The organism is Rhodoferax sp., assembly GCF_028715765.1.
Classification (GTDB): Bacteria; Pseudomonadota; Gammaproteobacteria; order Burkholderiales; family Burkholderiaceae_C; genus Rhodoferax.
The window spans coordinates 1-52,983 of record NZ_JAQURE010000023.1; the positions used below are offsets into that span (position 1 = coordinate 1).

Annotated in this window: 54 protein-coding genes and 1 pseudogene; 45 read left to right on the plus strand and 10 right to left on the minus strand. The window is 58.0% G+C overall.

Translation table 11 applies throughout. The features are described 5' to 3' along the window. From PHT20_RS09505 to PHT20_RS09530, 6 genes are all read left to right on the plus strand, one after another. A partial coding sequence (locus PHT20_RS09505; protein WP_301020335.1) for a DUF5723 family protein occupies window positions 1-1,222 on the plus strand: 1,222 nt, incomplete at its 5' end. A 247-nt stretch (window positions 1,223-1,469) separates the two neighbouring features. Next, window positions 1,470-2,390 (plus strand): glycine--tRNA ligase subunit alpha, encoded by a 921-nt coding sequence (gene glyQ, locus PHT20_RS09510; RefSeq protein WP_301020336.1) that lies wholly within the window; start codon window positions 1,470-1,472, stop codon window positions 2,388-2,390. 2 nt (window positions 2,391-2,392) lie between these two features. Next, window positions 2,393-4,537, plus strand: a complete 2,145-nt coding sequence (gene glyS, locus PHT20_RS09515; protein WP_301020337.1) for a glycine--tRNA ligase subunit beta — start codon at window positions 2,393-2,395, stop codon at window positions 4,535-4,537. Window positions 4,538-4,558: 21 nt separating this feature from the next. Further along, window positions 4,559-5,128, plus strand: coding sequence for a D-glycero-beta-D-manno-heptose 1,7-bisphosphate 7-phosphatase (gmhB, locus tag PHT20_RS09520; protein WP_301020338.1), 570 nt, complete (start codon window positions 4,559-4,561; stop codon window positions 5,126-5,128). Window positions 5,129-5,208: 80 nt separating this feature from the next. After that, entirely contained in the window at window positions 5,209-5,943 is a 735-nt protein-coding gene (locus PHT20_RS09525; protein WP_301020339.1) for a lysophospholipid acyltransferase family protein, read from the plus strand. A 15-nt stretch (window positions 5,944-5,958) separates the two neighbouring features. Continuing rightward, window positions 5,959-6,900: a SprT family zinc-dependent metalloprotease gene (locus PHT20_RS09530; RefSeq protein ID WP_301020340.1), complete on the plus strand. Its 942-nt coding sequence runs from the start codon at window positions 5,959-5,961 to the stop codon at window positions 6,898-6,900. 28 nt (window positions 6,901-6,928) lie between these two features. Here the strand turns inward: PHT20_RS09530 and PHT20_RS09535 are convergent, their stop codons facing one another. Continuing rightward, complete coding sequence (locus tag PHT20_RS09535; RefSeq protein ID WP_301020341.1) at window positions 6,929-7,519, minus strand: lysophospholipid acyltransferase family protein; 591 nt, start codon at window positions 7,517-7,519, stop codon at window positions 6,929-6,931. A gap of 146 nt (window positions 7,520-7,665) precedes the next feature. Here PHT20_RS09535 and PHT20_RS09540 point away from each other — a divergent pair, with 146 nt between their 5' ends. Further along, on the plus strand, window positions 7,666-8,841 hold the full coding sequence (locus PHT20_RS09540; protein ID WP_301020342.1) for a sialidase family protein: 1,176 nt from the start codon (window positions 7,666-7,668) through the stop codon (window positions 8,839-8,841). A gap of 12 nt (window positions 8,842-8,853) precedes the next feature. Then, entirely contained in the window at window positions 8,854-9,516 is a 663-nt protein-coding gene (locus PHT20_RS09545; RefSeq protein ID WP_301020343.1) for a hypothetical protein, read from the plus strand. A 69-nt stretch (window positions 9,517-9,585) separates the two neighbouring features. On the opposite strand, the gene PHT20_RS09550 is transcribed toward PHT20_RS09545, so the two are convergent. The 5 genes from PHT20_RS09550 to metK form a co-directional block, all read right to left on the minus strand. Then, a complete protein-coding gene (locus tag PHT20_RS09550) occupies window positions 9,586-11,475 on the minus strand; it encodes a hypothetical protein (protein WP_301020344.1) in 1,890 nt (629 codons plus the stop codon). Beyond that, complete coding sequence (locus tag PHT20_RS09555) at window positions 11,450-11,656, minus strand: hypothetical protein (RefSeq protein ID WP_301020345.1); 207 nt, start codon at window positions 11,654-11,656, stop codon at window positions 11,450-11,452. The genes PHT20_RS09550 and PHT20_RS09555 overlap by 26 nt, the downstream gene beginning before the upstream one ends. A gap of 62 nt (window positions 11,657-11,718) precedes the next feature. Beyond that, a complete protein-coding gene (locus PHT20_RS09560; protein ID WP_301020346.1) occupies window positions 11,719-12,252 on the minus strand; it encodes a GtrA family protein in 534 nt (177 codons plus the stop codon). Continuing rightward, entirely contained in the window at window positions 12,249-13,523 is a 1,275-nt protein-coding gene (locus PHT20_RS09565) for a glycosyltransferase family 9 protein (protein WP_301020347.1), read from the minus strand. Before PHT20_RS09565 ends, PHT20_RS09560 begins: the two co-directional genes overlap by 4 nt. A 23-nt stretch (window positions 13,524-13,546) precedes the next feature. Next, complete coding sequence (gene metK / locus PHT20_RS09570; RefSeq protein WP_300086029.1) at window positions 13,547-14,728, minus strand: methionine adenosyltransferase; 1,182 nt, start codon at window positions 14,726-14,728, stop codon at window positions 13,547-13,549. Window positions 14,729-14,920: 192 nt separating this feature from the next. Between metK and PHT20_RS09575 the strand changes: the two genes are divergently transcribed. Beyond that, window positions 14,921-15,751 (plus strand): lysophospholipid acyltransferase family protein, encoded by an 831-nt coding sequence (locus PHT20_RS09575; RefSeq protein ID WP_301020348.1) that lies wholly within the window; start codon window positions 14,921-14,923, stop codon window positions 15,749-15,751. A gap of 18 nt (window positions 15,752-15,769) precedes the next feature. Then, complete coding sequence (locus PHT20_RS09580; protein ID WP_300086023.1) at window positions 15,770-16,639, plus strand: lipid A biosynthesis acyltransferase; 870 nt, start codon at window positions 15,770-15,772, stop codon at window positions 16,637-16,639. Between the two features lie 53 nt (window positions 16,640-16,692). Here the strand turns inward: PHT20_RS09580 and yihA are convergent, their stop codons facing one another. Beyond that, entirely contained in the window at window positions 16,693-17,358 is a 666-nt protein-coding gene (gene yihA / locus PHT20_RS09585) for a ribosome biogenesis GTP-binding protein YihA/YsxC (RefSeq protein ID WP_300086065.1), read from the minus strand. Between the two features lie 155 nt (window positions 17,359-17,513). Here yihA and PHT20_RS09590 point away from each other — a divergent pair, with 155 nt between their 5' ends. The 3 genes from PHT20_RS09590 (at window position 17,514) to PHT20_RS09600 (ending at window position 19,977) form a co-directional block, all read left to right on the plus strand. Continuing rightward, the gene (locus PHT20_RS09590; protein ID WP_300086021.1) at window positions 17,514-18,146 is read left to right on the plus strand and encodes a c-type cytochrome; all 633 of its coding nucleotides are present in this window, start codon (window positions 17,514-17,516) and stop codon (window positions 18,144-18,146) included. A 186-nt stretch (window positions 18,147-18,332) separates the two neighbouring features. Beyond that, window positions 18,333-19,331 carry a protein-methionine-sulfoxide reductase catalytic subunit MsrP gene (gene msrP / locus PHT20_RS09595; RefSeq protein WP_301020349.1) on the plus strand — a complete coding sequence of 333 codons (999 nt, stop codon included), beginning with the start codon at window positions 18,333-18,335 and terminating at the stop codon, window positions 19,329-19,331. A gap of 10 nt (window positions 19,332-19,341) precedes the next feature. After that, window positions 19,342-19,977, plus strand: a complete 636-nt coding sequence (locus PHT20_RS09600; RefSeq protein ID WP_301020350.1) for a protein-methionine-sulfoxide reductase heme-binding subunit MsrQ — start codon at window positions 19,342-19,344, stop codon at window positions 19,975-19,977. Window positions 19,978-19,994: 17 nt separating this feature from the next. On the opposite strand, the gene lysA is transcribed toward PHT20_RS09600, so the two are convergent. Next, entirely contained in the window at window positions 19,995-21,278 is a 1,284-nt protein-coding gene (gene lysA, locus PHT20_RS09605; RefSeq protein ID WP_301020351.1) for a diaminopimelate decarboxylase, read from the minus strand. Beyond that, window positions 21,275-21,475 carry a lipoprotein gene (locus PHT20_RS16735; protein ID WP_366520916.1) on the minus strand — a complete coding sequence of 67 codons (201 nt, stop codon included), beginning with the start codon at window positions 21,473-21,475 and terminating at the stop codon, window positions 21,275-21,277. Before PHT20_RS16735 ends, lysA begins: the two co-directional genes overlap by 4 nt. Before the next feature lie 12 nt (window positions 21,476-21,487). On the opposite strand from PHT20_RS16735, the gene cyaY reads away from it, so the two are divergent. Next, window positions 21,488-21,817 carry an iron donor protein CyaY gene (cyaY, locus tag PHT20_RS09610; RefSeq protein WP_301020352.1) on the plus strand — a complete coding sequence of 110 codons (330 nt, stop codon included), beginning with the start codon at window positions 21,488-21,490 and terminating at the stop codon, window positions 21,815-21,817. Between the two features lie 10 nt (window positions 21,818-21,827). Here the strand turns inward: cyaY and PHT20_RS09615 are convergent, their stop codons facing one another. Then, window positions 21,828-24,119, minus strand: coding sequence for a penicillin-binding protein 1A (locus PHT20_RS09615; RefSeq protein WP_301020353.1), 2,292 nt, complete (start codon window positions 24,117-24,119; stop codon window positions 21,828-21,830). Between the two features lie 368 nt (window positions 24,120-24,487). Between PHT20_RS09615 and PHT20_RS09620 the strand changes: the two genes are divergently transcribed. From PHT20_RS09620 to hisG, 31 genes and pseudogenes are all read left to right on the plus strand, one after another. Continuing rightward, entirely contained in the window at window positions 24,488-25,567 is a 1,080-nt protein-coding gene (locus PHT20_RS09620; protein WP_301020354.1) for a pilus assembly protein PilM, read from the plus strand. Beyond that, window positions 25,564-26,166, plus strand: a complete 603-nt coding sequence (locus tag PHT20_RS09625) for a PilN domain-containing protein (RefSeq protein WP_301020355.1) — start codon at window positions 25,564-25,566, stop codon at window positions 26,164-26,166. Before PHT20_RS09620 ends, PHT20_RS09625 begins: the two co-directional genes overlap by 4 nt. Before the next feature lie 10 nt (window positions 26,167-26,176). Next, the gene (locus PHT20_RS09630; RefSeq protein WP_301020356.1) at window positions 26,177-26,845 is read left to right on the plus strand and encodes a type 4a pilus biogenesis protein PilO; all 669 of its coding nucleotides are present in this window, start codon (window positions 26,177-26,179) and stop codon (window positions 26,843-26,845) included. Further along, on the plus strand, window positions 26,842-27,387 hold the full coding sequence (locus PHT20_RS09635) for a pilus assembly protein PilP (RefSeq protein ID WP_301020357.1): 546 nt from the start codon (window positions 26,842-26,844) through the stop codon (window positions 27,385-27,387). The genes PHT20_RS09630 and PHT20_RS09635 overlap by 4 nt, the downstream gene beginning before the upstream one ends. Continuing rightward, complete coding sequence (locus tag PHT20_RS09640; RefSeq protein WP_301020358.1) at window positions 27,384-29,516, plus strand: type IV pilus secretin PilQ; 2,133 nt, start codon at window positions 27,384-27,386, stop codon at window positions 29,514-29,516. Before PHT20_RS09635 ends, PHT20_RS09640 begins: the two co-directional genes overlap by 4 nt. A gap of 34 nt (window positions 29,517-29,550) precedes the next feature. Continuing rightward, window positions 29,551-31,482: a hypothetical protein gene (locus PHT20_RS09645; RefSeq protein ID WP_301020359.1), complete on the plus strand. Its 1,932-nt coding sequence runs from the start codon at window positions 29,551-29,553 to the stop codon at window positions 31,480-31,482. Window positions 31,483-31,511: 29 nt separating this feature from the next. Then, window positions 31,512-31,709, plus strand: a pseudogene (locus PHT20_RS09650) (shikimate kinase); the annotation flags it as partial. Between the two features lie 89 nt (window positions 31,710-31,798). After that, window positions 31,799-32,020, plus strand: coding sequence for a CopG family transcriptional regulator (locus PHT20_RS09655; protein WP_301020360.1), 222 nt, complete (start codon window positions 31,799-31,801; stop codon window positions 32,018-32,020). After that, on the plus strand, window positions 32,017-32,379 hold the full coding sequence (locus tag PHT20_RS09660) for a type II toxin-antitoxin system VapC family toxin (RefSeq protein ID WP_366520918.1): 363 nt from the start codon (window positions 32,017-32,019) through the stop codon (window positions 32,377-32,379). Before PHT20_RS09655 ends, PHT20_RS09660 begins: the two co-directional genes overlap by 4 nt. Before the next feature lies 1 nt (window position 32,380). After that, window positions 32,381-32,899 carry a shikimate kinase gene (locus tag PHT20_RS09665; protein WP_301020361.1) on the plus strand — a complete coding sequence of 173 codons (519 nt, stop codon included), beginning with the start codon at window positions 32,381-32,383 and terminating at the stop codon, window positions 32,897-32,899. 98 nt (window positions 32,900-32,997) lie between these two features. Then, window positions 32,998-33,237 (plus strand): hypothetical protein, encoded by a 240-nt coding sequence (locus PHT20_RS09670; RefSeq protein WP_301020362.1) that lies wholly within the window; start codon window positions 32,998-33,000, stop codon window positions 33,235-33,237. Continuing rightward, window positions 33,227-33,664, plus strand: a complete 438-nt coding sequence (locus PHT20_RS09675) for a PIN domain-containing protein (protein ID WP_301020363.1) — start codon at window positions 33,227-33,229, stop codon at window positions 33,662-33,664. Before PHT20_RS09670 ends, PHT20_RS09675 begins: the two co-directional genes overlap by 11 nt. 10 nt (window positions 33,665-33,674) lie before the next feature. Further along, window positions 33,675-34,799 carry a 3-dehydroquinate synthase gene (gene aroB, locus PHT20_RS09680; RefSeq protein ID WP_301020364.1) on the plus strand — a complete coding sequence of 375 codons (1,125 nt, stop codon included), beginning with the start codon at window positions 33,675-33,677 and terminating at the stop codon, window positions 34,797-34,799. Window positions 34,800-34,848: 49 nt separating this feature from the next. Continuing rightward, on the plus strand, window positions 34,849-36,033 hold the full coding sequence (locus tag PHT20_RS09685) for a deoxyguanosinetriphosphate triphosphohydrolase (protein ID WP_301020365.1): 1,185 nt from the start codon (window positions 34,849-34,851) through the stop codon (window positions 36,031-36,033). Beyond that, entirely contained in the window at window positions 36,030-36,617 is a 588-nt protein-coding gene (locus PHT20_RS09690; RefSeq protein ID WP_301020366.1) for a DUF1415 domain-containing protein, read from the plus strand. The genes PHT20_RS09685 and PHT20_RS09690 overlap by 4 nt, the downstream gene beginning before the upstream one ends. Beyond that, a complete protein-coding gene (locus tag PHT20_RS09695; RefSeq protein ID WP_301020367.1) occupies window positions 36,614-37,546 on the plus strand; it encodes an SAM-dependent methyltransferase in 933 nt (310 codons plus the stop codon). The genes PHT20_RS09690 and PHT20_RS09695 overlap by 4 nt, the downstream gene beginning before the upstream one ends. Window positions 37,547-37,655: 109 nt before the next feature. After that, window positions 37,656-38,120 carry a hypothetical protein gene (locus PHT20_RS09700; protein ID WP_301020368.1) on the plus strand — a complete coding sequence of 155 codons (465 nt, stop codon included), beginning with the start codon at window positions 37,656-37,658 and terminating at the stop codon, window positions 38,118-38,120. A gap of 24 nt (window positions 38,121-38,144) precedes the next feature. After that, the gene (locus PHT20_RS09705) at window positions 38,145-38,849 is read left to right on the plus strand and encodes a transposase (RefSeq protein ID WP_301020369.1); all 705 of its coding nucleotides are present in this window, start codon (window positions 38,145-38,147) and stop codon (window positions 38,847-38,849) included. Between the two features lie 172 nt (window positions 38,850-39,021). After that, a complete protein-coding gene (locus PHT20_RS09710; protein WP_301020370.1) occupies window positions 39,022-43,755 on the plus strand; it encodes a glutamate synthase-related protein in 4,734 nt (1,577 codons plus the stop codon). Window positions 43,756-43,814: 59 nt separating this feature from the next. Beyond that, entirely contained in the window at window positions 43,815-45,281 is a 1,467-nt protein-coding gene (locus PHT20_RS09715) for a glutamate synthase subunit beta (protein WP_301020371.1), read from the plus strand. A gap of 71 nt (window positions 45,282-45,352) precedes the next feature. Then, window positions 45,353-46,171 (plus strand): ABC transporter ATP-binding protein, encoded by an 819-nt coding sequence (locus PHT20_RS09720; RefSeq protein ID WP_301020372.1) that lies wholly within the window; start codon window positions 45,353-45,355, stop codon window positions 46,169-46,171. Further along, the gene (gene mlaE / locus PHT20_RS09725; RefSeq protein ID WP_300087051.1) at window positions 46,168-46,950 is read left to right on the plus strand and encodes a lipid asymmetry maintenance ABC transporter permease subunit MlaE; all 783 of its coding nucleotides are present in this window, start codon (window positions 46,168-46,170) and stop codon (window positions 46,948-46,950) included. The genes PHT20_RS09720 and mlaE overlap by 4 nt, the downstream gene beginning before the upstream one ends. A gap of 70 nt (window positions 46,951-47,020) precedes the next feature. Further along, entirely contained in the window at window positions 47,021-47,515 is a 495-nt protein-coding gene (gene mlaD / locus PHT20_RS09730; protein WP_300087054.1) for an outer membrane lipid asymmetry maintenance protein MlaD, read from the plus strand. A 71-nt stretch (window positions 47,516-47,586) separates the two neighbouring features. Further along, window positions 47,587-48,264, plus strand: coding sequence for a VacJ family lipoprotein (locus PHT20_RS09735; protein ID WP_301020380.1), 678 nt, complete (start codon window positions 47,587-47,589; stop codon window positions 48,262-48,264). Between the two features lie 19 nt (window positions 48,265-48,283). Further along, window positions 48,284-48,940 carry a phospholipid-binding protein MlaC gene (locus tag PHT20_RS09740; protein ID WP_301020373.1) on the plus strand — a complete coding sequence of 219 codons (657 nt, stop codon included), beginning with the start codon at window positions 48,284-48,286 and terminating at the stop codon, window positions 48,938-48,940. Between the two features lie 2 nt (window positions 48,941-48,942). Continuing rightward, window positions 48,943-49,215 (plus strand): STAS domain-containing protein, encoded by a 273-nt coding sequence (locus PHT20_RS09745; protein WP_301020374.1) that lies wholly within the window; start codon window positions 48,943-48,945, stop codon window positions 49,213-49,215. Window positions 49,216-49,238: 23 nt separating this feature from the next. Further along, entirely contained in the window at window positions 49,239-50,180 is a 942-nt protein-coding gene (locus PHT20_RS09750) for an ABC transporter ATP-binding protein (RefSeq protein WP_301020381.1), read from the plus strand. Beyond that, a complete protein-coding gene (locus tag PHT20_RS09755; protein ID WP_301020375.1) occupies window positions 50,177-50,932 on the plus strand; it encodes an ABC transporter permease in 756 nt (251 codons plus the stop codon). Before PHT20_RS09750 ends, PHT20_RS09755 begins: the two co-directional genes overlap by 4 nt. 81 nt (window positions 50,933-51,013) lie before the next feature. Further along, complete coding sequence (locus tag PHT20_RS09760) at window positions 51,014-51,256, plus strand: BolA family protein (protein ID WP_301020376.1); 243 nt, start codon at window positions 51,014-51,016, stop codon at window positions 51,254-51,256. A 3-nt stretch (window positions 51,257-51,259) separates the two neighbouring features. Beyond that, on the plus strand, window positions 51,260-52,534 hold the full coding sequence (gene murA, locus PHT20_RS09765) for a UDP-N-acetylglucosamine 1-carboxyvinyltransferase (protein ID WP_301020377.1): 1,275 nt from the start codon (window positions 51,260-51,262) through the stop codon (window positions 52,532-52,534). 84 nt (window positions 52,535-52,618) lie between these two features. Next, the coding region (gene hisG / locus PHT20_RS09770) for an ATP phosphoribosyltransferase (protein WP_301020378.1) at window positions 52,619-52,983 on the plus strand (365 nt) is incomplete at its 3' end.

A 52,983-nucleotide genomic window follows, 5' to 3' on the forward strand; every position in this document is an offset into this window, starting at 1 on the left:
CACGGGCATGGGCGGCGCCTCGCAAGCCATTGACCACGGCAATGCGGCCATGGCGCAAAACCCCGCCACTTTGGGCATGATGGCTGACGGCACAGCTCGGCTGGATGTGGCCTTTGGTATTTTGGGTCCGGATGTGTCAAGCACGATGACGGGTATGCCCACCGCCAAATCTGGTGGCACTTCCTATGTGATGCCCGCATTTGGCTACACCCGCCGCAGCGGTGCTTTGACCTATGGGCTGGGCATGTTTGCGCAGGGTGGTATGGGGACCGAATATGACGCAACTTCTTTCATGGCGGGGGGCACTGGCTTGCCAGCTCGCTCTGAGCTGGGTGTCGGAAATGTCATTTTTCCCTTGGCCTATCAAGTCAATCCAAATTTAACGGTTGGGGCGACCTTCAAGTTCATGTGGTCATCGTTGGATATGCAGATGGCCGCCACAGGGGCACAGTTGGCGGGTTTGGCGCAGGCCTCGGGGATTGCGCCCACTGGAAATCTGGCGGTAGCCTTGCCTGCACTGGCGGGTGCACCCACGGCAAGACTCAGTTTTTCCGATGACAACAAGTTCACGGGTGCCGCAAAATCAACCGGTTTTGGTGCAGCTTTAGGCATGACCTACAAGCTCAACCAAGATGTCACCATGGGCGCGTCTTATCAGTTCAAGTCAGCTCTCAATGACATGCAAACTGCTGCAAGCGCCGCCAGCATCAGTGCACCTGGGTTTTTGGACAACGGGAAAATCACGGTCATCGATTTTCAAATGCCCTCTGTTTTGGCAATTGGAACCGGTTGGCAAGTGTCCCACTCTCTGCTGTTGGCCGCAGACCTGAAATACATCGGCTGGGCGGATGCCATGAAAAGCTTCAAAATGCGTTACGACAGTGCGCAAATGGGAGGCTCTGTCAATTTCGCCATGCAGCAAGACTGGAAAGACCAAACCGTGTTGAATCTCGGTCTGGCATGGAAGGCCAACGATGCGCTTACCTTGCGTGCCGGTCTCAATCTGGCAGACAACCCGGTGCCAGATCAGTTTGTCAACCCCTTGTTTCCCGCGACGGTGCGTGACCACGTGACCCTTGGTTTGGGTTACCAAGTATCCAAAGCGGGGGACTTCAACATGTCAGTCACCATGGCTCCAGCGGTTAACGTCAACAGCGGCTCTGGCGTGGCCATTTCCCACGCTCAAACCAACTGGCAATTCATGTACAGCCACCGGTTTTAACCCCAGGCCGATGCAAGTCTGAAGACCTTCAAGCCTTGGCGCTTGAAGTTGTCTGACCAAAGCCACCGCCAGGTGGCTTTTTTGTTTCTGTTTGAGCAGCAGCTGTGCGGCTTGGCGCATGAGATTGAACCTGACCACACTGAATCGACATCTGAACGCTTAAACCAAACCCGTAAAATCACTTGCTTCATGCTTTTGACCGCATGGTTTATCTCTTCAACGCGACCCACGTCGCCTTCAAAAAACTATGTTGACCTTCCAGCAAATCATATTGAAACTGCAATCCTATTGGGATGCCCAAGGCTGTGCGCTGTTGCAGCCTTATGACATGGAAGTGGGCGCAGGCACTTCACACACAGCTACATTTTTAAGAGCTTTGGGGCCGGAGCCCTGGAAAGCTGCTTATGTGCAGCCTAGCCGCCGTCCGAAAGACGGCCGCTATGGCGAAAACCCCAACCGTTTGCAACACTACTACCAGTACCAAGTGGTGCTCAAGCCGGCTCCCAGCAATATCCTTGAGCTGTATTTGGGTTCACTTGAAGCGCTTGGCTTTGATCTGAAGAAAAACGACATCCGCTTTGTTGAAGACGATTGGGAAAACCCCACCCTGGGTGCCTGGGGTTTGGGCTGGGAGGTCTGGCTCAACGGCATGGAAGTCACGCAGTTCACCTATTTTCAGCAGGTGGGTGGCATTGACTGCAGGCCCATCACGGGTGAGATCACCTATGGCCTGGAACGCTTGGCCATGTACCTGCAAGGTGTGGACAACGTCTACAACCTGATTTGGACCACCACGCCTGATGGCCGCCAGTTGACCTATGGTGATGTGTACAAACAAAACGAGGTGGAGCAGTCCACCTACAACTTTGAGCACAGCGATGCCGACTTTTTGTTCACCGCTTTCACTGCGCACGAAAAGCAGGCCAAGCATTTGATGGACGTGCAACTGGCCTTGCCCGCCTACGAGCAAGTGCTGAAATGCGCCCACAGCTTCAACCTGCTCGATGCCCGTGGTGCCATTTCTGTGACCGAGCGCGCCGCCTACATTGGGCGCATTCGGAATTTGGCGCGTGGAGTGGCGCAGAGTTACTTTGAATCCAGAGAGCGACTGGGTTTCCCCATGGCACCCCGCGCCTGGGTGGAACAGATGAACAAGAAAGCCGCTTGACCATGACAATCCAAAACTTACTCGTTGAACTGTTTGTAGAAGAACTGCCGCCCAAAGCACTGAAGAAACTGGGCGAGGCTTTTGCTAACCAGTTGGCAGAATCCTTGCGCAGCCTGGGTTTGCTGGCTGACGACTCGGTGACCACACCCTTTGCCTCACCACGTCGCCTGGCCGCACACATCACCCACGTGGCTGCCAAAGCTGCTGACAAACTGGTGCAGCAAAAGCTCATGCCTGTCAGTGTCGGGCTCAATGCCCAAGGCCTGGCCACACCAGCCCTGTTGAAAAGACTGCAAGCCCTGGGTGCGGATGTGTCTGACCCTGTGTTTGCCGTGGCCGCCTTGCACAAAGCGCCAGATGGCAAAAATGAAGCGCTGTTCTTTGAAAGCCTGGTCACCGGCGCCACGCTTGATGTGGGCTTGCAGCAGGCGCTGGAAGCGGCACTGAGCAAATTGCCCATTCCCAAAGTCATGAGCTATCAGCTAGAAACTGATTGTGAGTTGCCGGGCTGGAGCAGCGTCAATTTTGTGCGCCCGGCGCATGGGCTGGTGGCTTTGCATGGCAGCAGTGTGGTGCCGGTGAAAGTGCTGGGGCTCACAGCTGGCAACGCCACGCAAGGGCACCGCTTTGAAGCCGCCAAGTCGCCTGTGGTCATTGCCACTGCTGACAGTTATGCAGACACCTTGCGCACCGATGGCGCCGTCATTGCCAGTTTTGCCGAGCGCCATGCGGCCATTGTTGCTCAGCTCAAGCGGGCTGCAGAGCAGGTAGGACAAGGGTCACATGCTATTGAAGATGAAGCGTTGCTGGACGAAGTCACGGCCTTGGTGGAACGGCCTAATGTGCTGGTGTGCGAGTTTGAGCCCCAGTTTCTGGAGGTGCCGCAAGAGTGCTTGATTTTGACCATGAAGGCCAACCAGAAGTATTTCCCGCTGCTGGACGCCAGCAACAAGCTCACCAACAGATTCCTGGTGGTGAGCAACATCAGCCCAGCCGATGCCAGCTTGGTCATTGGCGGCAACGAGCGCGTGGTGCGCCCGCGCCTGAGCGATGCCAAATTCTTCTTTGACCAAGACCGCAAAAAGACGCTGACCTCGCGCGTGGACGGACTTGACAAAGTGGTTTATCACAACAAGCTGGGCACGCAAGGTGAACGCACCCAGCGCGTGGCTGCCATTGCCCAAGCCATTGCCGCGCAGTTGGGTGATGCAGGTTTGGTCGCGCAGGTGACCGAGGCAGCGCAGCTTGCCAAAACCGATTTGCTGACCGACATGGTCGGTGAATTCCCCGAGCTGCAAGGCATCATGGGCGGGTATTACGCGCTCAACGATGGTTTGAGTCTGGAGGTGGCGCAAGCCATTGAAGACCATTACAAGCCGCGCTTTGCCGGTGACGAATTGCCGCGCAACCTGACGGGTGTGGTGGTGGCGTTGGCTGACAAGTTGGAAACCCTGGTCGGTATGTTTGGCATTGGCAACCTGCCCACCGGTGACAAAGACCCGTTTGCCCTGCGCCGCCATGCGCTGGGTGTGATTCGGATGTTGGTTGAAAAGCATTTGCCGTTAGGCGTGAATGCGTTATTGAACAGCGCTGCGGAACAGTTCAAAAATATGGATGGTTTTGACTTTGGGCGCGCGGTTGTTGAGCTTGAGGATTTCATTGACGACCGCCTCGCCGGTTCCCTGCGCGACCAAGGCTTCAGCGCCCAGGAAGTTGATGCCGTGTTAGCGCTCAAGCCGCAGCGCCTGGGCGACGTGCCCAAACGTCTGGCAGCTGTGCGCGCCTTTGCCGCTTTGCCCGAAGCACCCGCCTTGGCCGCTGCCAACAAGCGCATCAGCAACATCCTGAAGAAAGCGGGCGAGGTTGACGCCCATGTCAGCACACTGCTGCTGCAAGAGCCTGCAGAGGCTGCGTTGTTTGCCGCCATGGACACTGTGCTGCCGCAAGCCCAAGCCCAGTGTGACGCGCAGGATTACACCGCTGCGCTGCAAACTTTGGCCGCACTGCGTGCGCCTGTGGATGCCTTTTTTGAAGGTGTCATGGTCAATGCCGAGGCCACTGACCTGCGCCTGAACCGCTTGGGGCTGCTGAAAAAACTGCATGGGGTGATGAACCAGGTGGCTGATCTGTCCCGTTTGGCAGCCTGAACCTCAGCCTGAAAGCACGCCATGACACCGATCAAATTGGTCATTCTTGACCGCGATGGCACCATCAACCACGACAGTCTGGACTTTATTAAGACCGCCAGTGAATGGGTGCCACTGCCTGGCGCTTTGGAAGCCATTGCCCGGCTGAACCATGCTGGCTGGCATGTGGTGGTGGCCAGCAACCAGTCGGGTCTGGGGCGCGGCTTGTTTGAGGTGTCTGACCTGAACGACATTCATGCCAAGATGCACACCATGTTGGCCGCCGTGGGCGGGCGCATTGATGCCGTGTTTTACTGCCCACATGCGCCCACAGAAGAATGCCGCTGTCGCAAACCCAGCCCAGGTCTTTTTGAGCAAATCTCAGACCGCTATGGCTTTGGGCTCAAAGGCGTGCCCACTGTGGGCGACTCGGCTCGCGACCTGGCTGCGGGTGTAGCGACGGGGTGTGAGCCGCATTTGGTGTTGACCGGCAAAGCTGCAGGCTTGGGCAGTCAACCCCTGCCCGCAGAATACCCGGCGCATACCCAGGTGCATGAAAACTTGTCTGCCTTTGTGGATGCTTTGCTGGGGGCAGACACGGCTGTCAGCTGAGTCTATTTGCTATATTTATTATAGCTATTTACGCTTTATTTATAAGCGCTAGAGGCTTATTTCTTATGTATTTTTAAAGCATGTTCCGTTCTGTTTTGCATCTGCTTTGGATGGTGGTGACCGTCATCCCCTGGACGCTGGCGGTGTTGCTGGTGTCGCTGTGGCCACCCCGTACCCGTGCCTGGTGGACAGCCGTGAGCTGGTTTCGTGTGGTGATCTGGGGCACCCGGAAGATCTTGGGCGTGCAGATCAACGTGCTTGGGTTGTCGAATTTGCCCGTGGGTCAAACCAGTGCCGCGGTGTTGCTCAGCAATCACCAGTCCACCTTGGAAACCCTGCTGCTGCCCACCTTGATGCCGCACCCGTTGGCTTTTGTGTTCAAGCGCGAGCTGCTCAAAGTGCCGTTTTTTGGCTGGTCGATGGCGCGGCTTGACATGATTCACATCAACCGCGAATCGCGCACCGAAGCCATGAAACACATCATGGCACAGGGCTGCCGGTTGCTGGCGCAGGGCACCTGGGTCATCATGTTTCCACAAGGCACGCGCCTGCCGCGCGGTGAAAATGGCACCTACCAAACGGCTGGCACCCGTTTGGCGGTGCAAGCGGGCGCGCCCATTGTGCCGATTGCAGTGGCCACGGCGCGCTGCTGGCCTAAAGAGGTATTTACCAAACAACCCGGGGTGGTGACAGTGTCGATTGGTGCGCCCATTGAGAGCGCCGGCCGTGACCCCAAGGCACTGATGCGTGAAGTGGAGGTCTGGATTGAGGCCGAACTGCGCCGCATTGACCCCGAGGCCTATCCCGCTGTTTGAGGTCCCCGCTCGCCCATGCACCCCTTGCTGCGCTTTACCCTTGATTTATTTGAATCAAATCAGCCTCTAGACCTTGATAATCAAGCGCAAGGCGCTATCAATAAAAGTTCAAGAAAATTGCCAAAAACGGCTGTTGTGCCAAACCCAGACTACTCTGCACCCATTCGTTCGGCGTTGCAAGGTACGCATTTTCGCCACCCCAGAGCCAACCGCGAGATGCGCCTGGGGCACGCCTGGGTGGCTTTTGAATTCAAGCGCGCCAGCCGCCGCAGCATTGGCTTTAGCGTCAGTGCCGAGGGCTTGGCGGTCAAGGCGCCGCAATGGGTGCTGTTGGCCGACGTCGATGCCGCCTTGCAGGCCAAAGCTGCATGGATTGTGCGCAAGCTGCAAGAAACCCGTGAGCGCCATGCGCGTCTGTCGGCGCAAGAAATCGTCTGGCAAGACGATGCCACGCTGGGCTACCTGGGGCAGCCGATTCGGCTGCAGCTTGATTCACGTCAGGCGGTAGGTGCTGCGGGTGCCGAGCTGCTCAGCGCTGATGCGGCTCAAAGTGCTGCCTGCGCTGGCGTCTCACAAGTTCTTCGTTTGGCACTGCCCCACACCGCCACGGCACAGCAAATTCAGGATGCCGCGCAGGCTTGGCTGATGCGCCAAGCCAAGGCGTATTTTGAGCAGCGGCTCAACCACTTTGCCCCGCTGCTGGGTGTGCAATGGAAAAAACTGGCGCTGAGCAACGCTGGTACGCGCTGGGGCAGTGCCAAAGCCGATGGCTCCATTCGGCTCAACTGGCGGCTGATCCATTTGCGCCCCTCGGTGATTGATTACGTGGTGGCGCATGAGCTGAGCCACTTGCGGGTGATGGATCACAGCCCCCGCTTTTGGGACACCGTGCGCACCGTGGTGCCTGATTACGCTGCCCTGCGCCAGCAGCTTAAAAACGAAGCTTCACCGCGCTGAGTGCTGGGCGGTATCAACCAACAGATCGTTAATCTGCCTCAAACTGCGTGGCGTTTTTGCCCTGAAATGGCGCATAAAACGCCTTGATTTTGATCATGTCGGCTTCCAGGTCGCCACAGGGCACAAAGACCGGCCCCAGGCCGCTGATTTTGCGGTGGTAGTCCATGTAGGCCATCACAATGGGCACCCGGGCTGCCACGGCGATGTGATAGAAGCCAGTTTTCCAGTGGGGCACCTTGCTGCGCGTGCCTTCCGGCGGCACGATCAATTGCAGCGCCCCATGCGCTTCTTGCAGGGCTTGGGCTGAAGCGGCCACCAGGTTGTTGGCTTTGGAGCGGTCTACAGCGATGCCACCCAGCCAGCGCATCAGCGGGCCAAACGGAAAATTGAAAATGCTGGCCTTGCCCATCCAATACACATTCAGGCGCAGTGAAAAAGCCACCATCAGGGTGTATGGCAGGTCCCAATTGCTGGTGTGTGGGGCGGCAATGAAGACGCTTTTTCGCGCCTCCGGGGGCAAACTTCCCAACACCTGCCAGCCCGCTAACCGCAAAAAAAACACCGAAAAAGCACGCAGCAAAGTGTTGACGATGGGGGTGGAAAAAATGGTGCGGTGCATCGGTTTGATCGGTGTTGGCGGTTTGGTGTGGGGGCGATTATGGCTTTGAAGTTGCCGCTGAAAGCGCGCAACAACGCCATTGCGGTTGGGCGACAATCCACGCCACATTGCGTGTTGCACGCATCTTGCAACTTCAATCTATTTGCATGTTTATTTCTTCACGCCAAAGTGTTTTGCGAAACGCCTGGGTCAGACTGGCCTTGGGTGCTGTCTTTGTGCTGGCGCTGGCTGGTGTGGATGCAGCATGGCGACCGACCCAGCCCGCACCGGCGCAAGCCCGCTGGCCCGCCATGTCTGCACCGGGTGATCAACCCCTGGTGCTGCAAGCGCAGGGGCACATTCCCATGCCGCCCCAGACCCCCGCCGCACATGCCAGCAGTTTGCTGGCCATGCCAGCCGATGCGGCGCAAGGTGTGTTGGCGTTTTGGTTTGCCGGCACCAAAGAAAGTGCGCCCGACATTGGCATTGCCGTGGCGGGCTTTGACCGTGCCAGCCAACAGTGGCAAGCCGCACGGTTTGTGGTGGAGCGCCAGGCGCTGGGGCAAGCGCTGGGTTTTGGCGTGCGCCGCATTGGCAACCCGGTGGCTTGGCTGGATGCTGACCACCAAGTACACCTGTTTGTGGTGGCTACGGGGCCCGGCGGCTGGGCGGCCAGCCGCATTGTTCAACTGCGCCAAAGCAGTGCCAGCGCGGCAGCGGCTGAGTTGACCTTCAAGCCAGTGCGCGTGTTGCCACTGGCCTGGGGCTGGAACATCAGCCACCTGGTACGCACTGCGCCTCTGCCCTTGCAAGACGGTGGCATGGTGTTGCCGGTGCATTTTGAGCTGGGCTTGAAAATTCCGCTGGCGCTGCGCTTCGGTGCCAGAGGCGAGTTTTTAGGCATGGTGCGCATCTCAAGGCGCACCCATGTGCTGCAACCCACGCTGGTGATGCAGTCTGCCCAGCAGTGGCTGGCTTTCATGCGCGACCAGCGCCCTGAGGGCCGCGTCACGGTAGCGCAAACGCAAGACGGCGGCCAGCACTGGCAAGATTTGCCCGACCTGGCGCTGGTCAACCCCGATGCCTCGGTGGCTGGCTTGGGGCTAGCGCCAGGGCGCATGGTGCTGGCGCACAACACGTCGGCGCATTCGCGCACGCTGCTGGATTTAAGCCAGTCGGTCAACGGCCAGCAGTGGCTGCCGCTGCAGGCGCTGGCGCACGGCAGCGGCACGCAAGAGTTTTCTTACCCAGCACTGGCCTGGGCAGACGACAGTCTGTGGGTGAGCTACACCGACCAGCGTCAGCGTGTGGCCTGGCAACGCTTTGGTGTGAGCCAGAGGTAACTTGCCGTGGACATGACATTTTTTCAATGGCTGGTGAACCACACGGCGCCTGCGCTGCCAGACCCGAGCGTGGCACGCTGGGCGCTGCATGCTGCTTGGGGGCTGCTGCTGGCGGCATTGACTTGGCGCGTGGGGCGGCGATTGCACCCTGGCGTGAGGGGGATGGGGGCTGGGATGCTGCTGCTGTGGGCGCTGTGGCCGGGGTCACAGTCGGTTGCTTTTGGGTTGGGGCTGGCTTTTCAGTCGCCCAGCGTGATGGCCGTGCTGCTGGCGCTGGCTTGGGTGCTGCCAGCACGCTCGATGCAGGACTATGCGGCGTTCACTGCTGGGCACAGCCGCACATCAAACTGGCCCACGACCTTGCTCACTTTCGCGGGTGTGCTGTTGGGCTGGGTGCTGCTGGGCGACATGCTGGCCTGGTGGCCAGTGTCGGTGTACGCCTGGGGATTCAGCCCGGCGGCGCTGATGGCGGTGGCTGCGGTGTTGGCGCTGTGGTGGATGCTGGGCGGCTACCGCGCGCACCGACTGGCGTGGGTGTTGGCTTTGGCGCTAGGGTTTTTTGTGAGCTTACGGTTGCCCAGTGGCAATGTTTGGGATGCAATGCTTGACCCCTGGCTGTGGTTGGTGTTGCACGCTGTGCTGCTGCGCCGGTTGATGCCAAAACGCCGGGTTTGAATGCTCTCCTTCCCTCTTTGGGGGAAGGCAGGAAAGGCAGAGATGGGGGGCTGACTTGCGGCCACCTGCTTATTGTTGATGTTTGCGCAGCAGCCACTCGCGTCTGAGCAACCATTGCTGTGGGTACCACACGTTGGCCCAGGTGATCTCGCCGCTGGCGTGGCGGCCTTTCACTTCCCAACGTTGGCCAAGCACGGTGCACTTTGGCAGGCACAGCGGCTCGGTTGCTTCATCAGCGGTTTGCAGCCACACCACTGCATCATGTTTTTCAAGCAAATCGCTTAGAAATAAAGCGTTGTCAGCTCTTGATAAGCTAGCACGGCCATCCCCGTCATAGGGCAAAAAACGGTTGCCTGGCAAGACAAATTCAAAGCGCTCAAACTGGCCGTTGAAGCTGCTGGGCACTGCCACCCGCTGCGCCGTGAGCGACCTGAGCACCGTTTCGCTGTAGTGCCCGGCCGCCCCGTTGAGTGGCGCGGTGGCCAGGCCAAACAGCGCAAACACCCCCAGCGTTGCGGCCAGGGTGCAAGCGCGTGTCCAGGCGGGTTGGATCAAGCCCGCTAGCACAACGCTTAAGCCAGCAGCCGTTGCCATCAGGCTCCAGACCACCTCAGTTGTACTGCCTAAATTCAGTACAAATTGCGCCCAGGCAATGCGCCCCAAAAATGCCAAAAACACCCCGCACAACAGCAGCGACGGCACAAACCACAGCCGGCCAATGCGCTGCCAATAGAGCGCCAGCAGCATGGCCAGTGCCGGCATGGCCGGAATCAGATAGCGCGCCGAGCGCTGGCTGGGCAACGTGAACACCAGCAACCACACCGCCAGCCACACCCACAACACCTGCACAGGGGTCAGCTGGTTGTGCCACAGGCGCACACCGTGCCGCCACACCTGACGCGCACCCAGCACCATGCCCCCCAACACCACAAAGGCCAGCAAACCAGCGTTCTGCGCATAACCCAATGTCTGTGCCCACATGCTGAAGCCGCCGCCAAACAAAGCGGTGTGCCAGTAGCCGGCGCTGTTGCTCATCTTGCCCGCGTTTTCAGCCAGCACAAATTCTTGCCACACTGCGGCTGGGTCGGGGTCGAGCACAAACCACAGGCCAAAAATCCCCAGTGCCATGACGGCGCTCAAGCTCACTTTCAAGGTGGCATCAATGACTTGGGGCCAGCGCACAGGCCATTGGGTCACCAGCAAGGCACACCACAGCGTGGCTGCTGCCGGGGCAATCAGTGCAAACGATTTGTAGGCCAACCCCACACCCAAAGCCAGCCCTAGCCCGACGTGTACCTGCCAGCTCAGACCTTTGGGTTCTGCGGCCAGCCCCCATCCCAGCCTTCCCCCATGAGGGGAAGGAGTCACTTCCATAGACTGATTGACTTCACTCCCTCCCTCTTTGGGGGAGGGTTGGGGTGGGGGCTTGCGGTCTGGTTCACTGCGCTGCGCCGCATCAGCATGCTGCAGCCAGCGCCACAGCAGCACAAACATCGGCAGGCTGAGCCAAAAGGTCTCAGGCGCGCTGGTCAGGTAGGTGCGGCCAAACCTGAAGGTGCAGAAAAAAGCCAGGTAAATGCAGGCCGCCAGCAGGGCGCGATGGGTGTCTCGGCTGATGCGTTGCACCGTGAAACCAATGGCACCTGCCAGCAGCAAGGTGTAGGCCACGCTGGGCGCGCGCAGCGCGGCCATGGTCCAGTGCTGCCCCCAGTCTCCGGCCAGCATGGCCTGCCAAAACAGCATGGGCGGCTTGGTGTTGCGCATGTGATCAAGCTCTGAGACCAGGGGCAGCCATTGCCCGCTGGCCGCTGTCAAGCGGGCAATATGGGTGTAAACCAGCTCGTCGCCATTGGTGGGCACATATTGCCCGTCCAGCCCCAGCAGGTACACCGCCACGGCCAGGCACAGCAGCGCCAGCCAGCCCAGCGTGGGCTTATTTGGCCGTGCGCTCTTTGGCATAGCTGTCGTAGGTTTGGGTGGGAACCTTGGCCAGGCAGTCTTTGCGGGCGGCAGGCGCTTGGGCTTCGCATTGGTTCACCGCCGCTTGATGCATCGATTCATACCAGGCCGAGGTTGAGCAGGCGCTCAACAGCATGGCACTCAAAGCCATGAAAACAGGGGCAAATCGGGGTGATGTCATCTGAAAAACTCCATGCAAAGGCCAATCAAAACCGTGGGCAACGCAATGCGCACCGCAGTTGATTACAAGCCGGAATTATCAGGGTGCGCGGCGGGTTTTTGGGGCTTGCGGTGGCCAAAGGTCCAGTGGTCGTTGGCCAGGAAGTTGCTCACACTGGCCACCACAATGGCTAGCACATTGGCCACCAGGTAGTGCAACGAATGCGCTAGCCACAGCGTCAGGCCATATTGCAGCCCAATGCCCAACCACGAGGCCAGCGCGTAGCGACCCAGCTGACCGCTGATGACTGAAAAGCGGGTGTGCGCCAATTCGGTGTGGTGGGCGTGCGCGGCTTGCACCCGGTCGGCCCAGGTCCATAACCGGTTCCAGGTGAAATTGTTGACGGTGGCCACGCTGATGGCCAGTGCCAGCGAGGCATAGAGCCGCTGGCGCGGGTTGGCAATGGCGGCAAACAGATGCTCCTGCGCCACAAACAGTACCACCATGTTGACCACCGTGCCGCTGGCACCCACCAAGCCGAACTTGATGTAGCGAAAGGTTTTCAGCCACTCGACGAGTTGGAAGGCGCGCTCAGACCAGCTGCTGATAGGTGTCATGCGTGAAGAACCGGTTCAGAACCTAAGGCGGCGTGGCTGCAGTCTGCTTGGGATGGAACCGTTTGATTTAATATTTGTAGTGCCTCACGCAACACTGGTAAGGGCTGTAGGCGTTTTAGGCATTGATTGTCACCATCGCAAAAAGTTTGCCGGTGGTTGTAGGCAGACAGGCAGGGTGAACACGCCACACCAGCTTCAAGCACGCGGGCCCGCGGCCCCAGCGGGCCGTAGAGGCGACCGGTTTCGGGGCCGAAAAACACCATGGTTTGAATCGGTGTCAGGCTGGCAAAGTGGCCGGGACCGCCGTCGTTGGTGATGAGCAGCTGGGCGGCGTGAAACAGCATCAGCAACTCGCGAATGCTTTTGGTGTAGCCGGTTAAATCCACGCAGAACTCACTGGCCACGTCTGCACGCAGTTGGCTGGCCAGCGCGGCATCGTCTCGCAGGCCAATCAGCCCCACGGCATGACCCGCATCCACCAAGCCTTTGGCCAGCTGGGCGTAATGCGATGCTGGCCAGGCGCGCTCGGGCAGCAAGCCGCCTCCGGCGTAGAGCAGCACCACTTGGCGGCCAGCCAGGGTGGGGTGGTCGGCATGCATTTTTTGCCGGTAGCGGGTCAGCTCGGCGGCGTCAAAAGGCACTGACAGACAGGTGTCAGAGGGTAAGGCGCGCACCGGTGCCGCTTTGTGGCGCGGCATGGCGGCATCGTCCAGCGCGTCCACCAGCGACAAAAATTGTTGCGTGATGTGTTGGTAGGGGTTGTAGGGAATGGCGCGGTTGATGAAGCTGCCGCGGTACAAACCTTCTTGCGTGTGCGGGGTGAAGCCAGCACGCAGCGGCGCACCAGAGAGGTAGCTCATCAAGCTGCTGATGCGGGAAAACAGTTCGCAGTCAATCACCGCGTCCAGCGGCAAGGCGCGCAGGGTTTGGCTCACACGCCAAATGTCGCCCAGCAGCCCCAGGCCTGCGCTGTCGTCAAGGGCATGCAGGTGCTCTGACTTGGCCAAGCCCAACAGCTTGGCGACTTCCTGGTTTTTTTTGAGCTGCAACACGTGCACCGTGGCGCTGGGGTAGCGCTGGCGCAGGGCGGCAAACATCGGGCCGGCCAGCACCACACTGCCCATTTCAGATAACAAGATCACCAGAATATGGCGCGGCGCTTGGGGCATGACTTGCACCTTGTTGCCCCAAAGCCTTGCCCACAGCGACACCGCTGCACACAAGGCCTGACCCACCCAGCGGTCAATCCAGCGTTGTGTTTGCAGCTTCATGGGCAGGGTGGGCGGTGCGCGGGTTACAGGCCAGCCGCGGCACGCAAGGCAGCGGCGCGGTCGGTGCGCTCCCAGGTGAACTCGGGCTCTTCACGGCCAAAGTGGCCATATGCCGCAGTTTTCTCGTAGATCGGGCGCAGCAAGTCAAGCATCTGGATGATGCCGCGTGGGCGCAGGTCGAAGTGGATGTTGACCAAAGCCGCAATTTCATCGTCAGGAATCACGCCCGTGCCTTCGGTGTACACCGTCACGTTCATCGGTTTGGCCACCCCAATGGCGTAGGCCACTTGCACCTGGCACTGGCGCGCCAAGCCCGCGGCCACAATGTTTTTCGCCACGTAGCGGGTGGCGTAGGCGGCCGAACGGTCTACCTTGCTGGGGTCTTTGCCGCTGAAGGCACCACCACCGTGTGGGCAAGCGCCGCCGTAGGTGTCCACAATGATCTTGCGACCGGTCAGGCCGCAATCGCCTTGCGGTCCCCCCACCACAAAGCGGCCGGTGGGGTTGATGAGGTACTTGGTGTCAGCCGTGAGCCATTCTTTGGGCAACACGGGTTTGATGATTTCTTCGCGAATGGCTTCGTAAAACGCATCGGTCATGCGGTTACCCAGGCTCATCTCGGGGCTGTGCTGGGTTGACAACACCACGGTGTCAATGCTGTGCGGTTTGCCGTCCACATAGCGCATGGTGACCTGGCTCTTGGCATCCGGGCGCAAAAACGGCAGACGGCCATCTTTGCGCAACTGGGCTTGGCGCTCCACCAGGCGGTGCGCGTAGTAAATGGGGGCGGGCATCAATTCAGGGGTTTCGTTGCAAGCGTAGCCAAACATCAGGCCTTGGTCGCCAGCGCCGGTGTTGAGGTGGTCGTCAGACGCATGGTCAACGCCTTGCGCGATGTCGTTGCTTTGCTTGTCGTAGGCCACCAGCACGGCACAGCCTTTGTAGTCAATGCCGTATTCGGTGTTGTCGTAGCCAATGCGCTTGATGGTGTCGCGCGCCACCTGGATGTAATCCACATTGGCGTTGGTGGTGATTTCACCGGCCAGCACCACCAAGCCGGTGTTGCACAGGGTTTCGGCGGCCACCCGTGACTTAGGGTCTTGTTTGAAGATGGCATCCAAAATGGCGTCTGAAATTTGGTCAGACACCTTGTCGGGATGGCCTTCAGAGACGGATTCGGAAGTGAAAAGAAAGTCGTTGGACATGATTGAAAAGCTCCTAAAAATAAAACAACAGGGTTTGCGTTGCTTTGGCTTTTGGGGGCTTTCAGCGAACGCTTTAGCAGAGGTGTCAATGATTTGACAAGGCACAATGGCGTCTTTTAGGGCAGCCGAAAGTGTGTGTCGCCCTGCAAGTAGTTCTGTAACTCGGCGACAGCGCATAGTTTATCTCAGCCCATGACCACCCTTTTCAAAATCATGTCTTACCTGCCGCTGTGGCTGCTGCACGCCAAAGGCTGGGTGTTGGGCTGGCTGGCGTTTGGCTTGTCGGGGGTCTACCGGCGCCGTTTTTTGGCCAACGCCAGGCTGGCCGGCTTGCCCTGGCGCAGCATTCGGGCGGCGGTGGGCGAGAGTGGCAAGTTGGTGCTGGAGCTGCCGCGCTTGTGGTTGGGCTCACCAGTGCCCGTGTTGTGGGCGGGCGCCCAGCATGTGGAGGCAGCTTTGGCGCAGGGGCGCGGCATTGTGTTTTTGACACCGCATTTGGGCTGCTTTGAGATCACTGCCCAGGCTTACGCCCAGCGCTTTGCCGCCGCTGGCAAACCCATGACAGTGCTGTTTCGCCCGCCACGTCAGACTTGGCTGCGTGCCGTGGTGCAGGCCTCGCGTCAGCGCCCGGGTTTGCTGACCGCGCCCACCACGCTCTCCGGGGTCAAGCAGATGATCAAAGCGCTCAAACGCGGCGAGTCGGTCGGCTTGCTGCCAGACCAAGTGCCGCCGCGGGGCATGGGGGTGTGGGTGCCATTTTTTGGCGCACCGGCCTATACCATGACCTTGTCGGTGCGCTTGCTGCAGCAAACCGGGGCTTGTGTGCTGCTGGCGTGGGGCGAGCGTCTGCCTTCGGGGCAAGGCTTTCGGGTGCATGTGCAGCCACTGCCAGAGACGCTGCCCACCGGCCTGGAAGAGGCTGCCAGCGCCATCAACCAAGCCATGGAGGGCTTGGTGCGACAGTGTCCACAGCAGTATTTGTGGGGCTATGCACGTTACAAACAGCCGCGTGAGCTGCTTTGAATAGATGGACTTGAAGTCATGACGACCCGCTTTTTTTTGCTCATGATGCGCGCTCTGGCGTGGTTGCCGCTGGCATGGGTGCGCGCTTTGGGACACCTGCTGGGGTGGCTGCTGTATGCCGTGGTGGGGTCGCGCAGGCGCGTGGTGCAAACCAATCTGCGGCTGTGTTTTGCCGGGCTTGAACCGACCCAGGTGCGGGCGTTGTCACGCCGGGTGTTTGTGCGCTTTGCCCAGGCGTGGCTGGATCGGGGTTGGCTCTGGCATGGCTCTGAACGGGTGTTGCGCCAGCGCCTGCATTTGACGGGCGCGGTCAGCGAACTCAGCGGCCAAGACCCAACGGTGATTTTTGCCCCGCATTTTGTGGGTCTGGATGCTGGCTGGACGGCGCTCACACAGCAACTGCCGCGCCACTTCACCACCATTTACACCGCGCAGGCCAACCCGGTGGCAGACGCCTGGATTTTGCGTGGCCGCCAACGCTTTACCTCAGGGCGTTTGTTTGGCCGGGTCGAGGGCGTGAAAACGATTGTGTCGAGCTTGCGCCAGGGGGATGTGCTTTACCTGTTGCCCGACATGAATTTTGGGCCGCATGAGTCGGTGTTTGTGCCGTTTTATGGTGTGCAGGCCTGCACCGTGCCGTCTTTGTCGCGCTTTGCCAAGCTCGGGCGTGCCAAGGTGGTGCCTGTGGTGACCCGCATGACGGATGCGGGCTACGACGTGCAGGTGTTGCCGGCCTGGACCCACTTTCCAGGTGACGATGCGCTGATAGACACCGCACTGATGAACCAGCACCTGCAAAGTTACATCGATGCCATGCCCGAGCAGTATTACTGGGTGCACAAACGGTTCAAAGACCGGCCTGCTGATGAGGCTGAAATTTATACGTAAAAATAGGCTCTAGCGTTTATGTATAAAGCGCTAATAGCTATATAAATTATAGCTTAATCCGCAGCAATGGGGGCTTGTGTGGGGGTGTCGCTGGGCACTTCAGTTACCTCTGCCGGATGCGCCCATTGCCACAGCAAGGTGGCTACGTCGTCAATGCCCTGGCGTTTGGTGGCTGAAAACAGACGTACTTCGCCCCCGCCAGCGTTGAGTTTCATGATGTGAAGGGCTTTGGTTTGCTCGGCGCGGGTCAGTTTGTCGGCCTTGGTCAAGATCACCAGAAACTTCAAGCCCTCCTCAACCCGCGGGCGCACCACCTCCAGCAGCACTTCGTCAAGCTCGGTCAGACCGTGACGGGGGTCGCACATCAGCACAATGGCTTTGAGGTTTTCGCGCGTGACCAGGTAGTTGGCCATGACCTGCTGCCAGCGAATCTTGTCTTGTTTGGGGACAGCGGCGTAGCCATAGCCAGGCAAATCGGCCAACACCGCGTCGGTGACACTTTGTTTGCCCAACGCAAACAAGTTGATGTGCTGGGTGCGGCCAGGTTTTTTAGAGGCAAAAGCCAGTTGCTTTTGCTGTGTCAGGGTGTTGATGCAGGTGGATTTACCTGCATTGGAGCGCCCTACAAAGGCGATTTCTGGCACATCGAGCGCGGGTAAAAACTGCAGTTGCGGCGCAGTGGTTAGAAATTTGGCGGTGTGCAACCACCCCAGTGCCAGCGCTGGGGTCACGCTCACGCTGGTGTTGGCCCCCTGGTGTGACAAATTTGCAGAGGTGGGCGGTGAGATTGAAATCATGGTGGGCACAGAGTTGAATGGCTACATTGTAGAATTGCAGGGTTTTCCCCCACACCCTTCAACTCAACTGCCTACTTATGAAACTGATTGCCACATTCACCGTTGCTGCCGCCTTGGCCACCGCTGTTTTTTCAAGTTTTGCGAACGAAGCCGCAGCAGTTGCAGCACCTAAGGCCGATCTGGCCAAAGGCGAAGCCAGCTTTACCGCCATTTGTGCCGCCTGCCACGCACCAGATGGCAATTCCTTGATTCCCGAAAACCCCAAATTGGCGCAACAGCATCCTCAGTACATCGTCAAACAGTTGACCGAGTTCAAGGCTGGCAAACGCGAAAACGCTGTGATGAATGGCATGGCAGCGGCGTTGAGTGACGATGACATGAAAAACATTGCGTATTGGGTCACTACCAAAAAAGCCACACCCGGCGCGGCGCAAGACAAAGAGTTGGTGTTGTTGGGTGAAAAAATTTACCGCGGTGGCATTGCCGACCGCCAAGTCCCGGCTTGTGCAGGTTGCCACAGCCCCAACGGTGCTGGCATTCCGGCGCAGTACCCCCGCTTGAGTGGCCAACACGCCACTTATGCCGCCGCACAATTGACCGCTTTCCGCGATGGCGTGCGTAAAAACAATGTGGTCATGACCGGTGTTGCCGCCAAGTTGAATGACCGCGAAATCAAAGCCGTGTCAGACTACGTGGCCGGTTTGCACTGAAAACTGTGGGTTGATCTTGTGCCCAAGTGACTGAGTTCACTGGGGTCTAAAAAAGGCAAGCTGCTCTGGGCAGCTTGCCTTTTTTTTCTGGGGTGGTGGCCAACAAGGGCTTTGGTGTGCCTGGCGCGTGAAAAACTGTAAGAAGTTTTATGCTTGCGCGACTGATCAGCATCAAGGAAAAACACCATGCACACCTCATCTTCATCCACAGGTTTTGTTCACCCAATCTCCAGCGAAATCACACCGCTGGCAGCCTACCAATCACGCCGCGACCTGATGCGCATGCTGGCCACGGGCGCAGCTGGTGCGGCGCTGGCCTCTTGGGCTGGACGTGCGGCCTTGGCCCAAAGCTATGTGCCACCCGCCAAGTTGCCTGCGTTAGGTCATGGCAAAAGCACGGTGCCAGGGGCGATGAGTCTGGAGAAGGTGACAGACTACAAACACGCCAGCAGCTACAACAATTTTTACGAATTCGGTACCGACAAAGCCGACCCGGCGCGCACCGCGCACACCCTGAAAACCAGCCCGTGGTCGGTTGACATTGAAGGCTTGGTCAAGAAGCCTGGCCGGTACGCGCTGGAAGACTTGCTCAAACTCAGCCCGATGGAAGAGCGCATTTACCGCTTGCGTTGCGTCGAGGGTTGGTCGATGGTGATCCCGTGGGTGGGGTACTCATTGGTTGAGCTGATCAAAAAAGTGGAGCCTTTGGGCAGTGCCAAATTTGTTGAATTCGTCACCCTGGCTGATGCCAAAACCATGCCCGGTGTCGGGGCGCGGGTGTTGGACTGGCCCTACGTTGAAGGTTTGCGCCTGGACGAGGCCATGCACCCGCTCACGCTGCTGGCGTTTGGCATGTATGGCGAGGTGTTGCCCAAGCAAAGCGGTGCGCCGCTGCGTTTGGTGGTGCCGTGGAAATATGGGTTCAAGAGTGGCAAGAGCCTGGTCAAAATCCGCTTCACTGACAAGCAACCCGCCACCGCCTGGAACAAAGCTGCAGCCAATGAATATGGCTTTTATTCCAATGTGAACCCAGACGTTGACCACCCCCGCTGGAGCCAGGCCACCGAGCGGCGCATTGGCGAAGACGGGTTGTTTGCCAAAAAGCGCAAAACCCTGCTGTTCAACGGCTACGAAGCGCAAGTGGGGCAGTTGTATGCGGGCATGGATTTGAAAAAGAATTTTTAAGGCGGCGGGCGTGACGGCAGGGTTTTCATTCAAGGCACTGTGCCTGCACCCGCTGGCCAAGCCAGTGCTGTTTGGTTTGGCGGTGTTGCCGTTGGGCTATTTGGTTTGGGGCGCTGTGTTTGATCAGTTGGGTGCCAACCCGGCGGAAGCGCTGGTGCGGGCCACGGGTGACTGGACGCTGCGCTTTTTGTGTCTGGTACTAGCCATCACACCGCTGCGGGTGCTGACTGGCCAGGCGGCGCTGGCCAGGTTCAGGCGCATGATGGGCTTGTTTGTGTATTTTTATGTGGTGTTGCACTTGCTCAGTTACAGCGGGTTTGACATGGGATTTGAGGTGGCTGACATGGCCAAAGACATCGCCAAACGGCCGTTTATCTTGGTCGGTTTTACCGCCTTTGTGCTGCTAAGCATGATGGCGTTGACCTCTTTCAACCGTGCCATCAAGTGGCTGGGTGCGGCCACTTGGAAGCGCGTGCACCAGGCGGTGTATGCGGTAGCCGGCTTGGCTGTGTTGCATTTTTTCTGGATGCGTGCTGGCAAAAACAATTTTGCCGAGGTGGCGGTTTACGCCGCCATATTGAGTGCATTGCTCGGTTGGCGGGTTTGGTTTTATATAAGAAAAATGCCTCTAGCGCTTATGAAATAAGCGTAAGTAGCTATTATTTAACTAGCATCTAGCAGGTGTTCCAGACGCATTTGATCGGTATAACTTTCGCGTTCGCGGATCACTTGCGCCCGCTTGCCGTCGATCAGCACCTCGGCAGCGCGGTTGCGGGTGTTGTAGTTGCTTGACATGCTCATGCAATAGGCACCCGCCGAGAGCACCGCCAGATGGTCGCCGGGTTGGGCATTCAAGGCGCGGTCGTGGCCAATCCAGTCGCCGCTTTCGCAGATGGGCCCTACCACCTCCCAACTTTGAGTGGGCTCAGGCCGCTGGCGCAGCGGCACGATCTGGTGGTAGGCCTGGTACATGGCGGGGCGGGGCAGGTCGTTCATGGCAGCATCGACCACCATGAAGTTTTTTTGCTCGCCGGGTTTCAGGTACAGCACTTCGGTTAGGCACACGCCAGCGTTGCCCACCAGGGAGCGACCCGGCTCAATCATCAAATGGCGCTGGCCGAAGCCGCGCGCATCCAGCTTGGCCAGCAACTGAGCCCACAGTTGGTCGGCAGCGGGTGGGGTCTCACCATGGTAGTCAATGCCCAGGCCACCGCCCAGGTCGATGTGCGCAATGGGCACCCCCGCCGCTTCAATGGCTTGCACCAGGTCTAGCATTCTGTCCATGGCATCTAGGTAGGGCGAGGCTTGGGTGATTTGTGAACCAATGTGGCAGTCAATGCCCAGCACCTGCAGGCCGGGCAGGGCTGCAGCGCGCTGGTAGGTGTGCACCACGCGCTCGTGAGCAATGCCAAATTTGTTGCCTTTGAGACCGGTAGAAATGTAGGGGTGGGTTTGCGGATCGACATTGGGGTTGACGCGAATGCTCACTGGCGCGCGCAGCCCCATGTCAAGCGCCACCTGGTTGAGCACGTCAAGCTCGGCCTCGCTCTCGACATTGAAGCAGCCAATGCCCGCTTGCAATGCCGCCCGCATTTCAGCCCGTGTTTTGCCCACGCCAGAAAAAATGATGCGCTCAGGCTGGCCACCGGCGGCCAGCACCCGCGTCATTTCCCCCAGCGAGACCACGTCAAAGCCGCATCCGGCTTGGGCAAAGACCTGAATCACGCCGAGCGATGAATTGGCTTTCATGGCATAGCAAATTTGCACTTGGCGCCCGGCAAAACCGCGCTGGTAGGCTGCCAGTGCGCTCAACATGCCGGCTTTGGAGTAGGCAAACAAGGGGGTGCCGTGCTGCTGCACCAGGTCGGCCAATGGCACATCTTCCATGCACAGTTCGGCGTTCTGGTAAGCAATGAAAGGTTGGCCGGGGAGGGTGGAATGGCTCATTGATTTTGCGGGGCTGAGGCGGCGGGTGCTGCTGGGGGTGAAAGAAGGGTGGGGCGCAAACTCTCGGGCAAGGAGGCACGTGGTGCGCCTTGGGACGGCGGCAGGTACAGCGCGCCTTGTTGACCACAGCCCCCTAACGCAACCGTGCAGACACCAAGGGCAACGGTGCGCACTAGAATTTGATGAAACAACTGCATGGTGAAATTGTAATGACCGACTCAGAATTCATGGACTTGGCAGAGCGCGTGCTCAAAGGGGTAGAAACCAGCTGCGACCGCCTCAACGACACCACCGATGTCGACCTAGACAACCAGCGCACCGGCGGCATGATCACTTTGGTGTTTGCCAACCGCAGCCAAATTGTCATCAATTTGCAAAAACCCTTGCATGAGATTTGGCTGGCTGCGAAATGCGGTGGTTTTCACTATCAATATGATGGCAAGCAGTGGATGGATACCAAGGGTCAGGGTGAGTTTTTTGCATCGCTGTCACGCTACGCCAGCGAGCAAGCGGGCAACGCCCTCAGCTTTTCAATGTGACGCTGCCCCTTTAGTTTTTGAACAAATCCAAAATTTTCTTTTTTTCATCCTCGGGTGGAAGGGGAATCACCTGCGGCGCGGCGCCTTCAGCGCTGTCGTTGAGCCCCAAGCTGGCCACGCCCGCACCCGCCGCATATTCGTTGTAAAACCATTCGCCACCTGAGTTCACCACACCTTCAGGCACGGCGTATTCCATGACCGGCACGCCTTTGAGGGCTTCGCTCATGAAATCAATCCACACCGGCAAGCTCAAGCCACCGCCAGTTTCACGGTCACCGAGTTTTTTGGGGGTGTCGTAGCCAATCCAGGTGATGGCTGCCAGGCTGGGCTGAAAACCGGCAAACCAGGCATCCATCGAGTCGTTGGTGGTGCCGGTTTTGCCATACAGGTCAGTGCGTTTGAGCGTGGCTTGGGCGCGGGCTGCAGTGCCAGAGCGGGTGACCTCTTGCAGCAAACTGTCCATTACAAACGCGTTGCGGGCATCGATTGCGCGCAACGACTCATCAATGACGGGTACCGGGGTTTGCACCAGAATTTTGTTGTTTTGGTCTGTGATTTTGGCCACCAGCCAGGGGTTGACCCGGTAGCCGCCGTTGGCAAATACCGAATAAGCGGTGGCCATTTGCATGGGCGTGACAGAGCCTGCGCCCAAGGCCATGGTCAGGTAGGCCGGGTGTTTGTCTGCATCAAAGCCAAACCGCGTGGCCCAGTCTTGCGCGTTTTGGGCGCCTACGGTTTGCAAAATCCAGATGGAGATCATGTTTTTGGATTTGGCCAGACCGCGGCGCATGGTCATGGGACCCTCAAATTTGCCGTCGTAGTTCTTCGGCTCCCAGGCTTGGCCACCAGTGACACCGGCGCTGAAAAATAGCGGGGCGTCGTTGATCACGGTGGCCGGGGTCAAGCCGTGTTCAAGTCCGGCTGAGTAGATGAAAGGCTTGAAGCTTGAGCCTGGCTGGCGCCACGCTTGCGTGACATGATTGAACTTGTTTTTGGCAAAATCAAAACCACCCACCATGGCCTTGATGGCACCGTCGCGGGGGTCAAGGGCGACAAACGCACCTTCAACCTCAGGCAATTGGGTGATTTCCCAGGTTTGCTTGGGCGTCTGTACCACCCGGATGATTGCACCACGGCGAATTTTGATGTTGGCCGCCGCTTTGTCTGACAAGCCCGATTGCGCAGGTTTGAGCCCCTCGCCGGTGATCTCGATCAGTTCACCGTTGGCGCGCATGGCCTGAATTTTTTTCGGGTTGGCCTCTAGCACCACTGCCGCCAGCACATCGCCGTTGTCAGGGTGGTCTTGCAGGGCTTCATCAATCACGTCTTCTACTTCGGCTTGTGTGCCTGGCAAGCTGATGAATTTTTCAGGCCCGCGGTAGACCTGTCTGCGCTCATAGTTCATGATGCCGCGGCGCAGTGCGCTGTAAGCCACCGCCTGGTCTTTGGCGCGCAAGGTGGTGTAGACGTTCAGCCCGCGGGTGTAGGTGGCTTCGCCATATTGAGCAAACATCAGCTGGCGCACGGTTTCAGCCACATATTCGGCATGAACGCCGGTGTTGTCAGAGTTGGGTTTGACTTTGAGCACCTCGCGCTTGGCCGCATCGGCTTGGTCGACTGAGATGAAGTTGTTTTCAAGCATCCGCTCGATGATGTAGAGCTGGCGTGACTTGGCGCGCTTGGGGTTGTTGATGGGGTTGTAAGCCGAGGGTGCTTTGGGCAACCCGGCCAGCATGGCCGCTTCAGCCACCGTGATTTGGCTCAAGGGCTTGCCAAAATAAGCCTCCGAGGCCGCTGCAAAACCGTAAGCGCGGTTGCCCAGAAAAATCTGGTTCATGTAGATCTCTAAGATTTGGTCTTTGGTCAGGGAATGCTCCAGCTTGAAGGTCAGCAAAATTTCATAAATTTTGCGGGTGTAGGTTTTCTCAGACGACAAATACACATTGCGCGCCACTTGCATGGTGATGGTGGATGCGCCTTGGCTCTTGATGCGACCTAAATTCGCCAAGGCGGCACGCAGCAAGCCTTTGTAGTCCACGCCACCGTGCTCGTAAAAGCGGGCATCTTCAATGGCCAGCACAGCGTCTTTCATGACTTTGGGAATGTCTTGAACACGGGTAAAGCGGCGGCGCTCTTCGCCAAATTCGCCCAGCAACGTGCCTTCAGCCGAATACACCCGCAGTGGCAGCTTGGGGCGGTAATCAGACAGGTCTGACACATCGGGCAAGTTGGGGAACGCCATGGCCATGGCAATCCCCACCAACAGCAGCACAGACAGCACACCGGCAGTGAACAACCCCATGAGCCAAAGAACCCCTCTCACAGCCCAATGAAGCGAAGGTTTGGCCTGACGGGCAGGGGTTTGGGGCGCTTCTTTGGAAGCAGTTGGCGTTTTGGCGGGCATAAAAAACCTGAAGATGATTCGCCCGCATTATAAAAATTGAAACCTGACAGGTCGGACAGGTTAGTATTCCCGCCTTGGAGCTATGCCACACCCGTGGCAATGAGCGGCTGAACTGGCATTTTGGGCGCGGGTGGCTTGTCAATATTTGGCAACGCTTGCGGTGACAATTTGGCACAAATATCTTTGCGTGACAATGTGCCTGCTGATAGTATTGAAGTAAATTCTTAAGTATTGGGCGGTTTGTCCATCAAGTTGAGGGGATCGTTTTGTTTTCACTGGGGTCGTTATTGAGCCGTCAACCGGCACCCATGCTTGGCTTGGACATCAGCTCGTCAAGCGTCAAGTTGGTGGAGCTTGAGCAAAACAAAGCTGGCAACTTGGTGCTGAAAGCCTGTGCCATCGTGCCGCTAGAGCGGGGGCTGATCACCGATGGCAACGTCGAAAAGTTTGACGAAGTGGCCGATGCCGTGCGTCGACTGGTGGCCAAAAGTGGCACCAAAACCAAAAATGTGGCCATGGCCTTGCCTCCCTCTGCAGTCATTACTAAAAAAATTGTTTTGCCCGGCGGAATGAGTGATCAAGAGCTTGAAATTCAAGTTGAATCCGAAGCCAACCAATACATTCCATTTCCTCTGGATGAGGTCAGTCTGGACTTTTGTGTGTTGGGCCCTGTGGCCAATGCCTCGGGCGATGTAGAAGTGTTGATTGCCGCTTCCCGGCGTGAGAAGGTGCAAGACATTCAGGGCTTGGCCGAAGCAGCAGGCCTCAAGCCGGTGATCGTGGATGTGGAGTCTTACGCCAGCCGCATGGCCACGGCCCGGTTGATTGGCAACATGCCGAACCAAGGTGTGGATAGCATTGTGGCTTTGTTCGAAGTGGGTGCCATGACCACCAGCATGCAAGTGCTGCGCAACGACGAAGTTTTATACGACCGCGATCAAGCGTTTGGCGGGGCTCAGTTGACGCAAATGATTGTGCGTCAGTACGGGTTTTCTCAAGAAGAAGCTGAAAGCAAAAAGCGCAGTGGCGAGCTGCCTGAAGATTACGCAGACACAGTGCTCAAGCCCTTTTTGGACAGCTTGGTACAAGAAATTGCCCGCGCCTTGCAGTTTTTCTTTACCAGTACCACCCACAACAAAGTTGACAAAGTATTGCTAGCGGGCGGCTCTGCTGCCCTGCCGGGTTTGACTGAGGCGGTGACCAAGCAAACCAGCTTTGACTGCGCCGTGGCCAACCCATTCGAAGGCATGGAAATTGCCGACGGCGTGCGCCAAGCCAAGCTGTTGCGTGAAGCGCCTTCGTACCTGACATCTTGTGGTTTGGCCTTGCGGAGGTTTTTGCAGTGATTCTGATTAACCTGCTCCCGCACCGGGAAATTGCCCGAAAAAAACGAAAAGACATCTTCAACGCCAGCCTAGGTGCTGCGGCGTTGTTGGGTGGCTTGATGGCTGGTTTGATCTTTTTGTGGTTTCAAGCGCAGATCACAGCACAACAAGACAAAAATCAAACCTTGCAGACCGAAATTGATCAATTTAACCTGCAAATCAAGGACATTGCTGGGCTTGAATCCGAAATCACCGCTCTGCGTGCCCGTCAGCAAGCGGTGGAAGACTTGCAAGCGGATCGCAATTTGCCGGTGCATTTGCTCAGCGAAATGGTCAAGCAATTGCCAGAAGGGGTGTACATCACCAGCATGCGTCAAGACGGGCAAAACGTCCAATTTCAAGGTGTGGCGCAGTCCAATGAGCGGGTGTCTGAGCTGCTGCGCAATTTGGGCGGGAATTCCCCCTGGTTTGCCAGACCTGAACTGGTAGAGATTGTGGCTGCCAGCGTAACCCTGGCTCCCAGAGACATGCGCCGAGTGGCCAATTTCAACATTCGGGTCAAACTGGTGCGTGCAAGCGAGGCCGAAAAAGCCAAGCCCAACGCACCAGCCGCCAAGTAAAGGCATGAGCATGGCAAGCAAGCTTCAATTTAATTTTCAACTGAAAGACTGGTTCAGTGACTTGGCTGAGCAGTTTCGCAATCTCGATCCCAAAGACCCTTCCAATTGGCCTGTATTGCCAAGAGCCTTGGTGTTTGTGTCGGTCACCGTGCTTTGTTTGGTCGTCTTGTGGTTTCTTTGGCTGAGTGACAACCAAACCACGCTAACCACCGAGCAAGAAAAAGAACTGACCTTGCGGGATGAATACAAGCTCAAACTGGGTAAAGCCATCAACCTTGATGCCTTGAAAAAGCAGCGTGAGCAAGTGCAGCTGTATGTGACCCAGCTTGAGAAACAGTTGCCGAGCAAGGCAGAAATGGATGCCCTTTTATCTGATGTCAACCAAGCTGGCTTGGGGCGAAGCCTGCAATTTGATTTGTTTCGGCCAGGCCAAGTGGTGGTCAAAGACTATTACGCAGAGCTGCCGATTGCGGTGCGTGTCACCGGCAAATACCACGATATAGGCAACTTTGCAGCCGACGTGGCGAACCTGTCGCGCATCGTGACCCTGAACAACATGACCATCGTGCCCGCTAAAGATGGCATGTTGGCGATGGATGCCACCGCCAAAACCTTTCGCTACCTCGACTCTGAAGAAATCAGCGCGCAACGTATGGCGGCCAAGGGGGCGAAAAAATGAGCAAGCTCACCAAGTGGTTGGGTGTCTGTGCGGTGGCCATGTTGTTGTCAGCCTGCGGTGCCGCCAACGAGTCTGAACTTCAGCAATGGATGAATGAGCAAAAAAGTCAAATTCACCCCAAGGTCAAACCCATTTCTGAGCCTAAACAGTTCAAACCCGAGTCTTACACCTTGGTGTCAGAGTTGGAGCCGTTCAGTCTTCAAAAACTCACCCAAGCGCTGAACAAAGATTCCAGCCGCGCGCAGTCCAACCAAGCCCTGATTGCCCCAGAGCTGGCCAGACGCAAAGACCCGCTGGAAGAATTTCCACTTGACACCATGGCGCTGGTTGGGCATCTCACCAAAGCTGGGCAACCTGTGGCGCTGGTCACGGTGGGCAAATTGCTCTACCAGGTTCGCGTGGGTGAGCATTTGGGTCAAAACTATGGTCGTGTCATGAACATCACAGAAACAGAAATAACTTTGCGTGAAGTGGTGCAAGACGCTGCGGGTGAATGGGTTGAACGCACTGCTAGCTTGCAACTGCAAGAGAGGTCAAAATGAATATGAACAAAAATTTATTGGGCTTGAACGTCATCAAGCGGTTGACTGTCTCGCTGGGGCTGTTGCTGGTGTTGACCGTCACACACGCACAAACTGCCATTGAGTCTGTTTCTGGCTCGCTTCAAGGTGGCTCTGAGGTGGTACGCATTGACCTGAGTGAGGCACCCAAGGCCGAGCCCGTGGGCTTTTCTGTTCAATCCCCGGCACGCATCGCGCTTGACTTTCCTGACGTGGTCAGTGCCATGGGGCGCTCCACGGTGGATGTGAATCAAGGCAATTTGAAATCTGTGAGCGTGGTGCAGGCTGGCAACCGCACCAGGGTGGTGTTGAACCTGAAGCAAGCCACCGCTTACAAAACTCAAATTCAGGGCAAGTCCATTTTGGTGGTGCTGGACGCTGTCAGCGGCAGCGCACCCGCTTCGGCGGTGCAAGTGTTTGCGCCAGTCCAAAGCCGCGACACACAGCCGTTGCGCGATGTGGATTTTCGACGTGGCGACGCTGCCTCAGGCCGAGTGGTGGTGTCTTTACCTAACAACCAGGTGGGGGTTGATATTCGCCAGCAAGGTCAAACCCTGGTGGTGGAGTTCATGAAAACCACGCTGCCAGAGGGCTTACGCAGGCGTCTGGATGTGGCGGACTTTGGCACACCTGTCAAAACCGTCAGCACATTCCAGGTGGGCGACAGAGTGCGCATGGTGATTGAGCCACAAGGTGACTGGGTTCACAGCGCCTACCAGAGTGACGACCAGTTTGTGGTGGAAGTCAAACCTGTCAAGGTAGATACCACCAAACTCACACAAGGTGTCGGGTTCAATGGTCAAAAACTGTCATTGAATTTTCAGAGCATCGAAATTCGCTCACTGTTGCAGGTGATTGCCGACTTCACCAATTTCAACGTCATCACCTCCGATTCAGTCACTGGCACGGTGACCTTGCGTTTGCAAGATGTGCCCTGGGATCAGGCGCTGGACATCATCATGCAATCCAAAGGCTTGGGTATGCGCAAAACCGGCAACGTGTTGTGGATCGCACCCAAAGATGAAATCAACACCAAGGAAAAACTTGATTTGGAAGCTGCAGTGGCCTTGCAAGGCTTGGAGCCTTTGCGCACCCAGTCTTTTCAGATGAACTACACCAAGGCCACTGAAGTTGCGACCCAGCTGACCACTGGCACGGCCACAGGTGCCGCCACGGGCAATGCCCGTTTGCTCAGCCCTCGTGGCAGTGTGATTGCAGAGGCGCGAACCAACCAACTGTTTGTGACTGACATTCCCAGCAAATTGGAGCAAGTGCAGCAGCTCATTGCCAAGCTTGATATTCCTGCGCGCCAAGTGTTGATTGAGGCACGTATTGTGGAAGCTTCAGACACCTTTGGCAGATCACTGGGTGTGAAGTTGGGCGCTGCAGACTTGCGTGCTCAGCAAGGTGGAACAGGCGGCTACGCCATTGGTGGTGGCAACAGCGTGGCCTTTGGCACCAATTACGGCAACGCGGTGGCCACCACGGGCGCTGGTGGCACGGTCGATTTAACCGGGAATTTTGTCAATTTGCCAGCCATTGGCCAAAACGGCTACAACCCAGCCAGCTTTGCTTTGTCCATCTTCAGCTCTGCAGCCAACCGCTTTTTGAATTTGGAACTGTCAGCTTTAGAGGCTGATGGCAAAGGCAAAGTGGTTTCCAGTCCACGCGTGGTGACGGCGGATCAAATCAAGGCATTGATTGAGCAAGGCACCGAGTTGCCTTACCAAGTGGCATCATCAAGTGGCGCCACATCCATAGCTTTCAGAAAAGCGAATTTGCGTCTTGAAGTCACACCACAGATCACCCCCGAGGGCAACATCATTTTGGCGCTGGATGTCAACAAAGACACGGTAGGGCAGTCCACAGCAGCAGGGTTTGCGATCAATACCAAACACGTTCAAACCCAAGTGCTGGTTGAAAACGGCGGCACGGTCGTGATTGGCGGTATTTTCGAGATGACAGAGACCAACAGCGAAACCAAAGTGCCTTTGTTGGGCGATTTGCCTGGTGTAGGTAACCTGTTCAAGAGCCGCTCGAAGGTGGCCAACAAGACGGAAATGCTGGTGTTTATCACGCCCAAGGTGGTGGCTGATAAAGCTGCGCGGTAGGTTTTTATCAAGATTGAGTTACAGGAAGGTTTGTATGCGTATTTTGAGATTCTTGGCTGGGTTGGGGCTGACGGCTGCGCTGTTGGCGTGTGGCGGCGGAGGGGGTAATGCAGGCACACCCTTGAGTGGTGCGGGCTCGGCCGCAGCGGGTGCGACAGCCGCAGCCCCTACGCTAACCCTCAGTCTGGTTGACGCCGCTGGGGCGGCACTGAGCAGCAACGCCATTGGCGGCGGGGCTGTGGCGTATGCTAAAGCAGTCTTGCTGGACGCTGCCGGTGCGCCGGTGGCCAACAAGCTGGTGACGTTTGCCGCCGATGCGGCGGTGGCGACGTTGGCTCAGACGTCCGTGCTGACCAATACATCCGGCGTGGCCAGCACTCAAATTTCCGCAGTTGGCTTGAGTGGCAATGCAGGCACTCTGACGGCCAGTGCAACGGTGGTCAGCGGTACGACGACCAGTACCTTGAGCCAGACGGTGGACTTTCAAACCACGGCGTCGAATGTGTCATTGGCGGCTCTGAGCGCCCAGCCTTCCAGCATCAACGCGCTGCAGACTAGCGCGGTCAGTGTGCAAGCTACGGTCAACGGCGTGACCCCGTCGGGCGGATCGATCAGTGTTACCTTTGCCGCCAGTTGTGGCACCTTCAGCCCGGCATCGGCCAGTACCAACAACCTGGGTGTGGCCACCAGCACCTACCAGTCCACAGCTGCTTGTTCGGGGCCGGTGACGGTGACCGCCAGCGCCAGCGGTGCCACCACTGTGCAGACCAACATCCAGGTTGCGGCGATTCAGGCGGCCAACCTTGTTTTTGTGGGAGCTTCTGCGCCCTTGATGGTGCTGTCGTCCACCAGCGGTGGTGTCAAGCAGTCCACCCTGACGTACCAGGTGCTTGACAGCGCCGGCGCGGGCATGTCGGGGCAGGACGTGGTGATGAGTTTGAGTTCAACGGCCAAGAGCGCCGGTGTCACGTTCTCGGTGGGGGGTGCTAGCAGCGCAGCCGACCAAACCGTCAGCACCGACGCGGCGGGCAAGGCCCAAGTGGTGGTGTCGGCCGGCACAGTGCCCACCCCGGTGGTGGTCACCGCGTCCCTCAAGAGCAACAGTACCGTCACTGCAGCTTCCAACAACGTGACTGTGACCACTGGGCGGGCTGCGCAGAACAAGGTCTCGCTCAGCTCGGACAAGTTTGCCATCGAGGGTTGGTCCATCGACGGCGCCCAGGCCACCTTGACGATGCGCGTGGCGGACCGTCAAAGCAACCCCATCCCGGTCGGATCGGTGGTCAATTTCGTGGCCTCGCATGGTCTGGTGACGGGGTCGTGCTCCATCGATGCCGATTCGCTGTGCACGGTCACTTACCGCAGCCAAGGCACTCGTCCAAGCAATGGGCGAGGGGTGGTCATGGCCTACATGGAGGGTGAAGAAGCGTTTGTTGACCTGAACAGTAACAACATTTGGGACAGTGGCGAAACCTTTACCGACCTGGGCGTGCTGTTCCGCGACGATAACGAAGACGGCACGGCACAAGTCACCGAGCCAACCTACCCTGGGGGTTCTACCGGTGCAACCGCTTGCACGGCCAACACGGGCGTGGTGAAGTCGGTGGCAGGCACCTGCGATGGCACCTGGAGCAGCGCGATCCGCGTGCGTCAGCAAGTCACCATTGCCTGGAGTAGTTCGACGGCCAACATCACCTCGGCGGGTGCGCGTACCGTCGGTGGGTTCTCGGTCAGCGTCACCGACATCAACGGCAACGCCATGGCCACCGACACCACGGTGGCGGGGGCGGTGGTCACCTCTGGAGCCAAATGCGCGGTGTTGTCGGTGTCCAACTCACCAGTCAACAACAGTCCCAATGCGGGACAGCACTTTGTCCGGCTCAATGGTGAGGCCGATTGCGCCACGTCGCTGGTGGATGTAACGGTGACTTCGCCGTCGGGAACCAAGTCTGTTACTTCCTTCTGACGCGCTGCGTCAGCCGCGCAGCCGACTTCATGCTCACCCTCATAGGCCTGCCCGGCTCATGTAAATCGCCCGTTGGGCGGCAGTTCGCCAGACGGCTGCAACTGCCATTTTTTGACTCTGATCACGTGATTGAGCGGCGCTTGGGCTGCTCGATTCGGGCGTTTTTTGAGTGTGAGGGTGAAGCCCGCTTTCGCGACCTTGCCGGGTCAGCCATCGGCCAACTGACGCATTCAACTTACGCCAGAACGCGGATGGGTATGCTGTTTTTTTCTCTTGCTGATAAGATATCTAATAGTGATATCACGGTGGGCTAGATATGAAACGAACACTGGTTGGGTTTTCTGATCAAGACATTCGGGCGTTAGATGCCCTGTCTGACATCAAGCGGGTGTCCCGTGCTGAATTGATTCGTCAAGCGGTGTCTCAATACCTTGAAATGTTCAGTACTGCCGAGATACCAGAGGACGCTTTTGGGGCGTGGAAGGCCAGAAAAATCGACGCTTTGGCGTATCAGGAACGTTTGCGGGAAGAGTGGTGAAGGCACTTTTTGACACCAATATTATCATTGATTACCTCAATGGGGTGGGGCAAACCAAGTTGGAACTGGCGTTGTACTCGGACAAAGCGATCTCCGTTATCACATGGATGGAAATACAAGTGGGTACCACGCCCGATGACCAGCAGGTAGTCGACCAGTTTTTGCGTGCCTTCACCGTCGTGCCCATTGACGGGCACATGGCATTGAAGGCTGTGGTTTTGCGTAAAGCCACAAAAATCAAGTTACCCGATGCCATTATTTGGGCGACCGCGCAGGTTCAGGAGCGCTTACTGATCACACGCAATGTCAAAGATTTTTCGCCATCCGCTCCGGATGTGCGAGTGCCTTACGTTCTTTAGCATGATCTCTCTCATCGGCCTGCCCGGCTCAGGCAAATCCACTGTGGGGCGGCAACTCGCCCGCAAGTTGCAGCTGCCTTTTTTGGACTCAGATCACCTGCTCGAGCAGCGCTTGGGTTGCTCGATTCGGGCGTTTTTTGAGCGCGAGGGCGAAGCGCGTTTTCGTGACTTGGAGGCGCAAATCATTGATGAGCTCACCCAGTCTGGCGCCGGAGTGCTGTCCACTGGCGGTGGTGTGGTGCTGCGGCCAGACAACCGCCAGCATTTGCACCAGCGCACGCGGGTGGTGTATTTGAATTCCTACCCTGAAGAGCTTTTTCGGCGTTTGCGGCATGATAAAAATCGCCCGTTGCTGCAGGTGGCAGACCCGCTGCAGCGCTTGCGCGACCTGTATGCCCAACGTGACCCGCTGTACCGCGAGACCGCGCATTTCAGCATGGACACCGGGCGTCCGTCAGTGGCCAGCCTGGTCAACATGATTGCGATGCAGTTGGAGTTGTCTGGCTTCAAAGCGCTTTGAAGCATTGTTGCTTGACACGTTAAAGCGCACCGACATCGCTGCTCAATTTGTCAATTGTTCTACACTTTGCTTTACAAATTTCGCTGAAAGAAAACACCATGAACGCAGTGACATCCAGAGAGGTCATTCACAATTTTTCTGCCGTGGCGGCGCGTGTCGCTGCCGGAGAAGAGCTGACGGTGACCCGGTATGGCAAGCCCGTTCTCAAATTGGTGCAGTTGCCTGCTTTGCAACTCAGTGACGATGACCATGCGGCTTTGATTCGCAAAGCCTTGTCTTTTCGCATGACTGCGCCTTACGGCAAAGCCTTTGAGCGTAGCGATGCTTATGAAGAATGAGTCGCTTTGGGCGATAGACACCAATGTCTTGGTTTATGCCACAGCGCTTGATGCACCGTCCGAGAAGCAACAGGTGGCACAAACATTGTTGGCGCAGCTTTTCAACAGTTCGCTTGGATGTTTGCCGGGGCAGGTTCTGAGTGAGTATTTGGCGGTGGTGTTGCGCAAAAAGACCATGCCGCCCGCACTGGCCTTGGAGACTGTGACGGTATGGGCGCAAGCTGCGCGTGTGCTGGGGGTGTCTGTTGGCACCTATGAAACAGCTTGGAATCTGGCTGGGTCGCATCAATACCAAGTTTGGGATGCGTTGATTATTGCCGTGTGCGCTGAACATGGCATCAAAAAACTGTATTCAGAAGATGCTGGCTCTTTGAAGCAGCCTTTGGGCGTTCGGGTCATCAACCCGTTTGTGGCGCAGACCCTCTAAACTCAAGCCCATGAATTCCATTGACCTTCAAACTGTTTTGATTGACTTAGGTGCACGCAGCTACCACATTGCCATCCGTGGCTCGCTGTTTGACAACCCCTTGAGCTACGCCGAGCTGCCCGCCGCCCAAAGCGCACTGATTGTGACCAACACCACGGTCGGCCCTCTGTATGCGGCGCAGTTGCAAAAAGCCTTGAGCGGCAAATACCCGCAGGTGCACACCGTGGTGCTGCCTGATGGCGAAGCCTTCAAAACCTGGGAAAGCCTGAACCTGATTTTTGACGCGCTGCTGCAGCACGGCTGTGACCGCAAAACCACGCTGTTTGCGCTGGGCGGTGGTGTGGTGGGCGACATGACCGGGTTTGCCGCGGCCAGCTACATGCGCGGTGTGCCGTTTGTGCAAGTGCCCACTACCTTGCTGGCGCAGGTGGATTCGTCGGTGGGGGGCAAAACCGCCATCAACCACCCGCTGGGCAAAAACATGATTGGCGCTTTTTACCAGCCGCTCAAAGTGGTCTGCGACCTGCACACGCTCAAATCCCTGCCAGCCCGGGAGCTCAGCGCGGGCTTGGCTGAAGTCATCAAATATGGCCCGATTGCCGACATGGCTTTGATGGCCTGGCTTGAGGCGCACATGACTGACGTCATGGCGCGTGAACCCGCTGCGCTGGCGCAGGTGGTCAAGCGCAGTTGCGAGATCAAAGCCTGGGTGGTGGGGCAAGACGAGCGCGAGTCTGGCCTGCGTGCCATTTTGAATTTTGGTCACACCTTTGGCCATGCCATCGAGGCCGGTTTGGGCTACGGCCAATGGCTGCATGGCGAAGCCGTGGGCGCGGGCATGGTGATGGCGGCGCACCTGTCGCTGCGGCTGGGCTTGGTGGATGCGCTGTTTGTGGCACGCCTGACACGGCTCATTGCCCAAGCCGGTTTGCCGGTGCAAGGCGCAGTGCTGGACGCAGCAGACAACGCCGGGCGCTACTTGGCGCTGATGCACCTCGACAAAAAATCAGAAGCCGGTGACATCAAATTTGTGCTGATCGACGGCCCCGGTCGCGCCATTGTGCGCACCGCACCCGAGGCCATGGTGCGTCAGGTGATTGACTTGTGTTGCAGTGAAAAGATATTAAAAATATAGCTGCTAACGCTTATTCCATAAGCTCTAGAGCCTTATTTCTTATATAAAAATGCCTTTGGCCTCCTATGCCTGCGACCCTGCCCACAGCCGTGGGCGGCGCTACCCCCAAGCCCCTGCACCCACCCGAACCGACTACCAGCGCGACCGCGACCGCATTGTGCACAGCACCGCATTTCGGCGGCTGGTGTACAAAACCCAGGTGTTTTTGAACCACGAGGGTGACCTGTTTCGCACCCGCCTGACGCATTCCCTGGAGGTGGCGCAACTGGGCCGCTCGATGGCGCGCACACTCAAGCTCAATGAAGACCTGGTAGAAGCCATTGCCCTGGCGCATGACCTGGGTCACACCCCGTTTGGCCATGCTGGGCAAGATGCGCTGAACGACTGCATGGCTGCTCATGGCGGCTTTGAGCACAACCTGCAAAGCCTGCGCGTGGTTGACCACCTGGAGCAGCGCTACCCCGAGTTCGATGGCTTGAACCTGAGTTTTGAGACCCGCGAAGGCATTTTGAAACATTGCTCGCAAGCCAACGCCAAAGCCCTTGAGGCACTTGAGCCTGGCGGCGTTGCGCAGCGTTTTTTGCACCACAGCCAGCCCAGCCTGGAAGCCCAGTTGTGCAACCTGGCCGATGAAATTGCCTACAACGCGCATGACATTGACGACGGCGTGCGCTCAGGCCTGATCAGCTTGAGCCAGCTGCAGGTGGTGCCGCTGTTTGCCCAGTTTTACCAGCAAACCATGGCTGAGCACCCGCACCTTGCCGAGCCCGCGCAGGGGCGGCGCTTGTTGTATGAGTCGATTCGCCGCATGCTCAGCGCCCAGGTCTATGACGTGATGGCCGCCACGCAAGCTGCCATCGACGCCGCCCAGCCTGCCGATGCCGCTGCCGTGCGCCAATGCCTACCGCTGGTGCAGTTCAGCACCGCCATGCGCCAGCAGTCCAAGGCTTTGAAGGCTTTTTTGTTGCAACAGCTCTACCGCCACCCCCAAGTCATGCGCACCACCGGTCAGGCGCAGCAGGTGGTGCGTGAGCTGTTTGATGTGTATTTGGCGCAGCCACAAGAGCTGCCTGCGCGCTACCAACCCAAAGTACAGGCAGGTGAAAGTGCTGCGGGTCAGACTCCTGCCGCACGCCATGTGGCCGACTACATTGCTGGCATGACCGACCGCTTTGCCCTGCGTGAGCACCACCGCCTGACCGGCCAAACCCTTTTAACGGAACCTTCCCCATGAACCTTGATGACCCAGTGGTGGCCGATACCGTGGCCTGGCTAGAGCGCGCCGTGATCGGCCTGAACCTGTGTCCGTTTGCCAAAAGTGTGCACGTCAAAGGCCAAGTGCATTATTTCGTCAGCCAGGCCACCTCACCAGAGGCCTTGATGGATGACTTGATCATTCAGCTCAATGAGCTTGCAGCGCTTGATGCGATTGCGCGAGACACTACATTGTTAATAGCGCCTAAGTGTCTGCAAGACTTTTTGGATTTCAACGATTTCCTGGCGCTGGCCGACCAGGCACTGGCTGACCTTGAGCTTGAGGGTGTGCTGCAAATTGCCTCGCTGCACCCGCAATACCAGTTTGCCGGCACCCGCCCAGACGATGTCACCAACTGCACCAACCGCAGCCCCTACCCCACGCTGCACCTGTTGCGAGAGGACAGCATTGACCGCGCTGTGGCTGCATTTCCCCACCCTGAGACCATTTTTGAGGCCAACATGCAAACCCTGGAGCGCCTGGGCGCGGCGGGCTGGGCCGCCTTGAACGTGGGTGCCACACCCGCTGCACCCCAGGCCGTGGATGGCATCATCAGCAAATGAAAAACAAACCCCTTGACCGCCCCGGCCGTCACTCCGCAGGTGCCCAAACCGCCGCCAAAGTTTCCGCCAAAGCCGGTGCGGCCGATGCGCTGGCCAACGACATTCGCCCCGGCCAGTCATTGGAGCTACTCAAAGAACTGCACATCCTGACCCGCGAAGGCAAACTCAACCAAGACTCGCGCCGCAAGCTCAAGCAGGTCTACCACCTGTACCAGTTCATTGAAAAGCTGTTGCAAGAGCTGCCCACCCAGCCTGGCATCAGCCTGGCTGACCACGGTGCTGGCAAGTCTTACCTGGGTTTTATTTTGTACGACCTGTTTTTCAAGCAGCGCAGCAGCGGCCACATCTACGGCATTGAAACCCGTGCTGAACTGGTTGAAAAATCGGCCGCATTGGCGCAGCGGTTGGGCTTTGAGCGCATGTCGTTTTTGAACCTGACGGTGGCGCAATCAGCGCAGTCAAGCCTGCTGCCCAGCCGCATCGACGTGGTCACAGCGCTGCATGCTTGCGACACCGCCACCGACGACGCCATCGCCTTTGGCCTGCAAAAACAAGCCCGTTTCATGGTGCTGGTGCCGTGCTGCCAAGCCGAGGTGGCGCGGGTGCTGAGCCAGCACAAAGCCTTGTCACTGCAGCGCAGCGCGCTCTCAGAATTGTGGCGCCATCCGCTCCACACCCGCGAACTGGGCAGCCAGATCACCAACGTGTTGCGTTGCCTGTACCTGGAGGCCTGTGGCTACCAGGTCACCGTGACCGAGCTGGTGGGCTGGGAGCACAGCATGAAAAACGAGCTGATTTTGGCGCGCTACACCGGTCATCCAAAGCGCGCAGCGGCTCAGCGCTTGCGTGAAGTGCTTGAACAATTTGGTTTGACCGAGCTGCTTCACACACGCTTTACAAGCCTGCCTGACAATGCCGCTTTGGCCTGACACGGGTGCCCTGGCTGGCCGGTGCAACGGTGTGGCCCACCGGCGCTGTCAACAGCTGGCGCAGTCAGCCCGTTGCTTGACACTCAACCCTCTTTGATAAGGATCGACGATGAAGAAATTTGTATCCCTGGCGGCCGTTGCCGCTTTGACTTTGAGCCTGGGTGCTTGCTCAACCAGCAGCCCCGATGTGATTCAGCGCGGTGACGCACAACGCATGTCGCTGGTCGAAGACGGCGTGGTGCTGACGGTGCGCAATGTGGTGGTGGATGGCAGCCAAAGCGGCATGGGCGCGGCAGTCGGCGGGGTCACCGGTGCGGTGGCAGGTGCCAGCCGGGGTGGTGGCCGTGCCGAGAGCAATGCCATTGGCTTGCTGGTGGGCGTGGCCGGTGCAGTGGCGGGCAATGCCATTGAGCGCATGGCCACCCGCGAAGACGCCACTGAGCTGCTGGTGCAGCTCAAAGGTGGCGAACGCCGCGCAGTGGTGCAAGCCAAGGGCGGTGAAGTGCTGGTGCCCGGCGACAAGGTGATTTTGATCACCACCGGCGGCAAAGTGCGTGTGGCCAAAGCCCCCTGAGTCCAACGGTATTGAGGTGACTGCATGGCGCGTTTGCCCCGCTTGACCTTGCCAGACTTCCCGCACCATGTGATGGCACGGGGCAACAACCGCCAAGCCATCTTTTTATCTCCGTCAGACCGCCTCAAGCTGCTGGCGCTGCTGCAAGAGGCCGCGCACAAGTTTGACGTGGCCGTGCACGCCTATGTGCTGATGGACAACCACTTTCACCTGCTGGCCACGCCCCACACCCAGGCAGGCTTGCCCAGCATGATGCAAGCCGTGGGGCGCAGTTATGTGCGCTATTTCAATGCAGCGCACCAGCGCACTGGCACCTTGTGGGAGGGGCGCTACAAATCCACCCTGATTCAGTCAGATCGCTACCTGCTGACCTGCATGGTCTACATTGACCTCAACCCGGTGCGCGCTGGGATGGTGGCGCAGCCGCAAGATTACCCGTGGTCGAGCCATCTGCACTATTTGGGGGTGCGCTCAGACCGGTTGATCACGCCGCACGCTTTGTATTGGGAACTGGGCAACACCCCGTTTGCGCGCGAGGCGGCTTATGCCGAAATGGTGCAAAGTGGCATCAATACGGTGCAGCAAACGGCTTTGACGGATGCCACGCTACAGGGCTGGGCCTTGGGTGAGCCAGATTTTGTGGCTGAATTGCAAAAACGAACCGAACGCCGCGTGGCCAAAACCACTGCTGGGCGGCCGATTTCCACTCAAAAGATCACAGTCAAATAAGCCTCTAGTGCTTATGAATAAAGCGCTAATAGCTATTTATTTTGATATGTCCCCAATTAATTTAGAAAAGTTGATTCTGAAAATTAATTGGAATCTGACCCCAATTATTTTGTTTGGCACAGTTGCTGCAATGCGGTAAAGTTGAGTTATCTGCCATTTTTTAGGAGCGCGCATGACAACAGCAGCCGAGATTACCCATCTCCAGCAACATGGTTTGTATTCAGCATCTCAAGAGCATGACGCTTGCGGGGTCGGTTTTGTGGCCCACATCAAGGGTCAGAAGTCGCACGACATCGTCAAAAACGCGCTCAAAATTCTAGAAAATCTCGACCACCGGGGTGCGGTGGGCGCTGACAAGCTGATGGGCGACGGCGCGGGCATTTTGATCCAGCTGCCTGATGCGCTGTACCGTGAAGAAATGTCTGCCCAAGGCATCACCTTGCCGCCGCCCGGCGAATACGGCGTGGGCATGGTGTTTTTACCCAAAGAAAGTGCCAGCCGGCAAGCCTGCGAGCAAGAGCTGGAGCGCGCCGTCAAGGCTGAAGGCCAGGTACTGCTGGGCTGGCGCGATGTGCCGGTAGACCGTGACATGCCGATGTCACCCAACGTGCGCAAAAAAGAACCCGTGCTGAAGCAAATCTTCATTGGCCGTGGCAACGACGTCATCGTCCAAGACGCGCTGGAGCGCAAGCTGTATGTGATCCGCAAAACCGCCAGCGCCCACATTCAGGCGCTCAAGCTCAAGCACAGCAAAGAATATTACGTGCCCAGCATGAGCAGCCGCACGGTCATTTACAAAGGTCTGCTGCTGGCCGACCAGGTGGGCACCTATTACCTTGATTTGCAAGACCCACGCTGCGTGTCGGCACTGGGTTTGGTGCACCAGCGCTTTTCCACCAACACCTTCCCAGAATGGCCATTGGCACACCCCTACCGCTATGTGGCGCACAACGGCGAAATCAACACCGTCAAAGGCAACTACAACTGGATGAAGGCGCGCGAAGGCGTGATGAGTTCACCGGTGCTGGGCGCAGACTTGCAAAAGCTTTACCCCATCAGCTTCCCCACCCAGTCAGACACCGCCACCTTTGACAACTGCCTGGAGTTGCTCACCATGGCCGGCTACCCCATCAGCCAGGCCGTGATGATGATGATTCCCGAGCCATGGGAGCAGCACACCACCATGGACGAGCGCCGCCGCGCCTTCTATGAATACCACGCAGCCATGCTGGAGCCGTGGGACGGCCCGGCCAGCATCGTGTTCACCGATGGCCGCCAAATTGGTGCCACGCTCGACCGCAATGGTCTGCGTCCGTCACGCTACTGCATCACCGACGATGATTTGGTGGTGATGGCCTCCGAGTCCGGCGTGTTGCCTTTCCCCGAGAGCAAGATTGTGCGCAAATGGCGCCTGCAACCCGGCAAGATGTTCATGATCGACCTGGAACAAGGCCGCATGGTCGATGACGACGAGCTCAAAGCCGGGCTGGCCAACGCTAAACCCTACAAGCAATGGATTGAGAACCTGCGCATTCGCCTCGACGACGTGCAAGGTGGCGGCGAGCCTGCCAGTGCCGCAGAGTCCACCGGCACGCTGCTCGACCGCCAGCAAGCCTTTGGCTTTACCCAGGAAGACCTGAAGTTTTTGATTGCGCCCATGGCTGCCAACGGCGAAGAAGCCATTGGCTCGATGGGCAACGACAGCCCGCTGGCCGTGCTCTCTGACAAAAACAAACCGCTTTACAACTACTTCAAGCAGTTGTTCGCGCAAGTGACGAATCCGCCGATTGACCCGATCCGCGAAGCCATTGTGATGAGCTTGAACAGCTTCATTGGCCCCAAGCCCAACCTGCTCGACATCAACCAGGTGAATCCGCCGATGCGCCTGGAAGTCAGCCAGCCAGTGCTGGACTTTGCCGACATGGCCAAGCTGCGCGACATTGCCAAACACACCCACGGCAAATTCCGCAGTTACACCCTGGACATCACCTACCCGCTGACCTGGGGGCGTGAAGGGGTGGAAGCCAAGCTGGCATCGTTGTGCGCCGAGGCCGTTGACGCCATCAAGAGCGGCCACAACATTTTGATCATCAGCGACCGCGCCATCAGCGCCACCCAGGTGGCCATCCCCGCACTGTTGGCCTTGTCTGCCATTCACCAACATCTGGTGCGCGAGGGCTTGCGCACCACCGCCGGTCTGGTGGTCGAGACCGGCACCGCGCGCGAGGTGCACCACTTTGGTGTGCTGGCAGGCTATGGTGCCGAAGCCATTCACCCCTACCTGGCCATGGAAACCCTGGCCAGCATCTGCCAAGACCTGCCTGGCGACCTGAGCGCCGACAAAGCCATTTACAACTATGTCAAAGCGGTCGGCAAGGGACTCTCCAAGATCATGTCCAAAATGGGTGTCAGCACCTACATGAGCTACTGCGGCGCGCAGTTGTTTGAGGCCATTGGCCTGAACAGCGACACCATTGCCAAATACTTCACCGGCACGCCCAGCAAGGTGGAAGGTATTGGCGTGTTTGAGATTGCCGAGGAAGCATTGCGCATGCACAAGGCAGCCTTTGGCGAAGACCCGGTGCTGGCCAATCGTCTGGACACTGGCGGTGAGTATGCCTGGCGCGCCCGTGGTGAAGAGCACATGTGGACGCCTGATGCCATTGCCAAGCTGCAGCACAGCACCCGTGCCAACAACTGGAACACCTACAAGGAATACGCCCAGATCATCAACGACCAAAACAAGCGCCACATGACGCTGCGCGGCTTGTTCGAGTTCAAGATTGACCCCAGCAAAGCCATTCCGATTGACGAGGTCGAGTCAGCCAAGGAAATCGTTAAGCGTTTTGCCACCGGCGCCATGTCGCTGGGCTCCATCAGCACCGAAGCGCATGCCACGCTGGCTGTGGCCATGAACCGCATCGGCGGCAAGAGCAACACCGGTGAGGGTGGTGAAGACCCCTTGCGCTACCGCAACGAGCTCAAAGGCATCCCGATCAAGCAGGGTCAAACCATGTCTGACCTGCTGGGCAAAGACCTGTTTGAAGTCGATTACGCCTTGCAAGACGGCGACTCCATGCGCTCCAAGATCAAACAAGTCGCCTCGGGCCGCTTTGGTGTCACCGCCGAGTATTTGGGCAGTGCGGATCAAATTCAGATCAAGATGGCGCAAGGTGCCAAGCCAGGCGAGGGCGGCCAACTGCCCGGCGCCAAGGTGAGTGACTACATTGGCAAACTGCGTTTCTCAGTGCCCGGTGTGGGCTTGATCTCGCCGCCGCCGCACCACGACATCTACTCGATTGAAGACTTGGCGCAATTGATTCACGACCTGAAAAACGTCGCGCCCAAAGCCAGCATCAGCGTCAAGCTGGTGTCTGAAATTGGGGTCGGCACCATTGCCGCGGGCGTGGCCAAGTGCAAGGCCGACCACGTGGTGATTGCCGGGCACGACGGCGGCACTGGTGCCTCGCCCTGGTCGTCCATCAAGCACTGTGGCAGCCCATGGGAAATTGGTCTGGCCGAAACCCAGCAAACCCTGGTGCTCAACCGCCTGCGCAGCCGCATTCGGGTGCAGACCGACGGCCAAATGAAAACTGGCCGCGACGTGGTCATTGGCGCCATGCTGGGTGCCGATGAGTTTGGCTTCGCCACCGCACCGCTGGTGGTGGAAGGCTGCATCATGATGCGCAAGTGCCACCTCAACACCTGCCCGGTGGGCGTGGCCACGCAAGACCCCGTGCTGCGCAAAAAATTCTCTGGCAAGCCCGAGCATGTGGTGAACTACTTCTTCTTCATCGCCGAAGAAGCCCGCCAGATCATGGCGCAGCTGGGCATTCGCACCTTTGATGAGCTCATTGGCCGTGCTGACTTGCTCGACATGCGCGCTGGCTTGAGCCATTGGAAAGCGCAAGGCCTGAACTTCAGCCGCTTGTTTGCCCAGCCTAATGTGGGTGCCGATGTTCCCCGTTTCCAAACCGAATTTCAAGACCACGGTTTGCACAAAGCGCTGGACAACAAACTCATCGAGAAAAGCCGCCCCGCCATTGACCGTGGCGAACGCGTGCAGTTCATCGAGGTGGCGCGCAACGTCAACCGCTCGGTGGGCGCCATGCTCTCTGGCGCGGTGACGCAAGTGCACCCCGAGGGTTTGCCTGACGACACCATCCGCATCCAGCTTGAAGGCACGGGTGGTCAGTCGTTTGGCGCATTTTTGTGCAAAGGCATCACGCTGTATTTGATTGGCGATGCCAACGACTACACCGGCAAAGGCTTGAGCGGTGGCCGCGTGGTGGTTCGCCCCAGCATTGACTTCCGCGGTGACGCCATCAAAAACACCATTGTGGGCAACACCGTGATGTTTGGCGCCACCAGCGGTGAGGCCTATTTCAGCGGCGTGGCCGGTGAGCGTTTTGCGGTGCGCCTGTCTGGTGCCACTGCGGTCGTTGAGGGCACGGGTGACCACGGCTGTGAATACATGACCGGCGGCACCGTGGCCGTGCTGGGTGCCACCGGGCGCAATTTTGCAGCTGGCATGAGCGGCGGCGTGGCCTATGTGTATGACGAAGATGGCAAGTTTGCCAAACGCTGCAACACCGCCATGGTCTCGCTTGAGAAAGTGTTGACCACGGCCGAGCAAAAAGAATCGGTCAAAGAAAGCCTGTGGCACCGGGGGCAAAGCGACGAGGCACAGCTGAAAAAACTGCTGGAAGACCACAACCGCTGGACCGGTAGCCGCCGCGCCCGCGAGCTGCTGGACAACTGGGACACCGCACGTGCCAAGTTCGTCAAGGTTTTCCCCAACGAGTACAAACGCGCACTGGGCGAAATGCATGCAAAAAAAGGGGCCCTAGCGCAGGTAGAACGTGCACAAGCAGCTACAAAAAAAGAAGCTAGCTTGAGCCGCTAAGGCAGTTGCAAGTTGGCCCCTTTAACCCGTCATAGACGTTTAGACAGATAGGAAACATCATGGGAAAAGTCACCGGTTTCATGGAATACGAGCGCATTGAAGAAGGCTACAAACCCGTGCCTGAGCGCTTGAAAAATTACAAAGAGTTTGTGATTGGTCTCGATGACCAGGCCGCCAGCACGCAAGCGGCGCGCTGCATGGACTGCGGCACGCCGTTTTGCAACAACGGCTGCCCGGTCAACAACATCATTCCAGACTTCAACGACTTGGTTTACCACGCCGATTGGAAGACGGCCATTGATGTGCTGCACAGCACCAACAACTTTCCAGAATTCACCGGGCGCATTTGTCCAGCGCCGTGCGAAGCAGCGTGCACGCTCAATGTGAACCAACTGCCGGTGGGCATCAAGAGCATTGAGCACGCCATCATTGACCGTGCTTGGGAGCACGGCTGGGTCAAACCACAGCCCGCCAAAATCAAAACTGGTAAAAAAGTGGCGGTGGTGGGCTCGGGTCCGGCCGGGCTGGCCGCATCGCAGCAACTGGCGCGCGCAGGCCACGATGTGACGCTGTTTGAGAAAAATGACCGTGTGGGTGGCCTGCTGCGCTATGGCATTCCAGACTTCAAGATGGAAAAAACCCACATTGACCGCCGTGTTGAGCAGCTCAAGGCCGAGGGCGTGACCATTCGCACCGGCGTGCTGGTGGGCGAGCTACCCAAGGGCAGCAAGGTCACCAACTGGGCCAAAGAAACCGTGTCAGCCGCGCAGCTGCAAGCGGACTTTGATGCGGTGTTGTTGACTGGCGGCTCCGAACAAAGCCGAGACCTGCCGGTGCCAGGGCGCAACCTGGAAGGCATCCACTTCGCCATGGAATTTTTGCCCCAGCAAAACAAGATCAATGCCGGTGACAAGCTCAAAGGCCAGTTGCGTGCTGATGGCAAGCATGTCATTGTGATCGGTGGCGGCGACACCGGCAGCGACTGTGTTGGCACCAGCAACCGCCATGGTGCAGTCAGCGTGACGCAGTTTGAGGTCATGCCAGAGCCCCCAGCTGAAGAAAATCGCCCCCTGACCTGGCCTTACTGGCCCATGAAGCTGCGTACCAGTTCCAGCCACGACGAAGGTTGTGTGCGCGAATTTGCCATTTCTACCAAAGAATTTGTTGGCGAAAAAGGCAAGGTCACAGGGCTGAAGACCGTGCACATTGAGCTCAAAGACGGCAAGATGGTTGAAATTCCGGGCACCGAGAAAGAGGTCAAAGCTGACCTGGTGCTGCTGGCCATGGGCTTTGTCAACCCAGTGGCTTCGGTGCTGGATGCTTTTGGCATTGACAAAGATGCCCGCGGCAACGCCCGTGCCAGCACCGACTTCACCGGCGGTTACGCCACCAATGTCGCCAAAGTGTTTGCTGCCGGTGACATGCGCCGTGGCCAAAGCTTGGTGGTCTGGGCCATTCGTGAAGGCCGCCAAGCGGCGCGTGCTGTGGATGAGTTTTTGATGGGTTTCAGCGACCTGCCAAGGTAAAAGCACCTCATCGCTTATGATTGACAGGCCGGGCGAGAACTTTGACAGTTCTTTCACCGGTCTTTCTATTTATGGCCTTACCCACATCAAACTCCCTGGTTGAACTCAGTCACCTTAGCTTTGGCTATGGCGACCGCTTGATCCTGGACGACATCAACCTGACCCTTCCACGCGGCAAAGTCACCGCGCTCATGGGCGCCTCGGGCGGTGGCAAAACCACGGTGTTGCGGCTCATTGGCGGGCAGGTGCAGGCACAGCGTGGACAGATGTTGTTTGACGGTCAAGACATCACCCCCATGACCCAGCCCGAGCTGTATGCAGTGCGTCGGCGCATGGGCATGCTGTTTCAGTTTGGGGCCTTGTTTGCCGACATGAATGTGTTTGAGAACGTGGCCTTTCCGCTGCGCGAGCACACTCAGTTGCCCGAGGTGCTGATTCGCAACGTGGTGCTGATGAAGCTCAATGCCGTCGGCTTGCGCGGCGCCCGTGAGTTGATGCCCAGTGACTTGAGCGGTGGCATGGCGCGCCGTGTGGCGCTGGCACGTGCCATAGCGCTTGACCCGGAGCTGGTGATGTACGACGAACCCTTTGCCGGGCTAGACCCCATTTCTTTGGGGACTGCAGCGCGTTTGATTCGTGAACTCAACGACGCTATGGGGCTGACCAGCATTTTTGTCTCGCACGACCTGGAGCAAACCTTTGCCATTGCCGACCAGGTGATCATTTTGGCCAACGGCAAGATTGCCTGCCAGGGCACCCCCGACGAGGTGCGCCACAGCACTGACCCCCTGGTGTACCAATATGTCCACGCCCTGCCAGAGGGTCCGGTGCATTTTCACTACCCCGGCGTGAGCGTGGCGCAAGATTTTTCGGTTGAGGTGGTGTCATGAGCTGGTTTCACCCTGCAGCCATTGGCCTGAGTGTGCGGCGCCAGCTTGACCACATGGGGTTTGCCGCCCGGCTATTTGGCCGCTTGTGGTTGACGCTGGGCTACGCCCTCAGGCGCAATGCGCTGACGCGTGACCAGGTGCATTTCTTAGGCAATTACTCACTGCCCATCATTGGCGTGGCGGGTTTGTTTGTCGGGTTTGTGTTTGGCTTGCAGGGCTATTACGCGCTCAAGCGCTATGGCTCGGCCGAGGCTTTGGGCTTGCTGGTGACCTTGAGCCTGGTGCGCGAACTCGGCCCGGTGGTCACTGCCTTGCTGTTTGCCGGGCGAGCCGGCACGTCTTTGACGGCAGAGATTGGCCTGATGAAAGCCGGTGAGCAAATCAGCGTGATGGAGATGATGGCCGTTGACCCGGTGCAACGGGTGTTGGCACCACGCTTTTGGGCGGGCATTTTCACCATGCCGCTGCTCGCCGCAGTGTTCAGCGCCATGGGGGTGATTGGCGGCTGGGTGGTGGGTGTGTTGATGATTGGGGTGGATGGTGGTGCGTTTTGGAGCCAGATTCAAGGAGGCGTGGACGTGTTCAAGGACATTGGCAACGGCGTGGTGAAAAGCTTTGTGTTTGGTGTGGCGGTCACGTTCATTGCCCTGCTACAAGGTTACAACGCGCAAGCCACTCCTGAAGGGGTGGCCAAGGCCACCACCCGCACCGTTGTGATGGCCTCACTGACTGTGCTGGGTCTGGACTTTATCCTGACCGCCATGATGTTTACGATTTAGAAATTTGTGGCACAAGCTAACGCTCCAAAAGGTGCGCCTGGTTTGTGACGCCATGTGAAAAGGAAAGTTGATGCAACGCTCAAAAATTGATGTCTGGGTAGGCTTGTTTGTGGTGATTGGTGCGGTGGCTCTGTTGTTTTTGGCCTTGCAATCGGCCAACTTGCTGAGCCTGAGTTTTCAAAAAACCTACTCGGTTGCCGCCAAATTTGACAACATTGGCGGGCTCAAACCCAAAGCAGCGGTCAAAAGCGCAGGCGTGGTAGTGGGCCGGGTGGAAAACATTGTGTTTGATGACAAGTCGTTTCAGGCCAAGGTCACCTTGGCACTTGAGACCCGCTACAACTTCCCCAAAGACAGCTCGCTGAAAATTTTGACCAGCGGCTTGTTGGGCGACCAATACTTAGGCATTGAAGCCGGTGCGGACGATAAAAACCTCAGCGCTGGCGACGTGATCAGCAGCACGCAGTCGGCCGTGGTGCTGGAGAACTTGATCAGCCAGTTTTTGTACAGCAAGGCTTCAGACCCTGCGGCTTCACCCGCATCCAACAACTCTCAGGGAAAATAAATATGAGCAGTGCATGCTTTAACGGTGGGCTCAAACGCCTATTTTCGGCTGCTACTTTGTGCGTGGTGGTCATGGCCTCGGGCTGTGCCACCGGCCCCAATGCCAACCCGCGCGACCCGATAGAGCCGTGGAACCGGGGCGTTTACCAGTTCAATGACGCGGTTGACCGTGCCGTCATCAAACCTGTGGCCACGGTTTACAAAGATGTGCTGCCGCAACCCGTGCGCACCGGCGTGCACAATTTTTTCAATAACCTGCAAGACGCCTGGTCGTTTGTCAACAACGCCTTGCAGCTCAAAGCCGAGCCTGCGGCCAACAGCCTGGTACGTTTTGGCGTGAATACGTTTTTGGGCTTGGGCGGGGTGCTTGACATTGCCACCGAGATGCGCATTGAGCGCTACACCGAAGACTTTGGCCAAACTTTAGGCTACTGGGGTGTGGGCGCAGGCCCCTACCTGGTGCTGCCGCTGCTCGGGCCGTCAACCGTGCGTGACACCGCCGCGTTGCCGGTAGATGCTCAAGGTAATTTGGTCTCCAATGTCAGTGATGTGCCGGCGCGCAACTCGGCCACCGGTTTGAATTTGCTGGACCGCCGTGCCAATTTGCTCGGTGCCACCGACATACTTGACCAAGTGGCGCTTGACCCTTACACCTTCACCCGTGACGCTTTTTTGCAACGTCGTCGCAACCAGGTGTACGACGGCAACCCGCCTGATGAGCCTGAACTGCCTGCACAGTCTGCGCAGTAATTTTTAACAAGGGAGTTCCATGAACCGTCGTTTATTCAACCAATGTGTGCTGGCACTGGCCGCCAGCGTGTCGTTTTTAGCGGTGCCCGCTTGGGCGGCTGAAGAGGCACCTGACGCCCTGGTTGACCGCCTGACCAAAGAAGCGCTTGACATCATTCAAACCGACAAAGCGGTGCAAGCCGGTGATGTTGATCACCTGATGCAACTGCTTGACACCCGCGTCATGCCTTACCTGAATTTTCAGCGCATGACGGCCTCAGCGGTGGGTCCCGGCTGGCGTCAAGCCACGCCCGAGCAGCGCAAACGCCTTGAAGCTGAGTTCAAAACCTTGCTGGTACGCACCTATGCAGGTGCCATCAGCCAAGCCAAAAACCTTACCTTCAGTGTGAAACCGCTGCGCGCTGCGCCTGAAGACAAAGAAGTCATTGTGCGCACCCTGATCAAAGGCCGTGGCGACCCCATTCAGCTTGATTACCGGCTGGAAAAATCTGCTGGTGATGGCGCTGCGGGCTGGAAAATTTTCAACCTCAACGTCTTGGGCGTGTGGCTGGTAGACACTTACCGCAGCCAGTTTGCCCAGGAAATCAATGCCAAAGGCGTGGATGGTTTGATCACCACGCTAACCGAGCGCAACAAATCCAATGCGGCCAAAAGCGATACTTCGGCCAAAAAATAACCATGCTCCAACTGCCCGCCACCCTGATGCACCACACGGCCAAGACCTGCTTGGCAGAGCTGCTGCAGGCGCTGCAAGCCACTGCTGAGACCACGGTCACGGTCAATGCGGTGGCGCTGCAACGCTTTGACTCTACGGCCTTGGCGGTGTTGCTGGAGTTGTCTGCCCAAGCCCAGCGGGTTGGCAAAAAACTGGTGCTGCAAGCCTTGCCCACGCGTTTGAATGATTTGGCGCGGGTCTACGGCATTGATGCATTGTTACCTGCTGCTAACTGATGCCAGCCCAAGCCACTGGCCGTGTGCCTGCTATTTCTTTTGAGAACATCAGCAAAAGCTATCCCTTGCCTGGCACGGCCAAGGCGCGTTCATTTTTAGCGCTGGATGCGGTCAGCCTTGACGTGGCTCAGGGTGAATTTTTTGGCCTGCTCGGCCCCAACGGTGCCGGTAAAACCACGCTGATCACCTTGCTGGCAGGTTTGGCCAAAGCCACCTCAGGCCGAGCCCGGGTGATGGGGCACGATGTGCAAACCGACTTTGCTGCCGCCCGGCGCGCCCTGGGTGTGGTGCCGCAAGAGCTGGTGTTTGACCCGTTCTTTAACGTGCGCGAGGCGCTGGTGTTTCAGTCGGGCTACTTTGGTGTGCGCCACAACGATGCCTGGATCGATGAGTTGCTGGACAGTTTGGGTCTGGCTGACAAGGCCAAGTCCAACATGCGTACCCTCTCCGGCGGCATGAAACGCCGCTTGCTGGTGGGGCTGGCGCTGGTGCACAAGCCGCCTGTCATCGTACTGGATGAACCCACCGCCGGGGTGGATGTGGAACTGCGCCAAACCCTGTGGCATTTCATTGCCAAGCTCAACAAACAGGGGCACACCGTGCTGTTAACCACCCACTACCTGGAAGAGGCCGAGGCTTTGTGCAACCGCATTGCCATGCTGAAAAGCGGCCAGGTGGTGGCGCTCGACAGCACCAGTGCGCTGTTGAGTTCGGCCTCGGGCAATGTGCTGCGTTGCACGGTCGATGGCGATTTACCCCCCGAATTGGCAGCCATTGCGCGCGTCACTGGCCGGGTGGTGCAGTTGCCAGCGGCGGACGCGCGGGCGGTAGAGTTTTATTTGACGCAGCTGCGCCAAGCCGCCTTGACCGTGAGCGACATTGAAATTCGCCGCCCTGACCTGGAAGATGTGTTTTTGCAGGTGATGCACCAGCACCCCGACCGCCTTCAAAGGAGCTTGCCATGACCGGCTGGCAGATGTTGCTTTACAAAGAAGTGCTGCGCTTCGTGCGGGTGGCGGCGCAAACCATCACCGGGCCGATTTTGACCGCCATGCTCTACCTGCTGGTGTTTGGCCAGGCGCTTGAGTCACACGTCAAGGTCTACGATAACGTGAGCTACACCGCTTTTCTGGTACCCGGCTTGGCCATGATGAGCCTGCTGCAAAACGCCTTTGCCAACAGCTCGTCGTCGTTGATTGCCAGCAAGGTCATGGGCAACCTGGTGTTTTTGTTGCTCACGCCCTTGTCGGCCTGGCACTGGTTTGTGGCCTATGTGGGGGCAGCCCTGGTGCGCGGGCTGGTGGTGGGGCTGGGCGTGCTGGGGGTGTCGCTGCTGTTTGCGGTACCGCCGCTTGCGCACCCCTTGTGGGCGTTGAGCTTTGCTTTGCTGGGTGCAGCGTTGATGGGGGCTTTGGGCGTGGTGGCCGGGTTGTGGTCTGAAAAATTTGACCAAATGGCAGCGTTTCAAAACTTTGTGGTGATGCCTATGACGTTTTTGAGCGGCGTGTTTTACTCCATCCACTCACTGCCCCCTTTTTGGCAAACGGTGAGCCACCTCAACCCATTTTTTTACATGATTGACGGTTTTCGCTACGGTTTTTTTGGCGCCAGCGACATCTCGCCTTGGCTCAGCCTGGCCATGGTGACCAGTGCCACAGTGGCTGTGGGCGTGTGGGCATATGCCTTGTTGCGCAGTGGGTACAAAATCCGCACCTAGAACGGGCTGGCGTGCCGCCTGCCCACATGTTTTCAGCTCACCCCCTTTTTAGACCGCAAGACCCGCGGGTCACTTGACTATATGAACGCAGATCACATCAAAAACCTCATTGCCAGCCAGTTGGCGTGCGACCACATCACCCTTGAGGGCGATGGCCGCCACTGGTACACCACCATTGTCTCGGCTGAATTTGAAGGCAAGCGCCCCATTGCCCGGCATCAGCGCGTGTATGCCTGCCTGGGCGACAAAATGAAAACCGATGAAATCCACGCCTTGTCCATCAAAGCCTTCACCCCGGCAGAGTGGGCGGCGCAAGCGGTGTAAGACATGGACAAATTACTCATTCGCGGCGGGCGCATGCTGCACGGCACGGTTGCCGTTTCAGGTGCCAAAAATGCCGCATTGCCAGAGCTGTGCGCAGCGCTGCTGACCGAAGAGCCGGTGCATTTGCTCAATGTGCCACGGCTGCAAGACGTGGCCACCATGCGCAAGCTGCTCGATCACATGGGTGTGCAAACCCAAACCCATGGCGAGCGTGGCGGCCTCAGTCTGCAGGCGCCAGCCAGCCTGAACCCTGAAGCGCCATATGAGCTGGTCAAGACCATGCGCGCTTCGGTGCTGGTGCTCGGGCCCCTGCTGGCGCGTTTTGGCCATGCCAAAGTCTCGTTGCCGGGCGGTTGTGCCATTGGCTCGCGCCCGGTTGACCAACACATCAAAGGCTTGTGTGCCATGGGTGCCGAGATTTCGGTGGAGCACGGCTACATGGTGGCCACCCTGCCCGCCGGGCGCACGCGCTTGAAGGGTGCGCGCATTGCCACCGACATGGTCACCGTCACCGGCACCGAAAACTTTTTGATGGCCGCCGCCCTGGCAGAAGGCGAAACCATTTTGGAAAACGCGGCCCAAGAGCCTGAAATTCCCGACCTGGCCGAGCTGCTGATCAAAATGGGTGCGCGCATTGAAGGGCACGGCACAAGCCGCATTCGCATTCAAGGGGTGGAGCGCTTGCACGGCTGCTCCCATCAGGTGGTGGCTGACCGCATTGAAGCGGGTACTTTTTTGTGTGCGGTGGCGGCGACTGGCGGCGATGTGCTGGTGCAGCATGCGCGCATGGAGCACCTAGAGGCTGTGGTGGAAAAGCTGCGCGATGCCGGTGCCGCGGTCACTTTGGAGGCCAACGGCATCAGGGTGCAGTCGGCGGGCGCGGGGCAGTTGAAGGCGCAGAGCTTTCGCACCACCGAATACCCAGGTTTCCCGACCGACATGCAAGCTCAGTTCATGGCGCTTAACACGGTGGCGCAGGGCACGGCCAAGGTGACCGAAACCATTTTTGAGAACCGTTTCATGCACGTCAATGAGTTGGTGCGCTTGGGTGCCAAGATTCAGATCGACGGGAAAGTGTCTGTGGTGGAAGGCGTGCCCAATTTGTCGGGCGCCACCGTCATGGCCACCGACTTGCGCGCCTCGGCCAGCCTGGTGATTGCCGGTTTGGTGGCGCAAGGCGAGACCCGGGTCGACCGCATTTACCACCTGGATCGAGGTTATGACCAGATGGAAGCCAAGCTGCAGGGTTTGGGTGCAGACATTGAGCGGCTTAAATAGACCCGCTGCCCACCCCAAGTCTTGCCATTGTATATATTAATTTCATAGCTGCTTACGCAACATCCATAAGCTCTAGAGGCCCAAATGATCACTATTGCATTGTCCAAGGGACGAATCTTTGAAGAAACCTTGCCGCTGCTCAAAGCGGCCGGGATTGAGGTGCTGGAAGACCCCGAAACCTCACGCAAGCTGATTTTGACCACCAACCAGCCCAATGTGCGGGTGCTGGTGGTGCGCGCCACCGATGTGCCCACCTACGTGCAGTACGGCGGGGCCGACATGGGCATCACCGGCAAAGACACGTTGCTGGAGCACGGTAGCCAGGGCTTGTACCAACCGCTGGATTTGCAAATTGCCAAATGCCGCATCAGCGTGGCGGTGCGCTCAGGTTTTGACTATGCCAACATGGTCAAAAAAGGCTCGCGCCTGACCGTGGCGACCAAATACGT

Coding starts and splice junctions, on each gene's coding strand:
- glyQ (WP_301020336.1), top strand. CDS start 1,470: ATGTTGACCTTCCAGCAAATCATATTGAAACTGCAATCCTATTGGGAT.
- glyS (WP_301020337.1), top strand. CDS start 2,393: ATGACAATCCAAAACTTACTCGTTGAACTGTTTGTAGAAGAACTGCCG.
- gmhB (WP_301020338.1), top strand. CDS start 4,559: ATGACACCGATCAAATTGGTCATTCTTGACCGCGATGGCACCATCAAC.
- PHT20_RS09525 (WP_301020339.1), top strand. CDS start 5,209: ATGTTCCGTTCTGTTTTGCATCTGCTTTGGATGGTGGTGACCGTCATC.
- PHT20_RS09530 (WP_301020340.1), top strand. CDS start 5,959: ATGCACCCCTTGCTGCGCTTTACCCTTGATTTATTTGAATCAAATCAG.
- PHT20_RS09535 (WP_301020341.1), bottom strand. CDS start 7,519: ATGCACCGCACCATTTTTTCCACCCCCATCGTCAACACTTTGCTGCGT.
- PHT20_RS09540 (WP_301020342.1), top strand. CDS start 7,666: ATGTTTATTTCTTCACGCCAAAGTGTTTTGCGAAACGCCTGGGTCAGA.
- PHT20_RS09545 (WP_301020343.1), top strand. CDS start 8,854: ATGACATTTTTTCAATGGCTGGTGAACCACACGGCGCCTGCGCTGCCA.
- PHT20_RS09550 (WP_301020344.1), bottom strand. CDS start 11,475: ATGCCAAAGAGCGCACGGCCAAATAAGCCCACGCTGGGCTGGCTGGCG.
- PHT20_RS09555 (WP_301020345.1), bottom strand. CDS start 11,656: ATGACATCACCCCGATTTGCCCCTGTTTTCATGGCTTTGAGTGCCATG.
- PHT20_RS09560 (WP_301020346.1), bottom strand. CDS start 12,252: ATGACACCTATCAGCAGCTGGTCTGAGCGCGCCTTCCAACTCGTCGAG.
- PHT20_RS09565 (WP_301020347.1), bottom strand. CDS start 13,523: ATGAAGCTGCAAACACAACGCTGGATTGACCGCTGGGTGGGTCAGGCC.
- metK (WP_300086029.1), bottom strand. CDS start 14,728: ATGTCCAACGACTTTCTTTTCACTTCCGAATCCGTCTCTGAAGGCCAT.
- PHT20_RS09575 (WP_301020348.1), top strand. CDS start 14,921: ATGACCACCCTTTTCAAAATCATGTCTTACCTGCCGCTGTGGCTGCTG.
- PHT20_RS09580 (WP_300086023.1), top strand. CDS start 15,770: ATGACGACCCGCTTTTTTTTGCTCATGATGCGCGCTCTGGCGTGGTTG.
- PHT20_RS09590 (WP_300086021.1), top strand. CDS start 17,514: ATGAAACTGATTGCCACATTCACCGTTGCTGCCGCCTTGGCCACCGCT.
- msrP (WP_301020349.1), top strand. CDS start 18,333: ATGCACACCTCATCTTCATCCACAGGTTTTGTTCACCCAATCTCCAGC.
- lysA (WP_301020351.1), bottom strand. CDS start 21,278: ATGAGCCATTCCACCCTCCCCGGCCAACCTTTCATTGCTTACCAGAAC.
- PHT20_RS16735 (WP_366520916.1), bottom strand. CDS start 21,475: ATGCAGTTGTTTCATCAAATTCTAGTGCGCACCGTTGCCCTTGGTGTC.
- cyaY (WP_301020352.1), top strand. CDS start 21,488: ATGACCGACTCAGAATTCATGGACTTGGCAGAGCGCGTGCTCAAAGGG.
- PHT20_RS09615 (WP_301020353.1), bottom strand. CDS start 24,119: ATGGGGTTGTTCACTGCCGGTGTGCTGTCTGTGCTGCTGTTGGTGGGG.
- PHT20_RS09630 (WP_301020356.1), top strand. CDS start 26,177: ATGGCAAGCAAGCTTCAATTTAATTTTCAACTGAAAGACTGGTTCAGT.
- PHT20_RS09635 (WP_301020357.1), top strand. CDS start 26,842: ATGAGCAAGCTCACCAAGTGGTTGGGTGTCTGTGCGGTGGCCATGTTG.
- PHT20_RS09640 (WP_301020358.1), top strand. CDS start 27,384: ATGAATATGAACAAAAATTTATTGGGCTTGAACGTCATCAAGCGGTTG.
- PHT20_RS09645 (WP_301020359.1), top strand. CDS start 29,551: ATGCGTATTTTGAGATTCTTGGCTGGGTTGGGGCTGACGGCTGCGCTG.
- PHT20_RS09655 (WP_301020360.1), top strand. CDS start 31,799: ATGAAACGAACACTGGTTGGGTTTTCTGATCAAGACATTCGGGCGTTA.
- PHT20_RS09665 (WP_301020361.1), top strand. CDS start 32,381: ATGATCTCTCTCATCGGCCTGCCCGGCTCAGGCAAATCCACTGTGGGG.
- PHT20_RS09670 (WP_301020362.1), top strand. CDS start 32,998: ATGAACGCAGTGACATCCAGAGAGGTCATTCACAATTTTTCTGCCGTG.
- PHT20_RS09675 (WP_301020363.1), top strand. CDS start 33,227: ATGAAGAATGAGTCGCTTTGGGCGATAGACACCAATGTCTTGGTTTAT.
- aroB (WP_301020364.1), top strand. CDS start 33,675: ATGAATTCCATTGACCTTCAAACTGTTTTGATTGACTTAGGTGCACGC.
- PHT20_RS09685 (WP_301020365.1), top strand. CDS start 34,849: ATGCCTTTGGCCTCCTATGCCTGCGACCCTGCCCACAGCCGTGGGCGG.
- PHT20_RS09690 (WP_301020366.1), top strand. CDS start 36,030: ATGAACCTTGATGACCCAGTGGTGGCCGATACCGTGGCCTGGCTAGAG.
- PHT20_RS09695 (WP_301020367.1), top strand. CDS start 36,614: ATGAAAAACAAACCCCTTGACCGCCCCGGCCGTCACTCCGCAGGTGCC.
- PHT20_RS09700 (WP_301020368.1), top strand. CDS start 37,656: ATGAAGAAATTTGTATCCCTGGCGGCCGTTGCCGCTTTGACTTTGAGC.
- PHT20_RS09705 (WP_301020369.1), top strand. CDS start 38,145: ATGGCGCGTTTGCCCCGCTTGACCTTGCCAGACTTCCCGCACCATGTG.
- PHT20_RS09710 (WP_301020370.1), top strand. CDS start 39,022: ATGACAACAGCAGCCGAGATTACCCATCTCCAGCAACATGGTTTGTAT.
- PHT20_RS09715 (WP_301020371.1), top strand. CDS start 43,815: ATGGGAAAAGTCACCGGTTTCATGGAATACGAGCGCATTGAAGAAGGC.
- PHT20_RS09720 (WP_301020372.1), top strand. CDS start 45,353: ATGGCCTTACCCACATCAAACTCCCTGGTTGAACTCAGTCACCTTAGC.
- mlaE (WP_300087051.1), top strand. CDS start 46,168: ATGAGCTGGTTTCACCCTGCAGCCATTGGCCTGAGTGTGCGGCGCCAG.
- mlaD (WP_300087054.1), top strand. CDS start 47,021: ATGCAACGCTCAAAAATTGATGTCTGGGTAGGCTTGTTTGTGGTGATT.
- PHT20_RS09735 (WP_301020380.1), top strand. CDS start 47,587: ATGGCCTCGGGCTGTGCCACCGGCCCCAATGCCAACCCGCGCGACCCG.
- PHT20_RS09740 (WP_301020373.1), top strand. CDS start 48,284: ATGAACCGTCGTTTATTCAACCAATGTGTGCTGGCACTGGCCGCCAGC.
- PHT20_RS09745 (WP_301020374.1), top strand. CDS start 48,943: ATGCTCCAACTGCCCGCCACCCTGATGCACCACACGGCCAAGACCTGC.
- PHT20_RS09755 (WP_301020375.1), top strand. CDS start 50,177: ATGACCGGCTGGCAGATGTTGCTTTACAAAGAAGTGCTGCGCTTCGTG.
- PHT20_RS09760 (WP_301020376.1), top strand. CDS start 51,014: ATGAACGCAGATCACATCAAAAACCTCATTGCCAGCCAGTTGGCGTGC.
- murA (WP_301020377.1), top strand. CDS start 51,260: ATGGACAAATTACTCATTCGCGGCGGGCGCATGCTGCACGGCACGGTT.